At 71.7% G+C, this 57671-nt stretch carries 45 protein-coding genes, 1 pseudogene and 1 riboswitch (2 of these 47 running past the window's edge); of the genes and pseudogenes, 14 read left to right on the plus strand and 32 right to left on the minus strand.

Features of this window, described 5'->3' with window-relative positions; all coding sequences use genetic code 11:
- Both K7396_RS09365 and K7396_RS09370 read right to left on the minus strand, forming a co-directional pair.
- On the minus strand, positions 1-134 hold the beginning of the coding sequence (locus tag K7396_RS09365) for a sensor histidine kinase (protein WP_152105083.1). The gene continues 1129 nt to the left of window position 1, outside the view; 134 of the gene's 1263 nt are visible here — the first part of the coding sequence; its start codon is at positions 132-134; the stop codon falls past the left edge of the window.
- A gap of 5 nt (positions 135-139) precedes the next feature.
- Positions 140-793 (minus strand): response regulator transcription factor, encoded by a 654-nt coding sequence (locus tag K7396_RS09370; RefSeq protein ID WP_006602630.1) that lies wholly within the window; start codon positions 791-793, stop codon positions 140-142.
- Between the two features lie 324 nt (positions 794-1117).
- On the opposite strand from K7396_RS09370, the gene K7396_RS09375 reads away from it, so the two are divergent.
- Positions 1118-1294 (plus strand): hypothetical protein, encoded by a 177-nt coding sequence (locus K7396_RS09375; protein WP_167392828.1) that lies wholly within the window; start codon positions 1118-1120, stop codon positions 1292-1294.
- 83 nt (positions 1295-1377) lie between these two features.
- On the opposite strand, the gene K7396_RS09380 is transcribed toward K7396_RS09375, so the two are convergent.
- Together K7396_RS09380 and K7396_RS09385 are read right to left on the minus strand one after the other, a co-directional pair.
- Positions 1378-2223 (minus strand): inositol monophosphatase family protein, encoded by an 846-nt coding sequence (locus tag K7396_RS09380; protein ID WP_086720891.1) that lies wholly within the window; start codon positions 2221-2223, stop codon positions 1378-1380.
- 86 nt (positions 2224-2309) lie between these two features.
- Positions 2310-3461 carry a ferrochelatase gene (locus K7396_RS09385; protein WP_086720890.1) on the minus strand — a complete coding sequence of 384 codons (1152 nt, stop codon included), beginning with the start codon at positions 3459-3461 and terminating at the stop codon, positions 2310-2312.
- Between the two features lie 181 nt (positions 3462-3642).
- Between K7396_RS09385 and K7396_RS09390 the strand changes: the two genes are divergently transcribed.
- Positions 3643-4917, plus strand: a complete 1275-nt coding sequence (locus K7396_RS09390; protein ID WP_086720889.1) for an MFS transporter — start codon at positions 3643-3645, stop codon at positions 4915-4917.
- 305 nt (positions 4918-5222) lie between these two features.
- The gene (locus tag K7396_RS09395) at positions 5223-6566 is read left to right on the plus strand and encodes a D-arabinono-1,4-lactone oxidase (protein WP_086720888.1); all 1344 of its coding nucleotides are present in this window, start codon (positions 5223-5225) and stop codon (positions 6564-6566) included.
- Between the two features lie 85 nt (positions 6567-6651).
- On the opposite strand, the gene K7396_RS09400 is transcribed toward K7396_RS09395, so the two are convergent.
- The gene (locus K7396_RS09400) at positions 6652-7860 is read right to left on the minus strand and encodes a hypothetical protein (RefSeq protein ID WP_086720887.1); all 1209 of its coding nucleotides are present in this window, start codon (positions 7858-7860) and stop codon (positions 6652-6654) included.
- A 498-nt stretch (positions 7861-8358) separates the two neighbouring features.
- Between K7396_RS09400 and sepH the strand changes: the two genes are divergently transcribed.
- Positions 8359-9414, plus strand: a complete 1056-nt coding sequence (gene sepH / locus K7396_RS09405) for a septation protein SepH (RefSeq protein ID WP_086720886.1) — start codon at positions 8359-8361, stop codon at positions 9412-9414.
- Positions 9415-9520: 106 nt separating this feature from the next.
- Here the strand turns inward: sepH and K7396_RS09410 are convergent, their stop codons facing one another.
- Entirely contained in the window at positions 9521-10360 is an 840-nt protein-coding gene (locus K7396_RS09410) for a sulfurtransferase (RefSeq protein ID WP_086720885.1), read from the minus strand.
- Between the two features lie 249 nt (positions 10361-10609).
- On the opposite strand from K7396_RS09410, the gene K7396_RS09415 reads away from it, so the two are divergent.
- A complete protein-coding gene (locus K7396_RS09415) occupies positions 10610-11386 on the plus strand; it encodes a VOC family protein (RefSeq protein WP_086720884.1) in 777 nt (258 codons plus the stop codon).
- Between the two features lie 69 nt (positions 11387-11455).
- Here K7396_RS09415 and K7396_RS09420 read toward each other — a convergent pair whose 3' ends face one another.
- The 4 genes from K7396_RS09420 to K7396_RS09435 are packed head-to-tail and all read right to left on the minus strand — an operon-like array spanning position 11456 to position 17056.
- Positions 11456-12121, minus strand: coding sequence for a thymidine kinase (locus K7396_RS09420; protein ID WP_086720883.1), 666 nt, complete (start codon positions 12119-12121; stop codon positions 11456-11458).
- Positions 12122-12180: 59 nt separating this feature from the next.
- The gene (locus tag K7396_RS09425) at positions 12181-13371 is read right to left on the minus strand and encodes an alkaline phosphatase family protein (protein WP_086721514.1); all 1191 of its coding nucleotides are present in this window, start codon (positions 13369-13371) and stop codon (positions 12181-12183) included.
- On the minus strand, positions 13371-13964 hold the full coding sequence (locus K7396_RS09430) for a DUF5998 family protein (protein ID WP_086721513.1): 594 nt from the start codon (positions 13962-13964) through the stop codon (positions 13371-13373). The genes K7396_RS09425 and K7396_RS09430 overlap by 1 nt, the downstream gene beginning before the upstream one ends.
- A gap of 38 nt (positions 13965-14002) precedes the next feature.
- Positions 14003-17056, minus strand: coding sequence for a bifunctional acetate--CoA ligase family protein/GNAT family N-acetyltransferase (locus tag K7396_RS09435; protein ID WP_152105082.1), 3054 nt, complete (start codon positions 17054-17056; stop codon positions 14003-14005).
- Positions 17057-17264: 208 nt separating this feature from the next.
- On the opposite strand from K7396_RS09435, the gene K7396_RS09440 reads away from it, so the two are divergent.
- Positions 17265-17546, plus strand: coding sequence for an HPr family phosphocarrier protein (locus tag K7396_RS09440; RefSeq protein ID WP_026170334.1), 282 nt, complete (start codon positions 17265-17267; stop codon positions 17544-17546).
- A 275-nt stretch (positions 17547-17821) separates the two neighbouring features.
- Here the strand turns inward: K7396_RS09440 and K7396_RS09445 are convergent, their stop codons facing one another.
- The 4 genes from K7396_RS09445 to K7396_RS09460 form a co-directional block, all read right to left on the minus strand.
- The gene (locus K7396_RS09445) at positions 17822-18535 is read right to left on the minus strand and encodes a GntR family transcriptional regulator (RefSeq protein WP_086719790.1); all 714 of its coding nucleotides are present in this window, start codon (positions 18533-18535) and stop codon (positions 17822-17824) included.
- A gap of 262 nt (positions 18536-18797) precedes the next feature.
- On the minus strand, positions 18798-19577 hold the full coding sequence (locus K7396_RS09450; RefSeq protein ID WP_086719791.1) for a M23 family metallopeptidase: 780 nt from the start codon (positions 19575-19577) through the stop codon (positions 18798-18800).
- Between the two features lie 12 nt (positions 19578-19589).
- Positions 19590-19745, minus strand: a riboswitch (cyclic di-AMP (ydaO/yuaA leader).
- A gap of 210 nt (positions 19746-19955) precedes the next feature.
- Positions 19956-21338 carry a M16 family metallopeptidase gene (locus tag K7396_RS09455; protein WP_086719798.1) on the minus strand — a complete coding sequence of 461 codons (1383 nt, stop codon included), beginning with the start codon at positions 21336-21338 and terminating at the stop codon, positions 19956-19958.
- A gap of 38 nt (positions 21339-21376) precedes the next feature.
- The gene (locus tag K7396_RS09460) at positions 21377-22717 is read right to left on the minus strand and encodes a M16 family metallopeptidase (RefSeq protein WP_167392806.1); all 1341 of its coding nucleotides are present in this window, start codon (positions 22715-22717) and stop codon (positions 21377-21379) included.
- 297 nt (positions 22718-23014) lie between these two features.
- Between K7396_RS09460 and K7396_RS09465 the strand changes: the two genes are divergently transcribed.
- Positions 23015-25462, plus strand: coding sequence for a DNA gyrase/topoisomerase IV subunit A (locus K7396_RS09465; protein ID WP_086719793.1), 2448 nt, complete (start codon positions 23015-23017; stop codon positions 25460-25462).
- A gap of 54 nt (positions 25463-25516) precedes the next feature.
- Here K7396_RS09465 and K7396_RS09470 read toward each other — a convergent pair whose 3' ends face one another.
- Both K7396_RS09470 and K7396_RS09475 read right to left on the minus strand, forming a co-directional pair.
- On the minus strand, positions 25517-26623 hold the full coding sequence (locus K7396_RS09470; RefSeq protein ID WP_086719794.1) for a CobW family GTP-binding protein: 1107 nt from the start codon (positions 26621-26623) through the stop codon (positions 25517-25519).
- Positions 26624-26746: 123 nt separating this feature from the next.
- The gene (locus tag K7396_RS09475; RefSeq protein WP_086719795.1) at positions 26747-27916 is read right to left on the minus strand and encodes a citrate synthase/methylcitrate synthase; all 1170 of its coding nucleotides are present in this window, start codon (positions 27914-27916) and stop codon (positions 26747-26749) included.
- A gap of 113 nt (positions 27917-28029) precedes the next feature.
- On the opposite strand from K7396_RS09475, the gene K7396_RS09480 reads away from it, so the two are divergent.
- The 4 genes from K7396_RS09480 to K7396_RS09495 all read left to right on the plus strand — a co-directional run bounded on the left by K7396_RS09480 (position 28030) and on the right by K7396_RS09495 (position 33827).
- The gene (locus tag K7396_RS09480) at positions 28030-29277 is read left to right on the plus strand and encodes a citrate synthase (protein WP_086719796.1); all 1248 of its coding nucleotides are present in this window, start codon (positions 28030-28032) and stop codon (positions 29275-29277) included.
- A 199-nt stretch (positions 29278-29476) separates the two neighbouring features.
- Positions 29477-30496: a sucrase ferredoxin gene (locus K7396_RS09485; protein ID WP_086719797.1), complete on the plus strand. Its 1020-nt coding sequence runs from the start codon at positions 29477-29479 to the stop codon at positions 30494-30496.
- 1004 nt (positions 30497-31500) lie between these two features.
- Positions 31501-33156 (plus strand): ATP-binding protein, encoded by a 1656-nt coding sequence (locus tag K7396_RS09490; RefSeq protein ID WP_086719759.1) that lies wholly within the window; start codon positions 31501-31503, stop codon positions 33154-33156.
- Entirely contained in the window at positions 33153-33827 is a 675-nt protein-coding gene (locus K7396_RS09495) for a DUF7342 family protein (RefSeq protein WP_086719760.1), read from the plus strand. The genes K7396_RS09490 and K7396_RS09495 overlap by 4 nt, the downstream gene beginning before the upstream one ends.
- Before the next feature lie 146 nt (positions 33828-33973).
- Here K7396_RS09495 and K7396_RS09500 read toward each other — a convergent pair whose 3' ends face one another.
- The 6 genes from K7396_RS09500 to K7396_RS09525 form a co-directional block, all read right to left on the minus strand.
- On the minus strand, positions 33974-35578 hold the full coding sequence (locus K7396_RS09500; protein WP_086719761.1) for a solute symporter family protein: 1605 nt from the start codon (positions 35576-35578) through the stop codon (positions 33974-33976).
- A complete protein-coding gene (locus K7396_RS09505) occupies positions 35575-36090 on the minus strand; it encodes a DUF485 domain-containing protein (protein WP_086719762.1) in 516 nt (171 codons plus the stop codon). Before K7396_RS09505 ends, K7396_RS09500 begins: the two co-directional genes overlap by 4 nt.
- A gap of 107 nt (positions 36091-36197) precedes the next feature.
- Positions 36198-36869: a response regulator transcription factor gene (locus K7396_RS09510; RefSeq protein WP_086719763.1), complete on the minus strand. Its 672-nt coding sequence runs from the start codon at positions 36867-36869 to the stop codon at positions 36198-36200.
- Positions 36866-38032 carry a sensor histidine kinase gene (locus K7396_RS09515; protein ID WP_086719764.1) on the minus strand — a complete coding sequence of 389 codons (1167 nt, stop codon included), beginning with the start codon at positions 38030-38032 and terminating at the stop codon, positions 36866-36868. The genes K7396_RS09510 and K7396_RS09515 overlap by 4 nt, the downstream gene beginning before the upstream one ends.
- Before the next feature lie 30 nt (positions 38033-38062).
- Complete coding sequence (locus K7396_RS09520) at positions 38063-38551, minus strand: DUF1453 domain-containing protein (protein WP_086719765.1); 489 nt, start codon at positions 38549-38551, stop codon at positions 38063-38065.
- 158 nt (positions 38552-38709) lie between these two features.
- On the minus strand, positions 38710-40830 hold the full coding sequence (locus K7396_RS09525; protein WP_086719766.1) for a DNA gyrase/topoisomerase IV subunit B: 2121 nt from the start codon (positions 40828-40830) through the stop codon (positions 38710-38712).
- A gap of 443 nt (positions 40831-41273) precedes the next feature.
- Here K7396_RS09525 and K7396_RS09530 point away from each other — a divergent pair, with 443 nt between their 5' ends.
- Positions 41274-41504, plus strand: coding sequence for a DUF7455 domain-containing protein (locus tag K7396_RS09530; protein WP_003981845.1), 231 nt, complete (start codon positions 41274-41276; stop codon positions 41502-41504).
- Between the two features lie 121 nt (positions 41505-41625).
- Here the strand turns inward: K7396_RS09530 and K7396_RS09535 are convergent, their stop codons facing one another.
- From K7396_RS09535 to K7396_RS09560, 6 genes are all read right to left on the minus strand, one after another.
- Positions 41626-42435, minus strand: coding sequence for a serine protease (locus K7396_RS09535; protein WP_086719767.1), 810 nt, complete (start codon positions 42433-42435; stop codon positions 41626-41628).
- Positions 42436-42572: 137 nt separating this feature from the next.
- Entirely contained in the window at positions 42573-44123 is a 1551-nt protein-coding gene (locus K7396_RS09540) for an RNA polymerase sigma factor (RefSeq protein WP_263295848.1), read from the minus strand.
- A gap of 401 nt (positions 44124-44524) precedes the next feature.
- Positions 44525-45526, minus strand: a complete 1002-nt coding sequence (locus tag K7396_RS09545; protein WP_086719769.1) for a FadR/GntR family transcriptional regulator — start codon at positions 45524-45526, stop codon at positions 44525-44527.
- A gap of 776 nt (positions 45527-46302) precedes the next feature.
- The gene (locus K7396_RS09550; protein WP_174887009.1) at positions 46303-47067 is read right to left on the minus strand and encodes an NUDIX hydrolase; all 765 of its coding nucleotides are present in this window, start codon (positions 47065-47067) and stop codon (positions 46303-46305) included.
- A 48-nt stretch (positions 47068-47115) separates the two neighbouring features.
- Positions 47116-49119, minus strand: a complete 2004-nt coding sequence (locus K7396_RS09555; protein WP_086719771.1) for a glycogen debranching N-terminal domain-containing protein — start codon at positions 49117-49119, stop codon at positions 47116-47118.
- A gap of 215 nt (positions 49120-49334) precedes the next feature.
- Positions 49335-50960: a DUF4192 domain-containing protein gene (locus tag K7396_RS09560; protein WP_152105081.1), complete on the minus strand. Its 1626-nt coding sequence runs from the start codon at positions 50958-50960 to the stop codon at positions 49335-49337.
- A gap of 125 nt (positions 50961-51085) precedes the next feature.
- On the opposite strand from K7396_RS09560, the gene K7396_RS09565 reads away from it, so the two are divergent.
- Positions 51086-53251, plus strand: coding sequence for a RecQ family ATP-dependent DNA helicase (locus K7396_RS09565; RefSeq protein WP_086721738.1), 2166 nt, complete (start codon positions 51086-51088; stop codon positions 53249-53251).
- A 216-nt stretch (positions 53252-53467) separates the two neighbouring features.
- Positions 53468-54079: pseudogene (locus tag K7396_RS09570) on the plus strand (hypothetical protein); the annotation flags it as partial.
- A 350-nt stretch (positions 54080-54429) separates the two neighbouring features.
- On the opposite strand, the gene K7396_RS09575 reads toward K7396_RS09570, so the two are convergent.
- The 4 genes from K7396_RS09575 to K7396_RS09590 all read right to left on the minus strand — a co-directional run.
- Positions 54430-55080 carry a hypothetical protein gene (locus K7396_RS09575; RefSeq protein ID WP_086721740.1) on the minus strand — a complete coding sequence of 217 codons (651 nt, stop codon included), beginning with the start codon at positions 55078-55080 and terminating at the stop codon, positions 54430-54432.
- A 66-nt stretch (positions 55081-55146) separates the two neighbouring features.
- Positions 55147-55848 (minus strand): ribonuclease HII, encoded by a 702-nt coding sequence (locus K7396_RS09580; RefSeq protein ID WP_086721741.1) that lies wholly within the window; start codon positions 55846-55848, stop codon positions 55147-55149.
- Positions 55849-56167: 319 nt separating this feature from the next.
- The gene (locus tag K7396_RS09585) at positions 56168-57076 is read right to left on the minus strand and encodes an ADP-ribosylglycohydrolase family protein (RefSeq protein ID WP_086721742.1); all 909 of its coding nucleotides are present in this window, start codon (positions 57074-57076) and stop codon (positions 56168-56170) included.
- 11 nt (positions 57077-57087) lie between these two features.
- On the minus strand, positions 57088-57671 hold the 3' portion of the coding sequence (locus tag K7396_RS09590) for a histidine phosphatase family protein (protein WP_086721743.1). It continues 76 nt past the right edge of the window; 584 of the gene's 660 nt are visible here — the last part of the coding sequence; its start codon lies off the right edge, out of view; the stop codon is at positions 57088-57090.

Consider the following 57671-nt stretch of genomic DNA (forward strand, 5'->3'; position numbering starts at 1 on the left):
GTCAGCCGTATCCGGATCGTCGGCCGCAGCCACGGGAACGGGCGCACGTCGACCGGCCTGGGGTCCCAGGTCGGCTTGGGGGGAACGGGCGGCGGCGGGGTCGCCGCCTTGGAGAACGAGGGCAGGGAGGGCATCGCCGTCAGATCCGGTATCCCGAGCCGGGCACGGTGACGATCACCGCGGGCTCGCCGAGCTTGCGGCGCAGTGTCATGACCGTGACCCGGACGACGTTGGTGAACGGATCGGTGTTCTCGTCCCAGGCCTTCTCCAGGAGCTGCTCCGCCGAGACGACGGTGCCCTCGCTGCGCATCAGGACCTCCAGCACCGCGAACTCCTTCGGGGCGAGCTGGACCTCCTTGCCGTCACGGAAGACCTCGCGGCGGTTGGGGTCGAGCTTGATGCCGGCCCGCTCCAGGACGGGCGGCAGCGCGACGGTCGTACGGCGCCCGAGGGCGCGCACCCGGGCGGTCAGCTCGGTGAAGGCGAAGGGCTTGGGAAGGTAGTCGTCCGCGCCGATCTCCAGGCCCTCTACGCGGTCGCTGACGTCGCCGGAGGCGGTGAGCATCAGGACGCGGGTGGGCATCCCCAGCTCGACGATCTTGCGGCAGACGTCGTCACCGTGGACGACCGGGAGGTCACGGTCCAGCACGACGACGTCGTAGTCGTTGACCGCGATCCGTTCCAGGGCGGCAGCGCCGTCGTAGACCACGTCGACCGCCATGGCCTCCCGGCGCAGTCCGGTGGCCACCGCATCGGCGAGCAGCTGCTCGTCCTCGACGACGAGAACACGCACGTCGCTAGTCCTTCCTCAGGGCCCTTTCGGGCAGCACAACATTGTCGTTCAGAGCTCTTCCATCCTGCCCCGAAGAGCCATAAACCGGCGGTAAGAGGGGTGCGGAGGGGTGGAGGGCCCCAACCGCGGGCACCGGCGGACATGATTCCCGGACGGGTGGAGGTTTCCCTGAGGTGGGGGGTGGGGAGGACGACTGCACACCCGCGATCACGCCCTGTTTCTTCGGCTACGCGCCGTGAACTGATCCATCGCAGGGACCACGCCGTGATCGACCCACCCGTCGGCACACCCCCGTGCCCACCGACCCACGACGAGGGGGCGCACATGGACGCGTTCACCGCAGGCATTTTGCAGCGCATACAGAACACCGAAGCGGATCGGGACCGGGCCCGCGCTGCGGGCGATGACTTCCTCGCCGAGGTCGAGCAGGCGGAACTCGAGGATCTGCAGCGACTGGCGACCGAGCACGGCGTCCGGTACGGAGCGGTCAGCACCGCCTGACCGCTCTCCGGCGCAGAGCGCGACAGCGCCCCGGCACCCAGGGGAGGGTGCCGGGGCGCTGTGGTGCCCGGACGGCGGTCCGGTCAGTCGTGCCAGGCGCCGAGCTCGTCCAGGAGCGGCTGGAGCTGCTCGAAGAGGGCCGGGGAGGCGGCGAGGGTCAGCTCCTGGGAGACCGGCTTCCCGGGGCGGCCGCCGGTGAGCGCCCCGGCCTCCCGGGCGATCAGGGCGCCGGCCGCCAGGTCCCAGGGGTTCAGACCGCGCTCGTAGTACGCGTCGAGGCGGCCGCAGGCCACATCGCACAGGTCGATGGCGGCCGAGCCGCCGCGCCGGATGTCGCGGACCTGCGGCAGCAGTCGGCGCACCACCTCCGCCTGGCCGGCCCGGCGCTCGGCGAGGTAGCCGAACCCGGTGCCGATCAGCGCCTGGGAGAGCGGCGGCGCGGGCCGGTGGCGGAGGCGCTCGCCGTTGTTGAAAGCACCACGGCCCACGACGGCCTGGCAGGTCTCACCGCGCATCGGGGCCGCCACGACGCCCACGACCACCTCGCCGTCCTTCTCCGCGGCGATGGACACCGACCAGGCAGGCAGGCCGTAGAGGTAGTTGACGGTGCCGTCGACGGGGTCGATGACCCAGCGGATGCCGCTGGTGCCGTCCGAGCTGGCGCCCTCCTCCCCCAGGAAGCCGTCCTCGGGGCGGTGCTCCCCGAGGAAGCCGGTGATCAGCTTCTCGGAGGCGAGATCCATCTCGGTGACGACGTCGATGGGGCTGGATTTCGTGGCGGCCACACCGAGATCGGCGGGCCGGCCGTCGCGCAGCAGGGTTCCCGCGCGGCGGGCGGCCTCCAGGGCCAGTTCGAGGAGTTCGTCGTACAGCGCGTCGCTTGGCGCCGGGTCGGTCTGCGGGGCGTCGGGGTGCAGCGGGTCGGGCACGATGCTCCTTGCTCGGACGAGCGGTGGTCGGGCGGGCGTACGGGTTTGTGCGGGGTGCGCGGGTCCTCCCACGGGGGCGTGGGGCGCTACGCGGGGGCTTCGGCCGGGCCGCGCCAGTCGGCGCCGGCGGCGGCCGGGCGCGGGGCGCGCGCGGGGCAGCAGCCGACGGGGCACAGGTCGTGGCCGGGGCCGAGGGCGCCCAGGGCGCAGCGCTCGGGGGCGGCGCCCCGTTCGGCGGCAGCGCGCTCCAGGAGGAAGTCGCGGACGGCCGCCGCGAACCGGGGGTCGGCGCCCACGGTCGCCGACCTGGCGACCGGGAGCCCCAGCTCCGCGGCCTTGGCGGTGGCCTCGGTGTCGAGGTCGTACTTGACCTCCATGTGGTCCGAGACGAACCCGATGGGAGCCATCACGACGGCGGGGACGCCCGCGGCGTGCCGTTCCTCCAGGTGGTCGCAGATGTCCGGCTCCAGCCAGGGGATGTGCGGGGCGCCGCTGCGGGACTGGTAGACGAGCCGCCACGGGTGGTCCACACCGGTCTCCGCACGGACCGCGTCCGCGATCACCCGCGCCACGTCCAGGTGCTGGGCGACATAGGCGCCGCCCGCGCCGTCCCGTGTGTGGTCGGCGGGCGTGCCGGAGGTGTCGGCCGCGGCGGTGGGGATGGAGTGCGTGGTGAAGGCGAGGTGTGCGCCGTCCCGCACCTCCTGGGGCAGCGCGGCGAGGGACGCCAGGACGCCGTCGACCATGGGGCGGACGAAGCCGGGGTGGTTGAAGTAGTGCCGCAGCTTGTCGACCCGCGGCACCGCCAGGCCCTCGGCCCCCAGGGCGCCGAGGGCGTCGGCGAGGTTCTCGCGGTACTGCCGGCAGCCCGAGTAGGAGGCGTAGGCGCTGGTCGCCAGGACGGCGATACGGCGGTGGCCGTCCTGGACCATGGTGCGCAGGGTGTCGGTCAGGTAGGGCGCCCAGTTGCGGTTGCCCCAGTAGACGGGCAGGTCCAGGCCGTGCTCGGCGAAGTCCTTGCGCAGTGCGTCCAGCAGTTCCCGGTTCTGGGCGTTGATGGGGCTGACGCCGCCGAACAGGAAGTAGTGCTGCCCCACCTCCTTGAGGCGCTCACGGGGGATGCCGCGGCCGCGGGTGACGTTCTCCAGGAACGGGACGACGTCGTCGGGGCCTTCGGGACCGCCGAAGGACAGCAGCAGCAGGGCGTCATAGGGGCGGGGGTCGCACTGTTCGGGCATGCCATCGATCCTGCCACCCTTCCCACGGGGACGGCGGCCAGGTCCCGGCGCCGGAAGGGCCGTCCCGTCCCGCGGCCGGTGCCGGAAATCCGGGGGCATGCGGTGGCACACCGCCCGTAAGCTGTATCGGCCCCTGTCATTCCTTACCGATCTTTCGGTCCTCACCGGCGGAGCGCCCCCGTTGCCCAGTCCCTACCGCGCCCTCTTCGGCCGCCCCGGCACCGCGTCGTTCTCCGCCGCCGGGCTGCTGGGCCGGATGCCTTTGTCGATGCTGGGCATCGGGATCGTCACGATGGTCTCCCAGCTGACCGGCCGCTACGGCCTGGCCGGGGCGCTGTCGGCGACCCTCGCGCTGTCCGCCGCGGTCCTCGGCCCGCAGATATCCCGGCTGGTGGACCGGCACGGCCAGCGCCGGGTGCTGCGCCCGGCCACCCTGGTGTCGATCGCCGCGGTCGCCGGGCTGCTGCTGAGCGCGCAGCAGCGCTGGGCGGACTGGCTGCTGTTCGTCTTCGCGGCCTGCGCGGGGTGCGTGCCGAGCGTGGGCTCGATGATCCGGGCGCGCTGGGCGGAGATCCACCGGGGCTCCCCGCGGGAGCTGCACACCGCGTACTCGTGGGAGTCGATCGTCGACGAGATGTGCTTCATCGTCGGGCCGATCCTGTCCATCGGCCTGTCCACCGCGTGGTTCCCAGAGGCCGGGCCGCTGCTGGCCGCCGCCTTCCTGGCCGCGGGTGTCTTCTGGCTGACGGCGCAGCGGGCGACGGAGCCGGTGCCGCATCCGCGCGAACAGCACACCAAGGGCTCCGCGCTGCGCTCGCGGGGACTGCAGGTGCTGGTGGTGACGTTCGTGGCCACCGGCGCGATCTTCGGGGCGGTCGACGTGGTGACCGTGGCGTTCGCCGAGGAGGTCGGACACAAGGCGGCGGCCAGTCTGGTCCTCGCCGTCTACGCGCTCGGCTCGTGCGCGGCCGGCGCGGTCTTCGGGCTGCTCCACCTCAAGGGGCACCCGTCCCGCCGCTGGGTGGCGGGGGTGTGCGTGATGGCCGTGAGCATGGTGCCGCTGCAGCTGGTGGGCTCGCTGCCGCTGCTGGCGGTGGCGCTGTTCGTCGCCGGGCTGTCCGTCGCCCCGACGATGGTGACCACGATGGCGCTGGTCGAGGAGCATGTGCCGCGCTCGAAGCTGACCGAGGGCATGAGCTGGACCAGCACCGGCCTGGCGGTGGGCGTCGCCCTCGGTTCGTCGGCCGCGGGCTGGGTGGTGGACGCCGCCGGGGCCGCCCGGGGCTACCTGGTCCCGGGGGCTGCGGGCCTGCTCGCCGCCCTGGTGGCCTCCGCGGGCTACCGCAGGCTCCGCCCGCGGTCCGCGCCCGCGGTGGCGAGCCCGGCCGTGGCGGGCGGCCTGCCCGGCGCGGCCGGTCCGGCCCCGGAACGGCGGGGCGAGGAGAGCGTCGCCTGAGGGGGCGCCGGCGGGGCCCGGGAGCGGCTCCGCTGCGCACGGCGGCGGGCCGCGGCTCTCCGGCCACCCCGCACCCATCGCGCACGCCGCACCCGCGGCGCCGTCTCGCCGGTCCCGGTGAACCCGCCCCGCCCGTCGGCGAGTTACCGGCGGTACGACATGTCCGGGAGCCGGGCGGTTCCGGCCGGTTCCGCACCGCTGTGATTCCCGTCACCCCGCCCTGACGGAGCGTCGGCGACTGGCATCATGCGCTCAACCACGGCGGCCGAACGCGGCCGGCCCGCGCGCAGGGAGGGGACGTCACCATGGCAGTCAGCAGCGCCGTCGGCGGCTCGGGAGGGCGCGGTCCGACGACCGGGCCCTGGCGCAACTGGGCGGGCAATGTCACCGCCCGCCCCGCCCGGAGCGTCGCCCCGGCGAGCACCGGGGAGCTGGCGGCCGCGGTCCGGGCCGCCGCGGCGGACGGGCTGACGGTCAAGGCCGCCGGCACCGGCCACTCGTTCACCCCGGCCGCCGCCACCGACGGGCTGTTGGTCCGCCCCGAGCGGCTGACCGGGGTCCGTGCGGTCGACCGCGAGGCCGGCACGGTGACGGTGGCGGCCGGTACCCCGCTCAAGCACCTCAACGAGACGCTGGCCGCGCACGGACTGTCGCTGGCCAACATGGGCGACATCATGGAGCAGACGGTCTCCGGGGCGACCTCCACCGGCACCCACGGCACCGGCCGCGACTCGGCGTCGATCGCCGCCCAGATCACCGCCCTGGAACTGGTCACCGCCGACGGCTCGGTCCTGGCCTGCTCCGCCGAGGAGAACCCGGAGGTCTTCGCCGCGGCCCGGCTGGGTCTGGGCGCGCTGGGCGTGATCAGCGAGCTGACCCTCGCGGTGGAACCGGAGTTCCTGCTGACCGCCCGCGAGGAGCCGATGCCCTACGACGAGGTGACGGACCGGTTCGACGAGCTGGTCGCGGAGAACGAGCACTTCGAGTTCTACTGGTTCCCGCACACCGGCGGCTGCAACACCAAGCGCAACAACCGCAGCCAGGGCCCGGCGGCGCCCCCCGGGAGGATCAGCGGCTGGATCGAGGACGAGCTGCTGTCCAACGGGGTCTTCCAGCTCGCCTGCGCCGTCGGGCGGGCCGTCCCGGCCGCCATACCGGGCATCGCCAAGGTCTCCAGCCGCGCCCTGTCGGCCCGTACGTACACCGACATCCCGTACAAGGTGTTCACCTCGCCGCGGCGGGTGCGGTTCGTGGAGATGGAGTACGCGCTGCCGCGCGCGGCCGCGGTGGCGGCGCTGGGTGAGCTCAAGTCCCTGGTGGAGCGCTCGGACTTCAAGGTGAGCTTCCCGGTGGAGGTGCGGACCGCGCCCGCCGACGACATCCCGCTGTCCACCGCTTCGGGGCGGGACACCGTGTACCTCGCCGTCCACATGTACCGCGGGACGCCGTACCAGGCGTACTTCGCGGCCGCCGAGCGGATCATGACGGCCCACGACGGGCGCCCGCACTGGGGGAAGGTGCACACCCGCGACGCGGCCTACCTCGCCGACGCCTATCCGCGGTTCGGGGAGTTCACCGCAGTGCGCGACCGGCTGGACCCGGAACGCCGGTTTGCCAACGCCTATCTGCGGCGGGTCCTGGGCGACTGACCGACGACGGCCGCGGCCCGGCGCCCTGGGGTGGGCGCCGGGCCGCGGCCGTCGCGGGCCCGCCTCGTCCGGGCGGGCCCACAGGTCAGGAGGAGGCGCCGGGTTCGGGGACCTGCGGGTCGGACTGCTGTCCGTTGGAGTGGCCTCCCTGCTCCTCCGATCCGCTCGGGTTGCCGCCGGAGCCGGAGCCGCCGTCACCGGCGGAGCCGCTCGGGGACGGGTCCGGCGAGGAGGGCGTGCCGGGGTCCGGCGAGGTCCTGCCCCCGTCGGACGGGTCAGGGTCCGGCGACGGGCTGCCGCCGTGCTGGTCCTTGCCGGTGCCGGGGTCCGCCGAGCTGCCCGGGTCCGGACTCGTCCGGCCGCCGTCGCCGCGGCGGTCGCCGCCGTCCGGGGAGTGGCCGGGGTCGGGCCGCTGCGGGGTGCGGTGCTGTTGCCGGCCCCCTCCCCCGGTGTGGGTGAGGTTGCTCAGCGTGGTGCCCTGTGCCCCGCTCGGCGTCTGCCCGGTGATCAGCTCGGTGCCGGTGACGACGCCCATGGCGAGCGCGAAGACCGCGAGCGCGCCGAGCGCCGGCCGCTTCCAGCCGCGCAGCCGGGTGCCGTACGTCGCGGTGCTGACCTCCTCGGGCGGGCCGGCCGGATGGCGCGGGGCCGGCACGCCGGACGGACCGCCGCCCGCCCGGCCCAGTGCCATGGTCCGCTCGTCGAGCCGCGGCACCTGCTGTGTCCGGTCGGCGGGCCGCCCCGGGCCGCTCCCGTCCACCGCGCGCAGGGCGCGGGTGGCCTCGGGGTCGGCGGGGCGCAGCATCCGCGTCGGATCATCGGCCGGGGCGGGGTGGGCGCCCGCCGGATCGCACCGCCGGGCCTGCTCGACCCGCGGGATCACCTGCGTACGGGCCGCGCCGGGCCCGCTCGTTCTGGCGGCGACGGAGGTGACCTCGTCCTCCACGCCGTCCTTGTCGAAGGTCGGCAGCACCATCGTGGGTCCGGCCTGCCGGGCGTCGGGTGTGGTGGATCGGGTGCGGGCGGAGGAGAAGCGGCGCGGCTTCGGCCGGGTGGTGACCGTCGCTTCCTTGAGCTGTTCGCCGGTGCGCCGGAACAGGTGCTGGAATATCGAGCCGCCGGTGGTGGCCACGACACTGACCACGCCCGCGCCGATGATGGTTCCGTAGACGCCGAGCCGGCCCGCGAGGTACGCCGCGACCGCCGCGGCGAGCGCGCTGCCGGCCACCTGAGCAAGGCTCAGGTCAATCCGCTTCTCCTTCTTCTTCGTGTCGCTTTCGGTTTCTTCGTCCATCTCCAACCTTTGCTAGCCCCTTCGATCCATCTTGCATGGAGAAGTGACCATTCGGTGGAGCCAAAAGTTCCGATTTTGGGGAATCTGTGAAACTTGCCACCTGCGTGCCAGGTAGAGAGATCGACAAGGCGACCCAACTCCGTTGCCCGCCCAGAAGTTCGGCGGCGCGGCGGTCCACCTCAGTGGTCCGAATGGAGTACTGTGGCGAGCCCTGGCCCCGGTTCCCGTCCGGCTGCCCGGAACCCATGGGAGGGGGCCATGAAGGCGGCACTCGCCCCGGGGCGCCGCCGCTCGGTACGGGTGAACGGCGGCAGGGCAAAAGGCATGGTCACTGAGCGTGGCGAACAGGTAACCGTGTCATAACGGCGTTTCAGGGCCAAGCCCCGACACGCCGGGCAACTCGGCAATGTTGTGGCAGGCTGCACCCGGGCAGGCCACACTCGACTAGCGGAAGCAGCGACGCGAGTGACGTCGGCAGGCACCACCCGGGAGGTCCCCATGCCCGAACTGCGTGTCGTGGCCGTCTCCAACGACGGCACACGGCTGGTGCTCAAAGCTGCGGACAGCACCGAGTACACGCTTCCGATCGACGAACGGCTGCGCGCCGCCGTCCGCAATGACCGTGCACGCCTCGGCCAGATCGAGATCGAGGTCGAGAGCCACCTGCGCCCGCGGGACATCCAGGCCCGTATAAGAGCCGGTGCCTCCGCGGAGGAGGTCGCCCAGCTCGCCGGCATCCCCGTCGACCGGGTGCGCCGCTTCGAGGGCCCGGTGCTCGCCGAGCGCGCCTTCATGGCCGAGCGGGCCCGCAAGACCCCGGTACGGCGGCCCGGTGAGAACACCGGGCCGCAGCTCGGCGAGGCGGTCGCGGAGCGGCTGCTGCTGCGCGGCGCCGACAAGGACAGCGTCCAGTGGGACTCCTGGCGCCGCGACGACGGCACCTGGGAAGTGCTGCTGGTCTACCGCGTCGCGACCGAACCGCACTCGGCGAGCTGGACGTACGACCCGCCGCGGCGGCTCGTCCAGGCCGTGGACGACGAGGCCCGGGCGCTGATCGGCGAGAGCGACGACACGCCCGAGCCCAGCTTCCCGTTCGTGCCGCGGATCGCGCGGCTGCCGCGCGACCGGCCGCTGGACCGCGCGCTGGACCGGCAGTCGTCCGAGCGCGGCGAGCGCGCGGCGCAGTCCGGTGACGACGACGAGCCGCAGGCCGCGGAGGAGGCCGTCGGTGAGCGGGATTCGCTGACCAGCCTGCTGGAGGCGGTGCCGAGCTTCCGTGGCGACATGGTCGTACCGGAGACCGTGAAGTCGGCGCAGAGCGACGAGGAGTCCGAGGCCGAGGTCGAGGAGCCGCCCGCCCCGGCGGCCAGCGCGGGCGCGGGTTCCGCGTACGCCGATGTGCTGATGCCGCGCGCGGTCGCCGGCCACCGCGACCGGCTGACCGGGACGACGGACCGGCAGGCCGAGGCGGACGGCGTACGGCCCGGCCGCCGCGCCGCGGTGCCCAGCTGGGACGAGATCGTCTTCGGCACCCGGCGCAAGAAGCCGGAGTAGCCGACCGCCCTCAAGGGCCCACCGCGCATCCTCGTCCGCCCGCCCCCGGGAAAGGGGGCGGGCGGACGGCGTTGTACGACGCCCCGTCAGAGGCCGGGGCAACGGCTCAGCCGGGCTGCGGGCCGGTGGCGACGGGACGGGCCGGGTCGGCGGACCATTCGCTCCAGGAGCCGACGTACAGGGCGGCGGGGACGCCCGCGATCGCGAGGGCCAGTACCTGGTGGGCGGCGGAGACTCCGGAACCGCAGTACACGCCGACCTCGGCGTGCGCCGTGGCGCCCAGCGACGCGAAGCGCTCCGCCAGTTCGGACGCGTCGCGGAAGACGGTGCCGCCCTCGACGACGTTCTCGGTCGTCGGGGCGGACACCGCGCCCGGGATGTGACCGGCGACCTTGTCGATGGGCTCGACCTCGCCGCGGTAGCGCTCGGCGGCCCGCGCGTCCAGCAGGACTCCGCGACGGGCCACGGCGGCCGCGTCGTCCGCCCGCAGCAGCGCCAGGCCGCCGGGCACCGGGGTGAAGTCACCTTCCTGCGGAGTCGATTGATCGACACTCAGCGTGCCGCCGGCCGCCTCCCAGGCGGCGAGGCCGCCGTCCAGGACGCGTACGTCGGGGTGACCGGTCCAGCGCAGCAGCCACCAGGCGCGGGCGGCCGCCCAGCCCTGGCCGCCGTCGTAGACGACCACGGGGCGGTCCGCCCGGACGCCGGCGGCCCTCATGGCGTCGGCGAAGACGTCGAGGTCGGGAAGCGGGTGACGGCCGCTTGGGCCGGGCGGCGAGGCCAGCTCGCTGTCGAGGTCGACGTAGACCGCGCCGGGCACATGTCCGGCCTCGTACAGGGGGCGGCCGGGCGGGCCGCCGAGCTGGTAACGGACGTCCAGGACCACCGGAGCGGTGGGCTGCGCCAGCTCGCTCACGAGTTCGGTAGCGGTGATGATGACATTCATGGGACTCATCCTTGCGTAGCGACGGCTACGTACAGAAGGTAGGTGCCCACCCTCCGTATGACGCAGTTACGTCCTGCGGTAACGCCTCTGGGGCGGATGGGAAACGTCAAAAAGGGCATTCTCCCCCCGCGAACCCGCCATGGACGGCGCGGCCGGGGCGCGCACCGGGGCACCTGGTGCGAGCATCTGCACGGGACCCGCGCCCGTGGCGCACAGGGTCTGCCCCCGACGCCTCCGAGGAGAGTGACCATGACGACCGAGGCAGCGACCCGGCGGATGCCCGGCGCGCCCTGCTGGGTGAGTCTCCTGGCCCACAGCCTGTCCGCGACGCAGGAGTTCTACGGCGCGCTGTTCGGCTGGGAGTTCCGCCCGGGGCCGCAGCATTTCGGTCCGTACGCCCGGGCCTTCCTCGACGGCCGGGAAGTCGCCGGGGTCGGCGAACTGGCCCCCGACCGTCATCTCCCGGTCGCCTGGACCACCTATCTGGCGTGTGACGACGCGGACGCGACGGCCGAGCAGATCCGTTCCTGCGGCGGCACGGTGGGCGTCGGGCCGCTGGACGCGGACGACGACGCGGGGCGGATGGCGATCGTCTCCGACCCGCAGGGCGCGATCTTCGGCATCTGGCAGGGCAGATCGATGACCGGTACCGCGATCACCGGCGAGCGGGGCACCCCGGCCTGGAACGAGCTGGTCACCCGGGACACCAGCTCCGTCCTGACGTTCTACGAGCATGTCTTCGGCTACGAGGCGGAGCCGGTGATCGCGGCCGGCTTCGACTACCTGACGCTGCATCTGAAGGACCACCCGGTGGCCGGCATCCACGGCGTGGGCAACGCCCTGCCGCGCGACCGGGGCTCCCACTGGATGACGTACTTCGCCGTCTCCGACGCGGACGCCGCGGCCCGCCGGGTCACCGAACTGGGCGGTCATGTGCTGCAGCCCGCCCGGGACTCGGCACACGGCCGGCTGGCGACGGTCTCCGACAGCGAGGGCGCCGTCTTCACGATCATCCAGCGGGACTGAGGGGCGGTCACGCGCACGGCCGTACACCGCCCGCCCCTGGTGGGCGGTCCCACCGGTGAGGCGTGCGGACTACTTCGCGCTGTCGACCGGCAGTACGTCCGGGGAGAGCGCGGCGGCGCGGGCGGTCGCCGAGGTCTGGCGGCGGCGGTGGTGCCGGCGGCACAGCACCTCGTAGCCGACCACGGCCTGGGGGCTGTCCACATCGCCGACGACGTCGCCGACCACCACCTGGGCGCCCTCGACGACCATCCGTCCGTCGACCGTACGGGCGTTGTGCGTGGCGCGGGCGCCGCACCAGCACAGCGCCTCGACCTGCAACACCTCTATGCGGTCGGCCAGTTCGACCAGGCGCTGGGAGCCGGGGAAGAGCTTGCTGCGGAAGTCGGTGGTGATGCCGAAGGCGAAGACGTCCAGGTCGAGGTCGTCGACGACGCGGGCGAGCTGGTCGACCTGTTCGGGGGCGAGGAACTGGGCCTCGTCGGCGATGACGTAGTCGACCCGGCCGCCGGAGGAGAGGTGGCCGACGACGTGGGTGTAGAAGTCCAGGTCGTACGCGGCCTCGACGGCCTCGGTGACCAGGCCGAGGCGGGAGGAGAGCTTGCCGCGGCCGGCCCGGTCGTTGCGGCTGTAGATCATGCCCTGCAGGCCGCGGGAGGAGCGGTTGTGCTCGATCTGCAGAGCGAGTGTCGACTTTCCGCAGTCCATCGTTCCGGAGAAGAACACCAGCTCGGGCATGGGAAGTTGCGGGCCTTTCGGGCTCATGAGGGGAGGGACGGCGGGCGGGGCCGGGTGGGTCAGGTGCGGACTTCCAGGAGCGGCACCAGCTGCTCCACCGGGGTCATCGAGCCGTGCATGCCCACCATCTCCGATTCGCGGGGCTCTCGTTCGGTCGCGATGATCACCATGTCGGCGTGCGCGGCCGCGACGACATCACCGATCCGGGCCCGGACCCGGTCGTCGACCCCCGCCCCGAACCACCCCGCGGCGATGGCCTCTTCGCGGCTCGCCACCCACATCTGCTCGCCGACCACCTCGCGCCACACGGCGAGGACGTCGGCGGCCGCGCCCGGGTGGGCGTACACATGGCGTGCGCGGCCCTCGCCGCCCAACAGGCGTACGCCGGCGCGCAGTTCCCAGTCCTCGTCGAAGTCGATCCGGGACTCGGGGTCGAACGGGATATCGATCATGCCGTGGTCGGCGGTGATGTAGAGAGCGCTGCGCGGCGGCAGTTGTTCGGCCAGCCGCTGGGCGAGCCGGTCGACGTACATCAACTGGCCGCGCCAGGCGTCGGAGTCGACGCCGTAGCGGTGGCCCTTGCCGTCCACCTCGGAGTAGTACGTGTAGACGAGCGAACGGTCACCGGCGGCGAGCTGCTCGGCCGCGAGGTCCATCCGCTCCTCGCCGGACAGCCTGCCGTGGAACGTGCCACCGCTCAGCGCGACCTGGGTGAGCGGGGTGTGCTGGAAGTCCGGCGCGGAGACCTGGCAGGTGTGGATCCCGGCGGCGTCCGCGCGCTGGAAGACCGTCGGATACGGCTGCCAGGCACGCGGCTCGGTCCACGGGTACCAGCGCAGCTGGTTCATCAGGGCGCCGGTGGCCGGGTTCTCGCAGGTGTAGCCGGGCAGGCCGTGGGCGCCCGGCGGCAGGCCGGTGCCGACCGAGGCGAGCGAGGTGGCGGTGGTGGACGGGAAGCCCGCGGTGAGCGGGCGGCCGCTGCCGTTGAACGAGGTGCCCAGGAGGGAAGTGAGGAACGGCGCCTCCTCCGGGTGGGCCCGCAGCAGCTCCCAGCCGAGGCCGTCGATCAGGAAGACGCAGGCCCGGTCGGCGGGCGCCAGCTCCATGGAGGTGGCGAGGCCGGTCATGCCGAGCCCGGTGGCGATGGTGGGCAGCAGATCGGCGAGCGAGCCGGTGCCGTACCGGGGTACCGGGGCGCCGAGCGGGTCGAGCGGTTCGGGTTCCGGCCAGGCGGGGGCGGTGTGGACCATCAGCGGGAGGTGGGGGTGGCCGCGGTGGCCTCGGAGAGCGCCTGGGCGAAGGTGAGCGTCTCGCGCACCGAGTCCGGTCCGTCGCCGGCCTCGCTGACCCGCAGCGACAGGTCGTCGGCGGTGGAGGAGCCGGTGTAGCCGTGGTCCGCCTCGCAGTTGGGGTCGCCGCAGGCGGCGGGCTCCAGGTCCAGGCGGGCGACCGCGCCCCAGCCGATGGTGAGCACGACCTCGCGGGGCAGCTGGCCCGGGGTGTACGACTCGGGGTTGGCGACCACCCGGCTGAGCACCACGGAGGAGATCCGGCTCAGCTTGACGGACTCGGTGGAGGTGGTGGCGTACGGCGACGGGGAGGTGGCGTCGGCGGCCTGCTCGTCGGTGTGGCTGACGATGAAGCGGGTGCCGGTCAGGACCAGGACCGTGACATGGCGGCGCACCTCGTTGGCGTCGAAGGTCGTCTCCTGGTGGACGAGGTACGACACCACGGGCTCGCCGCCGACCGCGGCCTGCACCGCCTCGGCCACGAGCGTCGGGTAATAGCCGCTGCGCTCGATCGCCGCGCGCAGCCCCTGGGTCGTCGTACCGGTCTTAGCCATGGGGTCCATCTTACGGGGCGTACCGGGCCGCGAGAGCCTCAGTAGACGGGCAGCCGGCGGGGGCCGAGGTCGGTGGTGGCGGGGGCACGGGCCAGGCGGACGGTCGCTCCGAGGACGGACAGGCCGTGGGCTGCGACGACCACCGGTTCGAGGTCGACGCCGACGACCTCGGGGTGGTCGTCGACGAGCCGGGAGACGCGCAGCAGCACCTCGGCCAGCGCCGCGGTGTCCACCGGCTGGGAGCCGCGCCAGCCGAACAGCAGCGGGGCGGCACGGATCGAGCGGATCTGCTCCGCGACGTCGCGGTCGGTGGCGGGGATGAGGCGGTGGGCGACGTCGCCGAGCAGCTGGGAGGGCGCCCCGGCCAGACCGAAGGAGAGCACGGCGCCGGCGGCCGGGTCGATGGCGGCCCGGATGACGGTGTCGACGCCGCGCGGCACCATCGACTGGACGACCGGACGCAGGACTTCCGGGGAGCCGAGGAAATCGGTCAATTCGGCGTAGGTGCGGCGGAGTTCCGCCTCCCCGGCGATGTCGAGCCGGACCCCGCCGAGGTCGGCGCGGTGACGCAGATGGGGCGCGGTGGTCTTGAGGGCCACCGGATAGCCGAGGCGGGCGGCGGCGCGGACGGCGGTGTCCGGATCGGGGGCCGAGAGGACCGGCCGGGTGCGGATGCCGTAGCGGGCGAGCAGGGCCTCGGCGTCCTGGGACGGCACCGGGACGGAGCGGCCCGTGGGGGCGTCGGGGGTGAGGCGGTGCAGGAGGCGGTCGATGTCGGCGCCGGCCGCGGCCTCCTGGATGTCGTCGAACTCGGGCACCCGGCCCGGCTCGGCGGCCTCCCGTCGCCATGCGGCGTAGCGGACGGCCTCGGCGAGGGAGCGCACGGCGCGCTCGGCGGCGGGATAGGCGGGGATACGGAGGGGGTCGGACCGGCGCCGGGACACGGGGGCCGCGTCGGCGTCACGGCACGGAGCCGGCTGATGAGCCGCGAGGGCCGGCGGCGGCCCCGGGGGGAGCAGGGGGCGTGTGCGGTTCGACGGAACGGGCGGGGGAGGGGGTGAGAGCGGGGAGTGTGGGGTCGGGGTGGGGGCCCGGTGCGCGGGGCGAGCGGGCGCGGGGGCCGGGTGCGCGGGCGCGGGGGCCGGGTCGGACCTGTCCGGGGCGGGGGCTGCGGCTGTGGGCTCCGTCGACCGGGCCGGTGCCGGTGCCGGCGCCGCGAGGGTCTCGGCGAGGTCGTCCATGGCGAGGTGGACGACCGTCACCGGCTTCTCCGGATGTGCCTCGGCCGCGGTGCGCAGGGCGGCGGCGAGTGCGACGCCTTCGCTGTCGGCCGGTGAGACGGCGGACCCCTCCCCCACCCAGGGGATGGCCGTGACGATCACGGCGTCGCAGCCGTCGCCGGACAGCGCCTCGGCGAGGGCGGCCGCGAAGTCGTCCGGTGTGGCCGCGGAGGGCAGCACCCGGGGGCTCTGCGGGCGCAGCTGTTCGGTCAGGCAGGCGTCGTAGGCGAGGAGCGCCAGCGACTCGGAGTTGCCGAGGATGGCGATGCGCGGGCCGGCCGGGAGCGGCTGGGAGGCCAGCAGCAGGCCGGCGTCGATCAGCTCCGTGACCGTGTCGACGCGGATCACGCCGGCCTGGCGCATCAGGGCCGCGACGGTGCTGTCGGGGACGCGGACGGTGGGCACGGCGTGGCCGGGCGGCGCGGTGCCGTTGTGCCGGGCCCCCTTGGCGACGACGACCGGCTTGACGGCAGCGGTGCGACGGGCGAGCCGGGCGAATTTGCGCGGGTTGCCGATGGACTCCAAATAGAGGATCACGACGTCGGTGTCCGGGTCGTCGTACCAGTACTGGAGCAGGTCGTTGCCGGAGACGTCGGCGCGGTTGCCCGCGGAGACGAAGGCGGAGATACCGGCGATCCCGCCGTCACCGGGGCCGCGCGCGTGCAGCCCGCTGAGCAGGGCGATGCCGATGGCACCGGACTGGGTGAACAGGCCGATACGGCCGGCGCCGGGCATCCGGGGGGCGAGGGAGGCGTTCAGCCGGACGTCGGGGGCGGTGTTGATCAGGCCGAAGGCGTTGGGCCCGATGAGCCGCATGCCGTAGGAGCGGGCCTGGCGGAGCAGCGCGCGCTGCCGCTCCCGGCCCTCCGGGCCCGCCTCGGCGTAGCCGGAGGACAGGATCAGCACGCCCTGGACGCCGTGTTCGCCGCAGTCGCGGACCACGTCGGGGACGCGGTCCGCGGGGACGGCGATGACGGCGAGGTCGACCGGGTCGGGGATCTCCCGCAGGGCGCGGACGGCCGGTACGTCTTCGGGCCGCAGCCGTCGCATGCCCTCGGGGAAGGCGTGGTTGACCGCGTGCACCCGGCCCGTGAAGCCGGAGTCCAGGAGGCTGCGCAGCGCGGTGCGGCCGACGCCGCCGGGGGTGCGGCCGACGCCGATGACGGCGACCGACCCCGGGGCGAGCAGCCGCTGCACGGACCGGGCCTCGGCGCGCTGCTCGCGTCCGCGCATCACGGCCATGGACTGCTCGGTCGGCTCCAGGTCGAACTCCAGGCGCACCACACCGTCTTCGAAGGTGCGCTGGTGGGTGTAGCCCGCGTCCGTGAAGACCTTGATCATCTTGGAGTTCGCGGGCAGTACCTCGGCGGCGAACCGGCGGATGCCGCGCTCACGGGCGACGGCCGCGATGTGCTCCAGGAGGGCGGAGGCGACGCCCCTGCCTTGATGGGCGTCCTGGACGAGGAAGGCGACCTCGGCCTGGTCGTCCTCGGGGCTCTTGGCGGGCAGCCCCTGGTCGTTGATCCGGTCGTAGCGGACGGTGGCGATGAACTCGCCGCCGACGGTGGCCGCGAGCCCGACCCGGTCGACGTAGTCGTGGTGGGTGAAACGGTGCACATCGCGGTCGGACAGCCGCGGATACGGCGCGAAGAAGCGGTAGTACTTCGACTCGTCCGAGACCTGCTCGTAGAAGGAGACCAGCCGCTCGGCGTCGTCGGGGGTGATGGGGCGGATCCGCGCCGTGCCGCCGTCGCGCAGCACCACGTCGGCTTCCCAGTGGGTCGGGTACGCGTGGTCCGGCGGTTGCTGCATGCGGACAGCGTACGACCGGCCACCGACAACCGGCTCGGCGCGCGTACGCTCGGGGTGCGGGGCAGGCTGGGGATGCCGTCCACCGGCCTGCCGCACCTCCCTTGGGGAGACCAATGGCCACAAAAGGCCAGGACACAGGGCTGCCCAGCACGCCCGGCAGCGTGAGAGACTGGTCTAGACAACAGTCACGACTTTGAAGGGCAACACCATGGCAGAGCGCCGCGTCAATGTCGGTTGGGCCGAGGGCCTGCACGCCCGCCCCGCGTCGATCTTCGTCCGTGCGGCCACCGCCTCCGGCGTCCCGATGACGATCGCCAAGGCTGATGGCAACCCCGTCAACGCGGCCTCCATGCTCGCGGTCCTGGGTCTGGGCGCCCAGGGCGGCGAGGAGATCGTGCTGGCCTCCGACGCCGAGGGTGCCGAGGCGGCGCTCGACCGTCTGGCCAAGCTCGTCGCCGAGGGTCTCGAGGAGCTCCCCGAGACCGTCTGAGTCCGCCAGGACTCCCGCTCCACGCGGCGGCCCCGCTGTGACGACCGGTGACCGGTCGCCACGGCGGGGCCGTTTCGCTGTACCGGAATCCCCTTCCCGGGCGGGCCGGAATCAGGGAAGCCGGAAATAGCGCGCGGAATTCCGCACCCCCCTGCCCCGCCTCTTCTGCGCATTCGGGCAGCACAAATAAAACCTGAAGGCGGACAGCGGAAACAGGAACGCCGAATCGCGCTCTCCCTGAGCCATTCTGCACTTCTTTGTATACGTGGGTCTTGTTAAGAGCGGGCGCGCGCCGTGTTGACGGGCGGTTTCGGATTCCTCACCCGGGGCGCCTTCGGCTCCCCCGTCTCCGTCTCGGCGGGGCGCCGGAGCCGGTACACCGGGAGCGAGCGCTCGACATGGGCCGCCATCAGGGCGCGAGCCCGTTCCGCGTCCCCCCGGGCCACCGCGTCCAGCACCGCACCGTGTTCGTCCCACGACTCCCCCGTACGGGCGGGCAGTTCCACGGCGTACATCCACTCGATCTTGCGCCGCAACTGGGTCAGCAACGCGGTCAGGCTGGGGCTGCCGGCCGCCTGGGCCAGCGTCTCGTGGAACCAGCCGTCCAGTTGGCGCAGATCCGCGGGGCTGCCGTGCCGGGCCCGCTCGCGGCCGAGCCGCACCAGGCCACGGAGCACCTTGAGGTGCGCGGGGCTGCGGCGGGCGGCCGCGCGCGCCGCGCCCAGCGGCTCCAACAGGGCCCGGACGTCGAGGAGGTCGGCGGCCTCCTGCTCGGTGGGCTCGGCGACGCAGGCGCCCGCGTGATGGCGGGTGGTGACGAACCCTTCGGACTGCAGGGTGCGCAGTGCTTCACGGACCGGCACCCGGGAGACGCCGTAGCGGGCCGCCAGGATCTCTTCGATCAGCCGGCTCCCCGGCGCCAGCGCGCCGGAGACGATGTCGTCGCGAATCGCCGTGCACACCGCATGCGCGGAAATATGGCCTCGCATCTTCCGTGCCTCCGCCGTAATCCCCTCGAAACGCCGCCGGTCGGCGACTTTTCCGTGACTCTATTCGACCGGAACGGCTTTTCCGACGGACTCCGATTATTCATGGATATTTTTTGGCCAGAAGGCGCGGGCCGTGCGGCGTATCGGGGGCGCACCCGCCGCGTGCCGGGCACGCCGAAGCCCCGGCCGGGGAGCCGGGGCTTCGGGCGGACGCTCGTGCGGCTCGGGCCCCTCGGGGCGCGGTGCCCGACGGGGCTCCGGGTCAGACGTTGACGCCGTGCGAGCGCAGGTAGGCGACGGGGTCGATGTCCGAGCCGTAGTCGGCACCGGTGCGGGCCTCGAAGTGCAGGTGGGGGCCGGTGGCGTTGCCGGTGGCGCCGGAGAGGCCGATCTGCTGGCCCGGGGTCACGTGCTGGCCGACGGAGACGCCGAGCGACGACAGGTGACCGTACTGGGTGTACGTCCCGTCGTTCATCTTGATCACGATGTTGTTTCCGTAGGAGCCGCCCCAGCCGGCCTCGACGACGGTGCCCGTGCCGACGGCGTGGACGGAGGTGCCGGAGGCGGCGTGGAAGTCGATGCCGGTGTGGCTGCCCGAGGACCACAGGCCGCTGGAGGCCTTGTACGAGGTGGACACGTAGGAGTCGGCCACGGGGGCGACAAAGGTGTTGAGGCGCTTGCGCTCCGCCTCCCGGGCGGCGCGCTCCTTGGCCTTGCGGGCGGCCTCGACGCGTCGCTTGGCCTCCTCGGCCTGCTTCTTGGCCACGGCCTCGGCCTTCGCCTTCGCCGCTGCGGCCTCCGCCTCGGCCTGCTGCGCGTCGGCCTGGGCCGCGACGTGGTTGGCGAGCTCGTCACCGAGCACGACGGCCTGCTGCAGACCGGTGTCGTGGGTGCGCGCCTGGTCCGTGGCCGCCAGCGCCGGCGAGGCCACGGAGGCGACGACGCCGCCGGCCGCGAGGGTGGCTATGCCGGCGATGTTGCGGGTCGACCGAGCGGGGCGGCTCGCACGACGGTGCTTCCCGGTGGCACGGATGAACGCCATGTACGGGCTTGTCCTTTCCCTCCTTCTCGCCTACCGGGTTAGCTGACGGGTTCGGAGCAGGAAGGTCTCCTACGGGCTCCTCCGGAGGGGAGTCCGATTCACCCCAAGGGACTCTGGGTCCCCGGCTCCCCTGGCTCGCACCGTACGGGGACTCGGCGATGACTGTCCGGTGCCACGGTTGTGGCGGACTTGTGACGAACAGCCGGACCGACGCTAAACGTGGCAACTTTCAATCGGCAAACAGATCCGCTTTTTTGTGCGGGATCCCACAAGAACCGAGGTGTGGGCAGCGATATACCGGACATACGGCAACTCCCGTGGCGGACCATCGCCACGGGAGTTGCTTTGTCGATATGTGACCTGCCGTCACACGGTGGCCTAGCCGCCGACGACCGTCACCTCGCCGATGCCCAGCGCCTTGATGGGCTCGGCGATCTGCGCCGCATCGCCCACCAGGACCGTCACCAGCCGGTCCACGGGGAAGGCGTTGACCGCCGCCGCGGTCGCCTCGACCGTGCCGGTCTCCGCGAGCCGCACGTACAACTGCGCCTGGAAGTCGTCCGGCAGGTGCTGCTCCACCTGGTCGGCGAGCGTGCCCGCGACGGCCGCCGCGGTCTCGTACTTCAGTGGCGCGACCCCGACGAGGTTCTGCACGGCGACATCCCGCTCGTCGTCCGTCAGCCCCTCTGCCGCAAGGGTGCGCAGCACGTTCCACAGGTCGTCGAGCGCCGGGACGGTGGAGGCGGTGTCCACCGAGCCGCTGATGGCGAGCAGTGAGGCGCCCGTGGCGCCCTCGGGGGACGTGGGAGCGGTGGAGCGCAGTACCTGGCCGAAGGCGCGCACCCCGTAGGTGTAGCCCTTCTCCTCCCGCAGCACGCGGTCCAGACGGGAGGTGAGGGTACCGCCCAGGCAGTAGGTGCCGAGGACCTGCGCCGGCCACACCCGGTCGTGCCGGTCGGCACCGATGCGGCCGATGAGCAGCTGCGTCTGGACGGCGCCGGGCCGGTCCACGATCACCACGCGGCCGGTGTCGTCGGCGACGATCGGCGAGGCCTTCAGCGGCTCGGCCGTCGAGCCGCTCCACGCGCCGAGCGTCTCGGCGAGCGCGGCCTCCAGGTCGACGCCGGTGAAGTCACCGACGATGACGGCGGTGGCCGTCGCGGGCCGCACATGGGCGTCGTAGAAGGCGCGGACGGCCGCGGCGTCGATGCGTCCGACGGTCTCCTCGGTGCCCTGGCGCGGCCGCGACATACGGGACGTGGCCGGGAACAGCTCCTTGGACAGCGCCATCGCCGCACGCCGGGCCGGGTTGGCGAGCTCGTGCGGGATCTCGTCGAGACGGTTGCGCACCAGCCGCTCGACCTCGCTCTCCGGGAAGGCGGGGGCGCGCAGCGCGTCGGCGAGCAGGCCGAGCGCGCGCGGCAGCCGGGACGCCGGCACCTCCAGGGAGACCCGTACGCCGGGGTGGTCGGCGTGCGCGTCCAGAGTGGCGCCGCAGCGCTCCAGCTCGGCGGCGAACTCCTCGGCGTCGTGCTGGTCGGTGCCCTCGGACAGGGCGCGCGCCATGATCGTGGCGACGCCGTCCAGGCCCTCGGGTTCGGCGTCCAGCGGCGCGACGAGGTTGATCTCGACGGCGACGACCTGCTGGCCGGGGCGGTGGCTGGTCAGGAGGGTCAGCCCGTTGGGCAGGTGGCTGCGGTCGGGGGCAGGGAAGGCCCACGGCCTGGGCGCGCCGCCACGGGGCTGCGGGTGAAAGTCCATGCTGCTCACGGGGGAATCGGCGTGGGTGGTGGCGTCGCTCACTGGTCCGCCTCCCCTTCCTCGGTGTCGGCGGCGTCGGTCGGCTCGGTGGGCTCGTAGACCAGCACCGCGCGGTTGTCGGGGCGCAGCCGGGCCTTGGCGACCGCCTGCACCTCCTCGGGGGTGATGTCCAGAACGCGCTGCACGGCGGACAGCGCCAGCTGCGGGTCGCCGAACAGGACGGCGAAACGGCACAGTTCGTCGGCGCGGCCGCTGACCGTGGCCAGCCGGTCCAGCCATTCGCGCTCCAGCTGGGCCTGGGCCCGCTCCATCTCCTCCGGGGTCGGGCCCTCGGCGGCGAAGCGCGCCAGTTCCTCGTCGACCGCGCGCTCGATGCCGGGGACCTCCACCCCGCCGGACGTCTTCACGTCCAGCCAGCCCAGCGAGGGCGCACCGGCCAGCCGCAGCAGACCGAAGCCGGCCGCCACGGCGCTGCGGTCGCGGCGCACCAGCCGGTTGTACAGGCGGGAGGACTCGCCGCCTCCCAGGACGGTCAGCGCGAGGTCGGCGGCGTCCGCCTCCCGGGTGCCGTCGTGCGGCAGGCGGTAGGCCGCCATCAGGGCGCGTGCGGGCACGTCCTCCTCGACGACCTCCCGCAGCTCGCCGCCGATGACCTCGGGCAGCGTGCCGTCCCGCGGGGGCTGCTTGCCGTCGTGCCCGGGGATCGAGCCGAAGTACTTCTCCACCCAGGCCAGCGTCTGCTCGGGATCGATGTCGCCGACGATCGACAGGACGGCGTTGTTGGGCGCGTAGTAGGTCCGGAAGAACGCCCGTGCGTCCTCCAGGGAGGCCGCGTCCAGGTCGGCCATCGACCCGATGGGCGTGTGGTGGTACGGGTGCCCCTCGGGGTACGCCATGGCCGTCAGCTTCTCGAAGGCCGTGCCGTAGGGGACGTTGTCGTAGCGCTGGCGGCGCTCGTTCTTGACGACGTCGCGCTGGTTCTCCATGGACTCGTCGTCGAGCGCGGTCAGCAGCGAGCCCATCCGGTCCGCCTCCAGCCAGAGCGCGAGCTCCAGCTCATGGGCGGGCATGGTCTCGAAGTAGTTGGTGCGCTCGAAGCTCGTGGTGCCGTTGAGCGAACCGCCGGCGCCCTGCACCAGCTCGAAGTGGCCGTTGCCCTTCACCTGCGCGGACCCCTGGAACATCAGGTGCTCGAAGAGGTGAGCCAGGCCCGTGCGGCCCTTGACCTCGTGGCGGGAGCCGACGTCGTACCACAGGCAGACCGCTGCGACCGGGGTCAGGTGGTCTTCGGAGAGCACCACGCGCAGGCCGTTGGCCAGCCGGTGCTCGGTCGCAGTCAGGCCGCCGGAGCCGGCTTGTTCTGTGGCCGTGTGACCCATGGGCATGTAGTCCCTTCGATCCGCTTGTGAGGAAGTTCTGTCACTGTATGCAAGCGCGTCGGCATCTGGCGAAGTTCCCGTGCGACCGGTACCGGGCGTGCGCCGCGCCGGACCCTCGCGGGAGCCGAAGGGGGAGTCGCGGTCGGCGTTGTCAGTGGGGCGGTCCACAATGGTCCGCGTCAGACTCAGACATACTCGCGGGTCGATCCCCAGCTGGTTGACCCGACTGGTTGACCGTTGTCCCGATGCCGCCTTCCGGCAGGGGCACCAGACGCAGCAGAAGGAGCCGCAGCCGCGATGGCCCGCCGCAGCACGAAGACCCCGCCGCCGGACGACTTCGAGGAGAGGATCCTCGACATCGACGTCGTCGACGAGATGCAGGGTTCCTTCCTCGAGTACGCGTATTCGGTCATCTACTCGCGCGCCCTGCCGGACGCCCGCGACGGCCTCAAGCCCGTGCACCGCCGCATCCTTTACCAGATGAACGAGATGGGGCTGCGGCCCGACCGCGGCTACGTCAAGTGCGCCCGCGTCGTCGGCGAGGTGATGGGTAAGCTCCACCCGCACGGCGACGCGTCGATCTACGACGCCCTGGTGCGCATGGCGCAGCCGTTCTCGATGCGGGTGCCGCTCGTCGACGGCCACGGCAACTTCGGCTCGCTGGGCAACGACGACCCGCCCGCCGCCATGCGGTACACCGAGTGCCGGATGGCGTCCGCGACGTCCCTGATGACGGAGTCCATCGACGAGGACACCGTCGACTTCGCGCCGAACTACGACGGCCAGGAGCAGGAACCGGTCGCCCTCCCCGCCGCGTACCCGAACCTCCTGGTCAACGGCGCGTCCGGCATCGCCGTCGGGATGGCGACGAACATGCCGCCGCACAACCTGGGCGAGGTCATCGCCGCGGCCCGCCATCTGATCAAGCATCCGAACGCCGACCTCGACACCCTGATGCGCTTCGTGCCGGGTCCGGACCTTCCGACGGGCGGCCGGATCGTGGGCCTCGGCGGCGTACGGGACGCGTACGAGAAGGGCCGCGGCACGTTCAAGATCCGCGCGACGGTCACGGTGGAGAACGTCACCGCCCGCCGCAAGGGCCTGGTCGTCACCGAACTCCCCTTCACGGTCGGCCCCGAGAAGGTCATCTCCAAGATCAAGGATCTGGTCGGTTCGAAGAAGCTCCAGGGCATCGCGGACGTCAAGGACCTCACCGACCGCGAGCACGGCCTGCGGCTGGTGATCGAGGTCAAGAACGGCTTCAACCCCGAGGCCGTATTGGAGCAGCTCTACAAGCTCACGCCGATGGAGGAGTCCTTCGGCATCAACAACGTCGCGCTGGTGGACGGCCAGCCGCTGACGCTGGGCCTCAAGGAGCTGCTGGAGGTTTACGTCGACCACCGCTTCAACGTGGTGCGGCGGCGGAGCGAGTTCCGGCGCACCAAGCGGCGCGACCGTCTCCACCTGGTCGAGGGCCTGCTGACGGCTCTGGTGGACATCGACGAGGTCATCCGGCTGATCCGCTCCAGCGAGAACAGCGCGCAGGCCAAGGAGCGGCTGATCGAGCGCTTCTCGCTGAGCGACATCCAGACGCAGTACATCCTCGACACCCCGCTGCGCCGGCTGACCAAGTTCGACCGGATCGAGCTGGAGTCGGAGCGCGACCGGCTGCAGGACGAGATCGAGAAGCTGACGCGGATCCTGGAGTCGGACGCCGAGCTGCGCAAGCTGGTGTCCGGCGAGCTGGCCGCGGTCGCGAAGAAGTACGGCACGGACCGGCGCACGGTCCTGCTGGAGTCGGCGGGCACCTCGGTCGGCGCGGTGCCGCTGGAGGTCTCCGACGACCCGTGCCGGGTGCTGCTGTCCTCGACGGGGCTGCTGGCCCGTACGGTCACCGGGGAAGTTGCCTTCGACGTCGACGCCAAGCGCGTCAAGCACGATGTGATCGTCTCGGCGGTGCCGGCCACGACCCGTGGCGAGGTGGGCGCGGTGACGTCCCTGGGCCGGCTGCTGCGGATCCCGGTGATCGACCTTCCGCAGCTCCCGGAGACCGCGGCGGCACCCAGCCTCTCCGGGGGCGCGCAGCTCTCGGAGTTCCTGACGCTGGAGGACGGCGAGGAGCTGATCTGCCTGACCACACTGGACGAGTCCTCACCGGGCCTGGCGCTCGGCACCGAGCAGGGCGTCGTCAAGCGGGTGGTGCCCGACTACCCCGCCCACAAGGAGGAGTTGGAGGTCATCACCCTCAAGGACGGCGACCGCATCGTGGGCGCGGCCGAGTTGCGCACCGGTGAGGAGGATCTGGTCTTCGTCACCAACGAGGCGCAGTTGCTGCGCTATCCGGCCGCGCAGGTGCGGCCGCAGGGCCGGCCCGCGGGCGGTATGGCGGGCGTCAAGCTGGGCGAGGGCGCGAAGGTGATCGCGTTCGCCGCGGTCGATCCGGCCTCCGAGGCCATGGTCTTCACGGTCGCCGGCTCACACGGCACGCTGGACGACTCAGTGGCGACGGCCAAGCTCACCCCGTTCGACCAGTATCCGCGCAAGGGACGGGCGACCGGTGGTGTGCGCTGCCAGCGGTTCCTGAAGGGCGAGGACGTCCTCACCCAGGCCTGGGTCGGGCCGACGCCGGTGCGGGCCGCGGATGCCAAGGGCGCCCCGGTCGAGATGCCGGACGTGGACCCACGGCGCGATGGCTCGGGCGTGCCGCTGATGAAGCGGGTGGCGGCGCTGGCGGGGCCGGTGTAGCCGGGGCCCGCTGCGGGTGACGCCGTCGGGCCGGGGAGGACCGGCCCGACGGCGTCAGCCGTCTTCGGGGTCGTCGGGTGCGGCCACGTACCGCAGCACGCCCCACATGCTGTTCTGGTCGGCATTCGACGGTGCGCTCTCGCGGCAGTTGTCCAGCTCCTTGTGCAGGGCCGGTGCGTCGATGCCGCTGCCGATCATGACGAGCTGGGTGCTCCGTTCCTCGCCCTTCGGCCACGGCGCGGGGTAGAAGCGCAGGAAGTCGCCGACGGCGTGGACCGTGAACTTCTGGCGGTTCTCCGGTACGTCGAAGTGGACGAAACCCTTGATGCGGTAGAGGCCGGCGGGGCGGCTGTCGAGGAAGTCCATGAGACGGCGCGGGTGCATCGGCTCGGCGGAGGTGAACTCCACGCTCTGGTAGGCCGTATGGAAGTGACCAGCGTGGTGGCAGTGGCCCGGGCGGTCGCACTGGTCGTCCGGGCCGTGCGCGGAATCCGTGTTCGCTGCTCTCTCCCGCAGCAGATCCTCGAAGGACAGCTGCCGCACGGCCGCGTCGTGGTCCTCCCCCGGTCCGCGGTCGAAGAACAGCCCGGGATCGATCCGGCCGTACGCCGTGCAGACGACGGGCCGGCCAGGAGCGAGGCCCGCGAGCGTGTCCCTGAGGTGGTCCCGCGCCGCGTCGCCGATGCGGTCGGCCTTGTTGAGGACCACCATGTCGGCGATGCCCACATGCCGGTCCAGTTCGGGATGCCGGGCCCTGGTGTCCTCGAACTCCGCGGCGTCGACGACCTCGATCAGCCCGCCGTAGACGATGCGGTCGTTGTCGCTGGCGAGGATCATCCGGATGAGTTCCTGGGGCTCGGCAAGCCCGCTGGCCTCGATGACGATCACGTCGATCCGGGCGGCGGGGCGGGCCAGGCGTTCCAGGTAGGTGTCCAGTTCGCTGGTGTCGACCGCACAGCACAGACAGCCGTTGCCGAGCGAGACCATCGAGTCCACCTGCCCGGCGACGGTCATGGCATCGATCTCGATGCTGCCGAAGTCATTGACGATCGCGCCGATCCGGGTGCCGTCGCCGTTGCCGAGCAGGTGGTTGAGCAGCGTGGTCTTGCCCGATCCGAGGAAGCCCGCGAGGACGACGACCGGGATCTGTTGCGGGGCCAAGGGACGCCTCCATGGTGCGGGTGGCGGGCCGCACGGACCGGCGGCGGACGAGCTGTCGATCGTAACGGAACACCGGTGACACCTGGCCCGGCTCCGTCCCCGCACCCCCTACGGGCCTCCCGGCTAGCGGGACGCGACGACGGGCAGCGGCTGCGGCGGGGGCGGGCCGACGTAGCGGGCCGCGGGACGAATGATCTTCGAGTCGTCGGCCTGTTCCAGGATGTTGGCGCTCCAGCCCACCACACGGGCCGCGCAGAAGGTGGGCGTGAACATCTCACGCGGCAGCCCGCACAGCTCCATGACGACCCCCGCGTAGAGCTCCACGTTGGTGTGCAGCTCACGGCCGGGCTTGAGTTCGGCCAGCAGCTCTTCGACCCTCGCCTCCACCTGGACGGCGAATTCCACCAGCGGTCCCCCGAGCTGCTGGGCAATCCCTCGCAGCATCCGGGAGCGCGGGTCCTCGGTGCGGTAGACGGAGTGGCCGAACCCCATGATCCGTTCTCCGCTCAGGACACGGTCGCGGATCCAGGGGTCGATGCGGTCGGGTGTGCCGATGGCGTCGAGCATGTCCAGGGCGCGGCTGGGCGCACCGCCGTGCAGCGGCCCGGAGAGCGCGCCGATGGCGCCGACGAGGCAGGCCGCGAGATCGGCGCCGGTGGAGGCGATGACGCGTGCGGTGAAGGTCGAGGCGTTGAAGCCGTGGTCGATGGTGGAGATCAGGTACGCCTCGATCGCCCGCACGCGCTCGGGCTCCGGCTCATCGCCGGTGAGCATGTAGAGGTAGTTGGCGGCGTGGCTCAGATCCGCGCGAGGCTCGACGGGCATCTGGCCCCGACCGAGTCGGTGCAGCGCGGTGACCAGGGTCGGCACGGCGGCGCACGCCGCGAGCGCGTCGGCACGGCGGTGGTCGGCGTCGATGTCGTACAGCGGCCGGAGGCCGGCCGTCGCACCGAGCAGGGACAGCGCGGTGCGCAGCCCGGCGAGCGGCCCGGAGAGCACACCGGCCTGGGCAAGGGCGGGCAGCGCCTCGCGCACGGCTGCGGGGAGCGTGCGCAGAGCGGCGGTCTCGGCACGGAAAGCTTCGAGTTGCGCGGCATCGGGCAGCTCCCCGTGGAACATCAGGTACCAGACGTCCTCGAACGTCCTGGCCGTCGCCAGCTCGACAGCGGAGTACTGGCGGTAGTGGTAGAAGCCCTCGACGCCTCGGACGTCGCCCACTTGGGTCTCGGTGACGATGACGCCCGAAAGCCCGCGGGGCACGTCGGTCGGTGTGGTGGCCTCGGCGCTCGCCATGGCTTGTCTCCTTGCTCTGCCTCACTCGAATATTGATCCGACTGTCCATGCTTGACTCAAGTATTGTCAATGTTGATTCCATCAATATGGACGAGTCTGGATACGGTGACCTCATGGCGGATCGAGACACGGCGCAGGACGCGGGCGGACAGCGGCTGAGCACCCGAGAGGCAGCCGAGCGGCTGGGGGTGAAGCCGGAGACGGTGTATGCCTATGTCAGCCGCGGCCAGCTGACCAGCCGTCGCGAGCCGGGCGCCCGCGGCAGCACCTTCGATGCAAAGGAGGTCGACACGCTCGCCCGCCGTACAGGCCGCCGCGAACCCTCCACCCCCGGCGGCGAGTTGGCGGTCCGTACGGGCATCACCCTGATCGACCGCGACCATTGCTATTACCGCGGCGTCGACACCTCCGACCTCGCCGCCCACTACAGCTTCGAGGAAGTCGCCGAGTGGCTGTGGACCGGCGAACTGCGCCCCGGCACCCGCTTCACGGCGTCGCAGGACGCGCTGTCCGCCGCCCATCACGCCGTACAGTCACTGCCGGCCCACAGTGGGCCGATGGACCGTCTACGGGTCGCCTTGATCGCCGCGGCGGCCGCCGACCCGCTCCGTTTCGACCTGTCCGAGGACACCGTTGTCGGCACCGCCCGCACCCTCATCCCGACCCTCGTCGACGCCTTGCCATCACACGCCCCGAAGCAGCGCGCCGCGGACTCCCTCGCCACACGCCTCTGGTCACGACTGACCTCACAACCTGCCGACGCCGCCGCGCTCCGCGCCCTGGACGCCGCAATGGTCCTGCTCATCGACCACGACCTCGCTGCCTCGACATTCGCGGTACGGGTCGCCGCCTCCGCCCGCGCGCATCCCTACGCGATCGTCTCGGCCGGCTTCGGCGCCCTGGACGGCGTGTTGCACGGGGCGGCGAGCGGACTCGCCCACCGGATGCTGACGGAGGTGCTGGACCGCGGCAGCGCGGCCGCCGTGGTCGCCGACCACCTGCGGGCCGGCCACCAGGTACCGGGGCTCGGACATCCTCTGTACCCGGGCGAGGACCCGCGGGCCCGCGCCCTGTTCCGACTCCTGGAGGAGGTGCCGCAGGCCCGCCCCGCCCTGCATGCCGCCCACCAAGTGATCACCACCACAGCCCGGCACACGGAGCTGCACGCCAACATCGATCTGGCACTGGCCGTACTGACCGTCTCGACGGACATGCCTGCGGAGGCAGGCGAGACCATTTTCGCCATCGCCCGCACCGCCGGCTGGATCGCCCACGCCCTGGAGGAATACGCCGAACCAGCCCTCCGCATGCGCCCCAGGGGCCAGTACAGCGGCCCCCGCGCCCCCCAACCGTTGCCCTGACCGGAGACCGCGCTGCGGTGCGACGTCACACCGGACGGAACCAGAGTTCCGGCAGCACCGGCACGATCAGCACACCCGGCATCAGCGACGTCTCACGCTAAAGCCCACTCACCACGAACGACGGGATTCAGCCCACCATCGCCCCACTGACCCTTCACCCGGCATCCAGCTCGGGCCAGATGAGGTTAGGCTCACCTATGTGAGTACCTGCGCCACCACTTCTCGCGAATCGGCCGAATCTCTCGCCGGGACCGCGGCCCTTGCCCGAACCTGGCTGCTCATCGAGCAGCCCGGGCCTTGGGGCGCCCATGCGCTGACGGACAGTCACCTCGACCCTGACGTCGGCCGGGCCCTGGAGGCCGCGGCAGAAGGTACGGGTGTACGCGTCGCCCTCATCCGTCGGCCGGGGCGCCCCGCCGACCGCCACGGCTCTCCGCGGCGGCGGCTGTTCCTCGCGCACACCGCGCCGGGACGCTCCTGGATCCGCACGACCACCGTCACCGACCCCCGCGCGGCCCTCGGACTGGAGTTCGCAGCCCTCGGAGCGGGCGAGCATCACGGCCTCTGGGAACCGTACATCGGTGAGCCGCTGGTCCTCGTGTGCACCAACGGCAAGCGGGACCGCTGCTGCGCCCTGCTCGGCCGCCCCCTTGCCGCCGAGCTCGCCGCAAGCGGAACCCAAACCTGGGAGGTCACCCACATCGGGGGACACCGCTTCTCGCCCACCCTTTTCGTCCTTCCGTACGGCTACGCCTACGGACGAGCCTCGGCCCCCCTGATCAAGGAGGCCGTGGAGTCGGCGCGCGACGGACGGATCACGGTGGACCACGCCCGTGGCCGCTCGGCCTGGGACCGGCCGGGCCAGGCCGCTGACCTCGCGGTTCGTGAGCTCATCGGGGAGGATCTGGCGGACGCACTCGACGTCGTACGGACCGACGCGATGTGGCCCGAACCGAAGTCGGCCGACAGGACGGCGTCCAGCAGTGCGGCCATCACCGGAGCCTCCGCCGCCTGGGCGGTTACCGTTGCCCACTCCGATGGCCGCATGTGGCGGGTCATCGTCGAACAGCGGGCCGATGGTGCTGCGGCGCCCGCTAGCTGTGGTGCACCGCTCGGTCCACCTGCGCGTATGGCGGTTGCCTCCATCAGCGCGGTGGAAACCCCGATCAGCGTGGCCGACGGCATGTCTCGTAGGACGGCCCAGGCAGTCGGTAGGTGACCCGGCCAACCCCGCCCCTCGCTCAGCGAGAACCTCACCACCCCGAACGCCCCCACCCCGTGTTCGCGCTCCGGGAGACAAACGTGCCCCATTGTGCGTTCCACGCCGCCGACCTTCCTCACCCCGGCGGTCGCTCCGCCCGCAGGAGGCCCCGCTTTCCGCGCGGCCACCGTCCGACAGCGGGCGACTGCCCCACGACCAGCTGAGACTCCAGACCAACCGCACCGACCAACTGCGCCGGGCCCGTCGGCCAAACCCCAGACAACCCGCCCTCTCCCACGACCTTCGCCATGCCCCGTGGCGCTCCCCCGTAGACCGCATGTCCTGTCCCTTCCCGCGCACCATCGCGCGCCTCGCGCTGCCCTCGGCCGATCTTTCATCGCCAGCTGATGCCGCCCGCCTGCTCACCACGCGAGGTTACGCACGCACAATCTGCGATCAAAAGGCCTGTGGATAACCTCTCCTGATGTACTCCCCACCCCATTGATGCGCAGCGGACCTGTACTTTCGTCAGCCGAGCCAGTCGCCTGTAAATGGCCGGCCATCGACGCGCCCTGGACGCGTCGATGGCACCTCACAAGGAATCGCACGCATTTCGCGCATGAAGCGAAAACCCCGAGCGAGTCGAACCCACAAACAACCGTGATCCGCGACATCGCGATGCCGGCGAAGCCAGCTTCCAGTCGCCGCCCGGACACCCTCCGAATTCGCCCCGCCGGGGATTACCGGCCACCTCGTCTCCGCGCTTACTGTTCGTTCGTATGGGCGAGAAGGAAGCGTCGATTCCGCGCCCGAGCGCCGCCGAGCCCTCGGGTTCCGCGCCGTTTGGCAGTGGGCCGACGGCCGACACCGCCTACGTAGAGCCGGTCAGCGGAGCGCAGGCAGCCCACGGTCAGCCGACAGCCAGCCCCCCGGCTCCAGCTCCCCCCGGACCGGCCAACACAGGGCCTCGCCGGACTAGACCGCGGCTGGGATGGCCACGGCGGGTCTTCTCTCAGGTGCTGATGGTGCAGCTGGCCATCGCCACCGGTGTCATCGTCCTGGCGACCGGTCTGTTCCTCGCCCCGCTCAGTGCACAGCTCGACGATCAGGCGATGCGCCGTGCTCTCGCCATCGCACAAACCACCGCGGCTGAGCCCCGCCTCGACGATGCCCTGGAGTCCTCCCGTCCCTCGCGCCACGGTCCCGTGCAGAACGAAGCGGAGCGAATTCGCGCCGCTACCGGCGCCGAATACGTAGTGATCATGGACAAGCGAGGCGTGCGCTGGTCCCACACCGACCCGGACGAGATAGGACGCCACGTCTCGACCGACCCCAGCGCCGCGCTCTCCGGCCAAGAAGTGATGCAGATCGACGAGGGCACACTCGGCCGGTCCGCACGCGGCAAGGTCCCGCTTCGCGACGAGCACGGCGAGGTGGTCGGCGCCGTCTCCGTCGGCATCGCATACGAGAGCGTGCAGGAACGTCTGCTCTCCACGGTCCCCCAGTTGCTTGCGTACGCGGGCGGGACACTCGTTGTGGGAGCGCTCGCCGCCTACCTCGTTGCCCGTCGGCTCCAGCGTCGCACCCACGACCTGGCGTTCTCCGACATCTCCGCATTGCTCGTCGAGCGGGAGGCAATGCTGCACGGCATCCGGGAAGGCTTCCTCGCGCTCGACAAGAACGGCCGCATCCGCCTGATGAACGACGAGGCGCAGCGTCTCCTGGATCTCCGCGCCGAAGACACCGGCCGTCCCCTGGACGCGGCTCTCCCTCCAAGCCGTACAACGGACGTCCTGGCCGGCCGCGTCTCGGGGGCGGACCTGCTGGCGGTCAGCGGGCACCGGGTCCTGGTGGCCAACCGAATGCCGACCGACGACGGCGGTGCCGTGGTCACCCTGCGTGACCGTACCGAGCTGGAGCGGCTGGGGCGCGAGCTGGACGGTACCCGCGGCCTCATCGATGCCCTCCGTGCCCAGGACCATGAGCACGCCAACCGACTGCACACCCTCCTCGGCCTGCTCGAGCTCGGGCTGTACGAGGAGGCGGTCGAGTTTGTGACGCAGGCCGTGGGCGTGCATCGGGCGACCGCCGAGCAGGTCACCGAGCGCATCCACGATCCGCTGCTGGCCGCACTCCTGGTGGGGAAGGCCACCGTCGCCACCGAGCGCGGCGCTTCGCTGAGCATCTCCCCCCGTACACACCTACCTGATCGCCTGGTAGACCCGCACAGCCTGGTCACCATCCTCGGCAACCTCGTCGACAACGCGCTGGACGCCACGTCGAGTGAGCGCGACGCACAACTGGAAGTGGAGGTCCGTACCGAAGGCAGCACCGCCATCATGCGCATCAGCGACAACGGCCCCGGCGTGCCCGAGGAACGTCGTGCGGAGATCTTCACCGAAGGCTGGACGACCAAGGAATCGCCGCGCCACGGGCAGCGCGGAATCGGCCTGGCGCTGGTACGGCGTCTCGCTGAGCGCTACGGAGGCAGCGCCGAGGTCGGCGAGCGCCCCGGTGGCGGTGCGGTGTTCACCGTGACCGTCCCCGACGCGCTGTCCGAGAAACTCTCCCGAGCGCGCGGAACAACGCCCCAGGAGACAGCCACGGAAACCCGTGCCCCCGGACGGCCCCAGGCGCGCACTCGTCACCTCGAAGGCGACACGGAGGCCGGCCGATGATCGACGTTCTGGTCGTGGACGACGATGTGCATGTCGCGAAGATCAACGCCGCGTATGTCTCCAAGGTCGAGGGCTTCCGTGTCAGTTGCCTGGCGCACACGGCCGCTGACGCCCTCGCAGCCCTGGAGACGCACCACGTCGATCTGATCCTCCTGGACCACTACCTCCCCGACGGGACCGGGCTCCAACTGGTCGGCGACCTGCGGCGACGCGGCCTGTTCACCGACGTCATCATGGTGACGGCAGCTCGCGACATCGCCACCGTGCAGGCCGCGATGCGCCACGGTGCGCTGCAGTACCTGGTCAAGCCGTTCACCTTCGCAGGGCTGCGCTCCAAGTTGATGGGTTATGCGGCACTGCACCGTACGTTTGCGGGTGGCGGACAGGCGGAGCAATCCGAAGTGGACCGGATCTTTGGGGCTCTGGGGGCCGCCAACGCGGGCTCGGCGGAGCTGCCGAAGGGCCACTCCACCGCCACTGCCGACCGTGTGCGCTCGGTGCTGCGCTCCGCGGACGCCCCCCTCTCGGCGCAGGACGTCGCACTCCAGGCGGGACTGAGCCGCCAGACCGCGCAGCGCTACCTCAAGCTGCTGGAACGCGCCGGGCGGGTACGCCTCACGCTCAAGTACGGCGAGACCGGCCGCCCAGAGCACCGCTACGAGTGGGTTTAGCCGGAGGGCCGGCGCCACGCGGAGGCAAGGGCAACGGGAACCCTGTACACACGAATAGGACGTGGCAACCATTCCGGCCCAGTTGCCACGCCCCTCGTCGGCCACTGCACGGTCAGGGTCGTCCATCCCTGACACGACAATCTGTCCTAAGCAGCCCCCGCCCCCGTCAGCGCCCGTACCTCCGTCTCCGCATGCCGTGCCTCGTCGGCGGCCTCCGGGGAGAGCACAGTTCCCAGCCACCCCATCAGGAAGCCCAGTGGGATCGATACGACACCGGGGTTGTCGAGCGGGAAGAAGGCGAAGTCCATTCCAGGGAAGAGCGACTCTTGGCTGCCGGAGACCACCGGGGAGAGCACTACCAGGGTGATCGCCGGAATCAAGCCCCCGTATACGGACCAGACAGCACCCCGGGTCGTGAAGCGGCGCCAGAAGAGCGTGTACAGCAGGACCGGCAGGTTGGCCGATGCCGCAACGGCGAAGGCCAGGCCTACCAGGAAGGCGACATTCAGGTCCTGGGCGAGCAGGGCGAGCCCGATCGCGACAGCACCGACGGCCACAGCCGCGATGCGCGCCACCGCCACCTCGGCACGCTGGGCGTCTTGCGCCGTACCACGCTGACGTCGGAGCGAGGCATACAGGTCGTGCGCAACGGAGGCCGATGAGGCGAGCGTGATGCCGGCGACCACGGCCAGGATGGTGGCGAACGCCACTGCGGCCACCACGGCGAAGAGCACTGTGCCCCCGGTCGAACCGGCGCCGCCGCCCAAGTTGAGGGCCAACAGCGGGACCGCGGTGTTGCCCGCTGTATTGGACGTCCGGACGGCGTCGCTGCCGAGCACCGCCGCGGCACCGAAGCCGAGCACGATGGTCATCAAGTAGAAGCCGCCGATCAGCCCGATGGACCAGACGACGGATCGGCGGGCGGAACGGGCCGTGGGGACCGTGTAGAAGCGGGAAAGGATGTGTGGCAGCCCGGCGGTGCCCAGGACCAGCGCGAGACCGAGGCTGATGAAGTCCAGCCGGGAGGTCCAGCCCCCACCGTATTTGAGGCCGGGTGCGAGAAAGTCGCGGCCGTGTCCGCTGCGTTCGGCGGCGGTGTTCAGCAGTGTGTTGAAGTCACCGTGAAACCGAACCAGTACCAGGACAGTCAGGGCAATGGCACCTCCCATGAGAAGTACGGCCTTGACGATCTGGATCCAGGTCGTGGCACGCATCCCTCCAAAGGCTACGTAGACGACCATCAGGGCACCGACCCCGATCACCATCCAGGTACGTGCCTGCTGGCCCGCGCCTCCCAGGAGCAGGGCGACGAGGCTGCCTGCCCCGACCATCTGCGCCACCAGATAGAGCACCGACACCGTGACGGAGGCGGTGCCGGCCGCGATACGGACTGGCCGCGACCGCATCCGGGCCGCGACGACATCGGCAAGGGTGAACCTGCCGCAGTTGCGGACCAGTTCAGCGACGAGGAAGAGGACGACGAGCCAGGCCACGAGAAAGCCGACCGAGTACAGCAATCCGTCATAGCCGAACAGGGCGATCAGCCCGGAGATTCCGAGGAAGGAGGCAGCGGACATGTAGTCACCCGCGATGGCGAAACCGTTCTCCATCGGGGAGAAGAGCCTCCCTCCCGCGTAGAACTCCTCGGCGGAACCGTGCCGACGACGGCTCACCCAGGTGGTGATCGCCAGGGTGACGGCGATGAACACGCTGAACAGAACCAGTGCGAGGGTCTGGTGGTCGTCGGTCACCGGACGTTCCCTCCGGTGAGTTCCTGGGTTTCCCAGCGGATGTCGAGCGCGGCCCTGTCCCTGCGCAGCCGGGCGTGGCGTGCGTAGGCCCAGGTGAGCAGGAACGTGGTGGCGAACTGGCCGAGTCCGGCGAGCATCGCGACGTTCAGAGCGCCGGCGACGCGGTGGGCCATGAGGCCGGGCGCAGCGGTCGCGGCGATCACATAGGCGAGGTACCAGGCAAGAAAGACCGCCGTACCGGGCAGCACGAAATGCCGGTAGCGGCGGCGCACCTCCTGGAAGGCCGCGCTTCGCTGCACCGCAAGATAGATCTCGCCATGCGCCGCGGGCCGTTGTTCCGGTACCGCCACTGGTGCCGGTACCGGCCCAGGTGGCTGCCCGGTTCTCCACTCGCCCGCTGCCTCCGCTGCGCCGTCCGCCTCGCCCCACCCGGAGGCGAGAGCGTCGTACCAGGGGTCGTCGAGCCGTACGCCCCCTGGCTCACCGGCCGAGCGGCCGTCCTGCTTGTCCACCGAACTCTCCTTGGTGCACGGGTCTGTTGTCCGTGCGACCCAAGGTTGGACAGAAAGGAAGATCCGGGACGCTTCATTCCGAACCCTTCACCCCATCAGGTGATGAGCTACCTGGGCGGCTGTGCCAGGCCGTGGCGGTACGCGTAGTGAATGGCTTGGGCCCGGTCCCGCAACCCGGCCTTGGCGAAGAGGTTGTTGATGTGGGTCTTCACCGTGGCCGTGGAGACGTGCAGCGTGCCCGCGATCTCCGGATTGGACTGGCCCTCGGCGACCAGCCGCAGCACCTCCACCTCGCGCGCCGTCAGGCCGTCCGGAGCCTCGTCCGGTGGCGACAGGGGCCGTACCGGCTCGGCGAAGCGCTCCAGCAGCCTGCGTTGGATCTTGGGCGCCAGGCCGGCCTCGCCCGAGAGCACATCGTCGATGGCCCGGACGATCTCCTCGCCGTCCGCGTCCTTGGTCAGATAGCCACGGGCCCCGGCCTGCAGGGCAGGAAAGAGCGAGTCGTCGTCCGCATAGGTGGTGAGCACCACGACCTGGGTACCGGGGTGCTCGGCTCGGATACGCCGGGTGGCCTCGACACCGTCGCAGCGCGGCATCCTCAGGTCCATCAGCACGACGTCGGGGTCGAGTTCGGCGACGAGGCGGACCGCGTCCGCACCGTCTGCTGCCGAGCCGACGACCTCGATGCCCGGCAGGAGTCCCAGCAGCATCACGATTCCCTCGCGCACCACCGTCTGGTCGTCGGCGACCACTACCCGTGTCACCGTGCGTGCCGTCATGCGGGCACCCGCAGCCGCACCACGAATCCCTCCTCATCAGGGCCGGATTCCAGCGTTCCGCCGAGGAGTTCGGCGCGCTCCCGCATCCCGAGCAGACCGTATCCGGAGCCGCTGACGGCGAGTTCGCCGGGCTTGCCGCGGCCGCCGAAATCACGCACCTCCAGGCCCACGTCGTCCCTCGCGTAGTCCAGCCGCACGCTCACCCGTGCCCCCGGGGCGTGCTTGCGCACGTTCGTCAGCGCCTCCTGGGCAACCCGGCGGACCGCGAGGCCCGCCTCCGCCGGTAGGGCACGCCCCTCGCCCTCCACCTCCAGCCGAAAGCCCTCAGCGGCCGCCAGGCGCCGCAGAAAGTCCTCGACCGGGATCATCTCCCCGCGCAGCGCGGAAAGCGCCTCACGGGTGCCGGACAGCCCTTCACGGGCCATCCCCCGGCACGCCACCACCCGGTCCAGGAGCTGGTCACGGTCGGCCTCGAGGTCCGTGCTGCGCTGGATCAGCAGTCGTGCCGCCTCCAGGTGCACGAGCTGGGCGCTCAGGCTGTGGGCGAGGACGTCGTGGATCTCGCGTGCGATCCGTCCGCGTTCGGTGAGCGCCGCGGATTCGGCCTCCGCCTTGCGGGCAGCCCGTTCCTGGGCCAGCAGCCGCCGGGCGTTGCCGCGTGCCTCGGCGTCCTGTCGTACGACATAGCCCGCCAGCGCCAGACCCACGGTGGTCGCGGTGGTGGCGATCCAGTTGTCGTGGTCCATCACGGCGAACGCCCCCAGGGCCGCGGCGGCGCACGGCACCGCGGCGTTCAGCGGCAGCCGCTCCATGGCGACGACGGCGCAGGCACACCACAGGACGATCGCGGGCGTCGGCGCCCCGGCGAACGCAAAGCCGAAGGCCGCCGCCTCCAGTACGGCGAACAGCCCGATCGACGGCCACAGACGGCGTGCCAGGGTCGTGCGGAAGAAGCCGCGGAAGACCAGGATGCTGAGGGCCATGCCGGCACACGCCGCCACCCGGCCCCAGCCTCTGAAGCCGGGCCCCTTCAGGGTGATCCACACCAGTACGGCGACCACCATGACACGCACCGCGCGGCCGGCCCACACCCGGGCGCCGCTGATGCCCTCACGGGAGAGCGACTCCCGCAGGGGCCAGCTCGTCCAGGAGTTCATCGGCACGTACGGTCCTTCCCAGGGGCGACGGGGGCGTCAGCCCGCAACAGGGACACGGTACGTCTGCTGCAGGGCCTGGGCGCGCCAGGCGGTGACACCGGCACGGGTCAGCAGCATCGCGCCGACGGAGAGCATGGTGGCCGCGCTGCCCTGGCGGATCCCCATGGCCGCCGCGATGCCCATGAGGCCGAGCCGCAGCGCCATGCCGCAAAGCCACACACCGGCCGCCGCCCAGCCTCCTTTGCTCCACACCGCACCGTCCGCGTCCGTCCAGATACGTGTCGTCCAGGCCCAGCCGATGCCGCAGGCCAGCCCGATGAGGATCTCCGTACCGAGCAGGGCGGCGGACGCCAGGTGGTGTCCGGGGTCCAGAAGGCCGGGCTGCCGTACCGCCAGGACCATCAGGACGACCGGAACCAGCCACGTTTTCTTGCCCTCCGACGTGACGCGCCGCGCCGTGAACTGCCGGATGCACACCCATGCAACCGCCGCGGTGATCACAACGATGTTGAGCAAGCCGCTCATGACCCAGGCCCTTCGTGGGACGAAATTTTCGATGTGCCCGACGCTACGGAGCGGCACCGGGTGGCCGGATCGGAGCCAGGGTGGGGACCGGGTGGAAATGCCGACGGGCGCCCGTCCACCCAGGGGTGGAGAGGCGCCCGTCGGGAGCTGCTGACCGGTCAGGTGTCGATGCGCGAACGGTCCAGAGTGGAGGCGGAGTTGGTGATGAACTCCTTACGGGGCGCGACTTCGTTGCCCATGAGGAGGTCGAAGGCCTTCTCCGCCGCTTCGAGATCGCTGATGTTGATCCGGCGCAGGGTGCGGTGGCGCGGGTCCATGGTCGTCTCGGCGAGCTGGTCGGCGTCCATCTCACCCAGACCCTTGTAGCGCTGGATGCTGTCCTTGTAGCGGACCTTCTTGCGCTGGAGCTCGAGCAGCGTCTGGCGCAGCTCGTTGTCCGAGTAGGTGTAGATGTACTTCTCCTGGCCCTTCTTGGGGTTGATCAGTTCCACCCGGTGCAGCGGCGGAACGGCGGAGAAGACCCGGCCCTGCTCGACCATGGGCCGCATGTAGCGCTGGAACAGCGTCAGCAGCAGGCAGCGGATATGCGCGCCGTCGACATCGGCGTCGGCCAGGAAGATGACCTTGCCGTAGCGGGCGGTGTCGATGTCGAAGGTGCGGCCGGAACCGGCTCCTATGACCTGGATGATGGCGCCGCACTCGGCGTTCTTGAGCATGTCCGAAACCGACGACTTCTGGACGTTCAGGATCTTGCCGCGGATCGGCAGCAGCGCCTGGAATTCCGAGTTCCGGGCCAGTTTCGCGGTGCCCAGCGCCGAGTCTCCCTCGACGATGAAGAGTTCGCTGCGGTCGACGTCGTCACTGCGGCAGTCCGCGAGCTTGGCCGGCAGCGACGACGACTCCAGCGCCGTCTTCCGGCGCTGGGCCTCCTTGTGCTGGCGGGCGGCGATGCGCGTACGGGCCGCGGCGACGATCTTCTCCATGACGGCGCGCGCCTGCTGCTTGTCGTCCCGCTTCGTGGAGGTCAGGAATGACTTGAGTTCCCGGCTCACCACCTGGGCGACGATCCGCGAGGCGGCGGAGGTGCCGAGGACCTCCTTGGTCTGGCCCTCGAACTGCGGCTCCGCGAGCCGTACGGTCACGACGGCGGTGAGGCCCTCCATGGCGTCGTCCTTGACGACGTCGTCCTCGGAGACGCGCAGCAGCTTGCTCGACCGCAGCACCTCGTTGACCGTCTTGGCGACCGACCGCTCGAAGCCGGAGACGTGGGTGCCGCCCTTGGGCGTGGCGATGATGTTGACGAACGACTTGACCGTCGTGTCGTAGCCGGTGCCCCAGCGCAGCGCGATGTCGACGCCCAGATCCCGGGTGACCTCGGTCGGTGTCATGTGGCCACGGTCGTCGAGGACCGGCACCGTCTCCTTGAAGGAGCCCTGGCCGGTCAGCCGGAGCACGTCGCAGACGGCCTTGTCCTGCGCGAGGTACTCACAGAACTCGCTGATGCCGCCGTCGTAGCGGAACGTCTCTTCCGTCTTGCCGGCGCCGTCGATGCCGCGCTCGTCGCGGACGACCAGGGTGAGGCCCGGCACGAGGAACGCGGTCTGGCGGGCACGGGCGTGCAGCGTCTCCAGGGAGAGCCTGGCGTCCTTGAGGAAGATCTGCCGGTCGGCCCAGTAGCGCACCCGGGTGCCGGTCTTCGTCTTGGCGATCCGCTTGCCCTTGAGGAGGCCGTTGCCCGGGTCGAAGGGCGCTTCGGGCCCCGATTCGGTGAAGATGCCGGGGACGCCGCGGCGGAAGCTGATCGAGTGCGTCTTGCTGCTGCGGTCCACCTCGACGTCGAGCCGGGCCGACAGGGCGTTGACGACCGAGGCACCGACGCCGTGCAGACCACCGGAGGCCGCGTAGGAGCCGCCGCCGAACTTTCCGCCGGCGTGCAGCTTGGTCATCACGACCTCGACGCCGCTGAGGCCGGTCTTGGGCTCGACGTCCACGGGAATGCCGCGGCCGTTGTCCCGGACCTCCACCGACCCGTCGTCGTGGAGGATCACCTCGATGTGGTCGCAGTAGCCGCCCAGCGCCTCGTCGACGGAGTTGTCGATGATCTCCCACAGGCAGTGCATCAGGCCGCGACTGTCCGTCGAGCCGATGTACATGCCGGGGCGCTTCCGGACGGCCTCGAGCCCCTCGAGGACGAGCAGATGCCGCGCGGTGTAGTTGGATCCGTCCCGGTCTGCCCCGGTCAGCACTGCGGTGGACGGCACGGACATCTCGGCGGTCACGCGGTTCGCTCCTCGCTGAATTTCTGGCAGCCCGCATTCCGCGGACTCGGTTGTGGCGGTGTCGCCCGTCAGAGGGTACCGAGGCCTGGTAGAGCCGATGTGACGCCACCCGTAAGCATGCCCATGGTAGTAGAATTTCGCTCGTACGTTCGATCCCTCGAAGGGGTGACGTCCTGATGACGTGCACATCACGTTCCCTTCGAGGCATGAACCATTTAGGCTCCGGGCACGTCCTCATCAACAACCGGCAAGCCAGCCGGGAGGACAGATCCAACAACCAACGTGAATCAGACCACCACGCAATACGGCTCATTCGCCGCCACCCGGCAGCACCCGGCCCCCTCCGAGAATTTTTTCGAGGAAAAGGCACGAGCGGGAACGTTTTCGGCCTGGTTGGATGTTGACCCTGGTACGACAGCTCGTCGAGCTAGAGAAGAGGCGACGTGACTACTGTTCTGACACCCGCGAGCCCGCTGACGGCCGCTGACCGCTGCGACCGCTGCGGCGCCCAGGCATACCTGCGCGTCGTCCTGATGTCCGGCGGAGAACTGCTCTTCTGCGCCCACCACGGTCGCAAGTTCGAGCCAGAACTCAAGAAGATCGCCGCGGAAATACAGGACGAGACGGAGCGGCTGACCGCTTCTCCGGCGTCCGCGTCCGATGAGGAACGCTGACACTTCGCATCCACGACGAGCGAGCAGCGGCTCAACGCCGTATCGCGGGCGGTTCCCCGACACCAACGGGGACACCGCCCGCACTCGTACGCGCGCACGCCTTCACCGGCCCCCACGCCGCTCAGCCCGCCCCGTGTGCGGAGACCACCGGGAGAAGCGCCGAGGCGCGCGTGTAGACCCCGGGACTGCCGGCCTGACCACAGCCGGTCCCCCACGACACCAGGCCCACCAGCCGTCCGCGCACGACCAGGGGCCCGCCGCTGTCCCCCTGGCAGGCGTCGTGGCCGCCGTGGGGTGCCCCCGCACACAGCATCGTTCGGGGCTTGTACGTACCGTCGGCACTGCCGGGATACGCTCGCGCACAGACCGCATCGGGCAGCACGTTGACGCGCGCCGCGCGCAACTGCGACGCGTAACTGCCCCCGCCTGTGGTGTCTCCCCAGCCGTAGACCGTGGCCGCGTTGCCGGGCCGGTAGGCGCTGTCCTGCCGTCCCGCCATCGGGATCGGCCGGTTCGGGACCGGCCTGTCCAGTGTGAGGACGGCCATGTCACCGTCGTTCGTGTAGTTGTTGTAGCGCGGGTTGACCCAGATCTTCGCGGGCTTGAGTTCCTGTCCACCGCCACCGCTGAGCTTGTCGCGCCCGACGACGATCCGCAGGTCCCGCACCTCCCGCCAGGGGACGCCCAGCACCTCCTTGCTCAGGCAGTGCGCCGCGGTCACCACCGTCGAGTGCCCCACCAGCACGCCGCCGCAGAACTGTCCGGAGCGCTGGACGCCGAAGCGCTCGTGGGAGGCCAGCGCCACCGCCCAGGGGCTGTGCGACAGCGGCGCGGGCTTTCCGCCGATCACCGACCCGTCCGCGGCCGCCGGCGCCGGCAGGGCAAGGACCAGCGCGAGGGCTCCGAGGGCAGCGTGTGCGGTCGGACGCATGCGGACTCCTTGACTCTGTGAAAATGCGCGCGCACCCAGAGTGACCCAAACGGCGGCCCGGCGCACCCCGGACGCACAGAAGCCCGGCCCCTCCAACTAGGAGAGACCGGGCTCGTGACCCCTATGGGGCGGTAGGACTAGTCGAGGTAGTCGCGCAGCACCTGGGAGCGCGACGGGTGACGCAGCTTCGACATCGTCTTCGACTCGATCTGGCGGATCCGCTCACGGGTGACGCCGTAGACCTTGCCGATCTCGTCCAGCGTCTTGGGCTGGCCGTCGGTGAGACCGAAGCGCATGGACACGACACCGGCCTCGCGCTCGGAGAGGGTGTCCAGCACCGAGTGCAGCTGCTCCTGCAGAAGCGTGAAGCTGACCGCGTCGGCCGGGACGACCGCCTCGGAGTCCTCGATGAGGTCACCGAACTCGCTGTCGCCGTCCTCACCCAGCGGGGTGTGCAGCGAGATGGGCTCGCGGCCGTACTTCTGGACCTCGATGACCTTTTCGGGGGTCATGTCGAGCTCCTTGGCCAGCTCCTCCGGGGTGGGCTCACGGCCCAGGTCCTGGAGCATCTGGCGCTGGACGCGCGCGAGCTTGTTGATGACCTCGACCATGTGGACGGGGATACGGATCGTACGGGCCTGGTCGGCCATGGCGCGGGTGATGGCCTGGCGGATCCACCACGTCGCGTAGGTCGAGAACTTGTAGCCCTTGGTGTAGTCGAACTTCTCGACCGCACGGATCAGACCGAGGTTGCCCTCCTGGATCAGGTCCAGGAAGAGCATGCCGCGGCCGGTGTAGCGCTTGGCCAGGGAGACGACCAGTCGGAGGTTGGCCTCCAGGAGGTGGTTCTTCGCCCGGCGGCCGTCCTCGGCGATGATCTCCAGCTCGCGCTTGAGCTTCGGCGCCAGCTTGTCGGAGTTCGCCAGCTTGTCCTCGGCGAACAGACCCGCCTCGATGCGCTTGGCGAGCTCCACCTCCTGCTCGGCGTTGAGGAGCGGGACCTTGCCGATCTGCTTGAGGTAGTCCTTTACCGGGTCGGCGGTGGCGCCGGCCGCGGCGACCTGCTGCGCGGGGGCGTCGTCCTCGTCGTCGTCGGACAGGACGAAGCCGGCGTTCTCCGCACCCTCGGCGGCCTCGGGCGCGTCGCCCTTGCCGGGCGCCGGGGTCTCCTCGGTCACCTCGTCGTCGAGCAGCTCGTCGACGTCCTTCTTGGCCGCGGTCTTCTTCGCGGTGGCCTTCTTGGCCGTGGCCTTCTTCGCGACCGTCTTCTTGGCGGTCGCCTTCTTCGCCGCCGCCTTCTTCGCAGGCGCGGACTCGGACTCACCGGCCGACGGGTCCGCCACGGGGGCGGGGGCGGCGGCGGTGGTCTTCTTGACCGTGGCGGCCTTCGCCGCGACGGTCTTGGTGGCGGTGCGCTTCGCCGGACTCTTCGCTGCGACGCTCTTGCGGGTGCGCTTGGGCGCCTCTGCGGCACTGACCATCAGCGTCACACCCTCCTCGTCGAGGATCTGGTTGAGGCTGCGCAGAACGTTCTTCCACTGGGTTGGCGGAATCTGGTCAGCCTCGAAGGCCCGACGCACGTCATCGCCGGCGATCTGCCCATCTGCCTTTCCCCGCTCGATGAGCGCCATCACAGACTCGGACTCGGCGATCTCCGGCGGGAGCGTACGGGATGTGCTGGCCGACACGAACAACCTCTCGGAACGATGGAAACGGCTTCCGACCCCGTCCTGTGTGGATCGGAGCCGACGACCGCCGGTGGGGATGGACCGACGGCGCAGGGGCAACCGGGGAGTTGAACAGCGTCACGAACGCCGCTCGTATTGCCTCCTCGGCTATCACCTCTTAAGTCATCGCGCTTCCCGGAAGAGCGTTACGCCCAATCTGCGTGGCCCGAGTCACACCCCATAACGACCCATTCCCAGTCATATGACATGCAATCCTCCCAAGACCTGCCGCCGGATCCGGTCGGTGTCCCGGATCCGGCGAAATTCTGCGCCGCGCCGCGTACGGCGTGCCCTACCCGAGGGGTGCGCAGGGCACACGGCCGCTCGGCGCCTACGGTCCGCACACGGTCGGGTACGGGCCCTCAGTGCTCGCGGGGGGCGGGGACGACGTGGTCCACCGGCGTCCCGGAGCCCTGGCCGCCGACCTCGCCATGGGCGGCGAGGAGCTGGCGCATGGCGGCTTCGGCCGCCGTGGCGTCGCCGGACCCGATGGCGTCGACGACCCGCATGTGCTGGCCCACGGAGTTCTCGACCGGGCGCTCGCAGCCGCCGCCGGGGCCGCCGGAGACGTGCAGGGCGGCGGAGACGATGCCCGAGAGGTGCTCGAGCATGCGGTTGCCGGCGAGCTGCAGCAGCAGCGAGTGGAACTCGGCGTCGGCGCGGGAGAAGGTCATGGTGTCGCCCTGGGCCGCGGAGTGCCCCATGATCTCGACCATGTCGGCGAGCCGCTGCTGGACGTCCTCACGGCCGTGACCGGCGGCGAGACGGGCGGCGAGGGGCTCGATCGTCCAGCGCAGCTCGCAGAGCTCACGGCGCTGGTCGTCGCGCTGTGGTCCGTATGCCCGCCATTCGATGATGTCGGGGTCGAGGAGGTTCCAGTCGCTGACCGGACGCACCCGGGTGCCCACGTTCGGGCGAGCGCTGACGAGGCCCTTGGCCTCGAGGACTCGCAGTGACTCGCGGACGACGGTGCGGGAGACCTCGAAGCGCTGGCCGATCTCCTCGGGGACGAGCGGGCGGTCGGCACCGAGATCGCCGGAGACGATCATCTGGCCGAGCTGCTGGACGAGTTGGCCGTGCAGGCCGCGGCCTCGGTTTCCTGCCGCGCGACGGCCGACCCGGCCGATGTCGGCCTCGGAGCCTTCCCAGACCTGCGAAACGCGCTCGGCACGGTCGTGGCCTGCTGCGTTGCTGGCGTTCGCGGCGTTGGCGGCGTTCGCGTAGGGGTAGCGGTCAAGCTCGCCCGGGCCTGCGAGGCCGGTGTCGCCGGGGCGAGCCGCGGTCATCATGGTGTGCGCAAGGGTACTCACGCATCTTTTGTCGGCGACACCCTGAACACCCTTGAGGTCTTTGGTGAAAAGCACACGAAAGGGTGATCGCCCCCCATCCCCGAATTGACGCTTTATCGGAAAGAAATGCGCTCTCGATGGAGAGTTGTGAACAGCAGCCGCAACAACAGGGCGTCAAAACAGATGCCTTACTCGATCAGCAGAAGAAGCCGCACAGCATCGCGAGCACGTATCCGCAGACCAGACGGGTCGGCCACAACATCGCTGTCCCGCCCGAGGGTTGGCGCGTCGGCCACATCATGAACAGGTGCATCCTGGTCGATTGCGAACGGGCACTTGACGCGGCCCGCAGACGGCAGATCACATCCGCGACGAGGCGCGGGAAGAGAGCGCGCCGGCAATCCTGTTGCAGTGGAACGGAATACGCCGGCGATCGATAAACCTGACTGAACGTGATCGCCTTTCGAGGGCCCCGCCAGCTCACCACAGGATCAGGGAACTCAACAGGAACAATGACGAGTCCGCTGCAAAAACCCTTTGCGGACCGATGCACAGTCACCGGCCGGGCGGGGTGGCGCCACGGGCGAGCGCACTGCAGAGCGGGGGTGCGCCGGCCGCGACCGGACGCGGACCGCGAGGATCCGTCGCCCCTGGCATGGCCGGCCCGGTGGTGCGGGGCCTCGCGCCCCTGACGGGGCGTGAGGCCGGTCGGGAGCTGCGCGGGTCGCTAAGGGGCTCACCCGGCCACCGTACCGCGATATGTCCTATTTTCTCGCAATGTCCAATCTTGACGGTTCGTCGTGTCACTGCGAGTGAAACTCGGCCCTGCGGCGGCCGTGAGCTCTGTGGACTCAGACCTCGGGACGCAACATCGGCGGGTTGAGCAGGGTCGCCCCGCCGGCTCGGAACAGCTGTGCGGGGCGCCCGCCCTGACGGGTCGTCGTGCCACCGGTGGGCACCAGGAATCCGGGCGTGCCCGTCACCTTGCGGTGGAAATTCCGGGGGTCCAGGGCGACGCCCCAGACCGCCTCGTACACCCGTCGCAGCTCGCCCACGGTGAACTCCGGCGGGCAGAAGGCCGTGGCGAGCGAGGAGTACTCGATCTTCGAGCGGGCGCGCTCCACGCCGTCGGCGAGGATCCGGGCGTGATCGAAAGCCAGGGGGGCCGCCAGCTCGCCCTCCCTGGCGAGGGTGTCGTCCTGCTCCAGGAGGGTCTCCACGGGCGCCCAGCGCGCGCTGTGGGCGTCGCCGCCGGGCACGGGCGCCGGCAGATCGGGGGCAAGCACCAGGTGCGCGACGCTGACGACCCGCATCCGGGGGTCCCGCTTGGGGTCGCCGTACGTGGCGAGCTGTTCGAGGTGCGCGCCGTACACGGGGGACGGACCCTCCGGGGACTGGGCGTGCAGACCGGTCTCCTCGGCCAGTTCCCGGCCGGCCGCGGCTTCGAGATCCTCGTCGGCCCGGACGAATCCGCCGGGCAGGGCCCAGCGCCCCTGGAACGGCGGCTCACCGCGGCGCACGGCCAGCGCGCACAGGGCGTGGCGCCGCACGGTGAGCACGACCAGGTCGACGGTTACGGCGAAGGGCGGGAAGGCCGACGGGTCGTAGGGAGGCATGGGCGTGATCATAGTCGTCCCCTTGACGATAAACAGGCCCCGAGCACCTCACGAGCCCAGTTGCAGGCCTTCCGCCGCCGTCTCCACCATCCCCATGCCGAGCCTGCTGACGCGTACGTCGAACGGCTGCTCCGCGACGCACAGACCGGTCAGCTGCATCGCGCCGAGCGGGGTGGCGCCGAGCGGCCGCACGGACACCGTCCCGGCGGGGACGTCCGGGCGCAGGCCCGCGAGCGCGACGAGTATGTGCACCGCACCGCCCGCCGCCACTGCGGCCGGGCGGCAGGCCGCCGGATGCGGTACGGGGGCACCGCCTGTGGTGCGCTGCTCGCCCGCGTACATCTCGGGGAGGCGGTACCCGAAGCTGTCCGCGGCGTCGAGGACGCCCCTGATGAGGCTGCCGGCTGCCTGCTCATGGCCGGCCGCGGCCAGCCCCGCGGCGGCGATCGCGGTCTCGTGGACGCGGACCGCGCCGCTGCGATGGCCGAAGGGGTTGTAGCCGGTCTCCTTGCTGCCCAGGCTGCGCAGGCCCCACCCGGAATCCATGGCCGGGCCGGCCAGCAGCCCGGCAAGTTGGCCGGTCTGTGCCGCGTCCAGCAGGCCCGGGGCCCGTGTCCCGCCGCCGAGGAGTCCGGTGTCCAGGAGGTGGGCACTGGTGGAGCCGAGGTACGGGACGGGCCGGCCGTCCGCGGTGAGCTGCGCGGCGGGGCGCCCGCCGGCCGGGCCCTCCAGCCAGAAGTCCCTGCGGAACCGGGTGCGCAGGTCGGCCGCCCAGTCCCGTAACGCTGCGGCGTCGGACGCGGCGGAGGCATCGAGGAGATCGGCGCCCAGGAGGGCGGCGCGATGGGCATGGGCCTGGGTCTCGCAGCGGTACGGTCCGCCCGGCGCCGGGTCGGGCACGTAGCCGCCGCGGCTCCCGGCCGGTGGGTCGGTGATCCTCCTCAGCCACGTCAGGCAGCGCTGCGCGGCGGGCAGCAGTCGCTCCGTCTCCCGCTGGGGCAGGCCCCAGCGGCGGGCCTCCGCGAGCACGGCGGGGAACAGGAGGGTGGCCTCGATGCCGGCACAGCTGGGCGGGGAGTGCGGCCCGAAGTCCCGCAGAGCGCCGGGAATTCGGCCGAAATCCGCTCCTGGTGCGGCTTGTTGGCCACGGGCGAGCGCGCGCAGCGTGCCCGCGGCGAGCCTGGTGCCCAGGGGCAGCAGCATCCGGGCGGTCCACAGCGCCTCGGCCGGTGCGAGGCCGCACCGCCACGGGAAGCCGCCGGCGACGTACAGGTCCGTGGTGACCTCCGGGTCCCGCATCACCAGGCCGTGGAGATCGTCGAGGCTGGTCGCGAGGAGGGCGTCGGCACGACGGTCGTCGCACTCCAGGCGGGCCGCCGTCCAGGGGCGCGGGGGCCGGTCCGAGCGGGTCCTCGGGGTGACCGCTCCCGTGCGCGGTGCGGGGATGCGGGCGTCCAGGGGACGCCGGCGGTGTCCTGCCGGGTCGCCCGGTCCGCCCGGCTCGTATGCGAGTCCGGCGCGCAGTTCGATGCTGCGGTGGCCGCCGTCCGGCAGGTCGAGGTCCCAGCGCAGCAGGCCCGCCGAGGCCAGCGCGTCCTCGGGCGGGGGCGTCGCGGACACCGTCGCGTGCATGCCGGGCACCGACCAGCGGAGCCCGGCGCCGTGAACAGCCGCCCGCACCTCGGGGCCCGGCAGACCGACGGCTACGGCTCCGAGCTCCGCGAGGTCCGTGCCCAGCCCGATCTCGACCGTCAGTCGGACGGGCCTCGTGGCACTGCTGCGGAACGTGATCTGTTCGGTGCCGTCGGCGGACCGCAGCCGCTCCACACGGATCTCCGGGTCCGGGCCCCGCTCTCCGGTCCTGCGGACCGTGCCGAGGAACCGGGCGCGGTCCGTGCAGGTCAACCGCCCCTGGACGGCGAGCGGTTCGTCGCCGTCGACCCGTAGTTCGCAACGGGACAGGACCCGTCGGCCGTCGCGGTAGAAGCCTTCCATGCCGCGGCCGGTCAGCTGTCCCGACGCCGGGGACACGGCCAGGGCCGGGAGGGCCACACAGACGAGCGCGGAGTGGACGGGTTGAGGTTGTGGGGCCCGGGGCGGCGCCGGGCGGTGCGCTCCGGGCAGCCTGCGGGCCGGCTGGGTGGTGGGGACGATGCCTGTCACGTTCTGCGCTCCCTGATGAGGTCGGGGCTCCGTACGGGCTGCTCCAATCAGGTGAACGGCCCGGCCGGCGCCCAGGTCACGCCGGCCGGGCAGGGACAGCTCGGTCACCGCCGGCTCCGGTCGCCGTTCCGGCCGGCCCGGCGCCTGCCGCGTCCGTCGGTCGTGCGGGTACCGGGGCCCGTGCCGCCGCGCGGTCCGCGGGGGCGCCCGGCGGGACCGGAGCCGCCGGTCCCCGGGCGTTTCGTGGGCTGCGGTGCCTTCTTGGCTGCACGAGCGGCGGGCTCGGCCGTGCTCACTGCCTCCCGGTGCTGTTCGCGCAGGCAGCGGCGCAGCGGCTCCGGGTCGAGTCCTTCGTTGATGGCCCGGTGGAGGAGCTGGGCGAAGGTGTAGTCGGGGTCGAGGGCCAGGGCCCGGCTGAGGGCGACACGTGCCGACGGCCCGTCCTCGGTGGACCAGCTGACCCAGCCGGCGAGGGTGAGCGGTGCCACCGCGTGTTCGGCGTAGCCGCCGGCGCAGCGGCGGGCGAGGGCACGCCAGAGCCGCAGGGCCGGCGCGGCGGCGGAACCGTCCATCCACTCCGCTGCCCGGTCGCGGGTGACCCGGTCCTGGAGGCCGAGGATGAGGTCGGCGGCCTCGGCATCGGTGATCAGCGCGTCGTCGCAGGCGTCCCTGGCCCGGTTGCTGCCGGAGGGGGTGTCCTGCCGGAACCGGTGGATCATGGCGCCGGCCAGGTCGAGGGTGTCCCGGCGGACGGCCGCCGCGGCGTCCCGCCGGAGCATGCGCGGAACCAGTGCGCCGGCGGCCGCGTCCAGCGCTGTTTCCTGGTCGGCGGCCCGCCGCCCGGTGCGGGGCGCGAGCCTGGCCTCCATCTCCTTGAGGGAGCCGCGCACCTGCATTCCCGCGTAGGCGGCGGCCGCGGCCATCACGGACGTGCCGGGCATGACCATGGGTGTGCCCTCTGCGGGGCAGCACCGGAAGTCGGGGCAGCAGTAGGACCAGAAGCGGCCGTTGGAGAGGCACAGGGCTTCCAGGACCGGTACGTCCAGCGCGCCGCAGGCCGTGCGCAGCCGTTGGGCGAGCGGGCGGAGGCGGTCCTTGACGTCCTTGCCGCTCTCGCCCGCAGCCGGCTCCTGGCAGAGGTAGACGATGATCGCCGCGGGACGGGCGTCACGCTCCTGACCTGCGGAGATCAGACACTCGGCGAGCTGGTCGGCGACATCCGGCCACTGCGCCGTGTCGGTCGGGATACCGAGCCTGACCCGGCCGCCGAAGCGTCCGCGCTCGCCGGTCAGCGCGATCATGACCACGCTGTCGTCCGGATAGAAGCCCAGAAGGTACGGCAGGGCGTCGGCGAGCTCGGCGGGACCGCGGAGGGTGACCTGGGCATCGGGGGACGGGGCCTTGGTGGCGTCGGAAGGGGCGGCGGCGTGGGAGGGGCGGGAAGGAGTTGCTGCTGTGGAGCTGGTGAAGGCGGACGGGGCAAGAGGGTCGGTGGGGTGGGAAGGGACGGGAGTGCTTGCGGTTTCCGCAGGTCCGGGCGGGCTGGAGGTTTCGGTGGCGTCGGTCGGGTCGGTGGGTGCGGACGATCCGGATGTGCTGGGCGGGTCGGTGGGGGCGGGTGGCTTCGGCGTGCGGGGAGGGTGCGAGGAGGTTTCGGCGGAGGAGGGTGCGGAGGTGGGGGTCGAGTGGATGTCGCCGGTGCGCTTGCTCGGTTCGCTGTGCGGATTCATGGCTCGAAGATCCCGCGGCCGGCCGCTGCGCCGCGACCCCTGTGGATAACTCTCGGGCGAGGCACTTGTCCACAGCTTCGGGCGGGGGTTCGCGCGTTGTCAGTGGCATCGGGTTGCATGGGGGCATGAGCAACGAAGATCTGCGTGCCGCAGCCGACGCCGTCCTGACCCGTCTCGTCGGGGATCCCGGCGGCGAGGCGAGGCTGCGCGAGGATCAGTGGCGGGCGATCGAGGCGCTGGTCGCCGATCACCGCCGGGCGCTGGTCGTCCAGCGCACGGGCTGGGGCAAGTCCGCGGTCTACTTCGTCGCCACGGCGCTGCTGCGGGAGCGCGGCAGCGGCCCGACCGTGATCGTCTCCCCGTTGCTCGCGCTGATGCGCAATCAGGTCGAGGCCGCCGCGCGGGCCGGGATCCGCGCCCGCACGATCAACTCCGCCAACACCGAGGAGTGGGACACCGTCCAGGCCGAGGTGGCGGCCGGCGACGTGGACGTCCTGCTGGTCAGCCCCGAGCGGCTCAACAACCCCGACTTCCGTGATCAGGTGCTGCCCAAGCTCGCGGCGGCGACCGGTCTGCTGGTGGTCGACGAAGCGCACTGCATCTCCGACTGGGGCCATGATTTCCGGCCGGACTACCGGCGGCTGCGCACCATGCTCGCCGATCTCCCGCCGGATGTGCCCGTGCTCGCCACCACGGCCACGGCCAACGCGCGGGTGACCGCCGACGTCGCCGAACAGCTCGGCACGGGCGAGGGCTCCACCGAGGCGCTGGTCCTGCGCGGGCCGCTGGACCGGGAGAGCCTGAGCCTGGGCGTCCTCCCCCTGCCGGACGCCGCGCACCGGCTCGCCTGGCTCGCGGACCATCTGCACGAGCTGCCGGGCTCGGGGATCATCTACACGCTCACGGTCGCCGCCGCCGAGGAGGTCACGGCTTTCCTGCGCCATCGGGGACACACGGTCTCCTCGTACACCGGCAAGACGGAGAACGCCGACCGCCAGCAGGCCGAGGACGATCTGCTCGCCAATCGCGTCAAGGCGCTGGTGGCGACCTCGGCGCTGGGCATGGGCTTCGACAAGCCCGACCTGGGCTTCGTGGTGCACCTGGGTTCGCCGTCGTCCCCCATCGCCTACTACCAGCAGGTGGGCCGGGCGGGCCGTGGGGTCGAGCACGCCGAGGTGCTGCTGCTGCCCGGACGGGAGGACGAGGCGATCTGGAAGTACTTCGCCTCGCTGGCGTTCCCGCCCGAGGAGCAGGTGCGGCGGACCCTGGACGTCCTGGCGGGCGCGGGCCGGCCGGTGTCGCTGCCGGCCCTGGAGCCGCAGGTCGAACTGCGCCGCTCGCGCCTGGAGATCATGCTCAAGGTGCTCGATGTCGACGGCGCCGTCCAGCGCGTCAAGGGCGGCTGGACCTCCACCGGCCGGCCGTGGTCGTACGACGCCGAGCGCTATGCGTGGGTGGCACGCCAGCGCGAGGCCGAGCAGCAGGCGATGCGGGAGTACGCCACCACGTCCGGCTGCCGGATGGAGTTCCTGCGGCGGCAGTTGGACGACGAGGCGGCGGTGGCGTGCGGGCGCTGCGACAACTGCGCCGGGGCCCGGTTCACCAGCGAGGTGTCCGCCGCGGCGCTGGATGCGGCGCGCGGTGAGCTGGGGCGGCCCGGGGTGGAGCTGGAGCCGCGGCGGATGTGGCCTACGGGGCTGCCGGCTGTCGGGGTCGACCTCAAGGGCCGTATCCCGGCGGGTGAGCTGGCCGCGACCGGCCGGGCCCTGGGCCGGCTCTCCGACATCGGGTGGGGCAACCGCCTGCGGCCGATGCTCGCGGCGCAGGCGCCGGACGGCCCGGTTCCCGACGATGTGGCCGCCGCGGTGGTCACCGTCCTCGCCGACTGGGCCAAGGGCCCCGGGGGTTGGGCCTCGGGTGCGGCGGACGCACCGCCCCGCCCGGTGGGTGTCGTCGCGCTCTCCTCGCGCAGCCGCCCGCAGCTGATCCGGTCGCTGGCCGAGCGGATCTCCACGGTCGGCCGTATGCCGTTCCTGGGCACGGTGACCTCGGTGGACGACGGTGCCGACGGGAGGATTCCGCGCAGCAACAGTGCCCAGCGGCTGCGGGCGCTGCACGGTTCGCTGGGAGTGCCACCGGAGCTGGCGCAGGCGCTGGAATCGGCAGCCGGTCCGGTGCTGTTGGTGGACGACTACGCCGACACGGGCTGGACGCTGGCCGTGGCCGCCCGGCTGCTGCGCCGGGCCGGGGCGGCGGAGGTGTTTCCGCTGGTCCTCGCCGTACAGGGCTAGGAGCCGTGAGGCGCGCGGCGGCGGGCAGGGACATTTACCACTCCCCGGGAGATTCCGGTCGCGGCCGGGAATTGCTCGTTGCCGCATGCCTGTACGACCGCGAGAATTGGAGTTGTTCCCCGTACCGGCCTTCCGTGGTCAGGCAGGGCCATGCCGTGGTGCCCATCCGCGACTGGCCGCCGCCCGGCGTGCGGACGCGTAGACGATGGGAGGAACGTGACCTTCGACTTCGCCCCGCCCCCGCAGGTGTCCCTGCCCACGTCCGCCGATTCCGCCGCCCGGCTGGGCCGCATGCTGGAGCCCGCCGAATGGGCCTCGGCCGGTATCCCGTTGCTGCGCAACCCCCGTGAGGTCGTCGCCGGCCTGCACGACCGGCACCGGCCGGTGCCGTCGACGGCCGTCGTCGCGGTGCTCGACACGCAGGAGCGGGTGACGGCCAGCGCCTCGTTCACCGAGTTCACGGGCGCTCCCGACGGCTGGGAGTTCCGTAACGCGCTCCTGGCGCATCTGCGCCGGGTCATCCCGCACGACCTGCGGCTGCGCGTCCCGGTCCGGACCGCCGTGCTGCTCTACTGCCGTGAGGGCGAGCCCCTTTGGACGGAGACGGACGGGGCCTGGATGTGGGGGCTGCGCGACGCTTGCACCCTGCACGGGCTGCGGTGCGGGGCGTACATCACGTTGACCCCGGATCGCTGGCAGGTGCTGGGTGAGGGCCGCGGCGGGCGCCGCCCCAGGCCGTCCACCGCGGCCGAGCCGGTCACCGCGGCACACCGTACGGGGACGGAAACGGCGGCGGGGCGTATGGAGGTTCGCCGGACCACGGCCGCACATCCGGAGGCGCCGCATACGGCCGCGCAGTTGCCCACCGCCTCGAACCGGTCGACGGTGCGGCGTACGGGAGGCGGCGTCCCGGAAGCTCACCGGCACACGGCTGCGCGCTGAGCGGTCGGGCGGAGGTACACCGGCGTCCGGACGAAACCGGACACACCGCCGCGCGACCGGCACCCAGCGACGGCAGGCCCGCCCCGCTCGGCATCCCGGCCCGTCGTGAACGGATCGCCGCCGGCACGGCTTCACCGCTCCCCGCCGCGGCTCCCGCGTCCGGATCTCGTCCGGGCGGGAACGCAAGCGAGCCCGACGGCCTCCGGGGCCGACGGGCTGTTGCGAAGCGGCAGCGATCAGGCGGGGGCGCCGAGAACGGTGTTGATCCGCTGCGGGTCGCCGCAGACGATCAGCAGCGTTCCGGCACGGGCCATCGCCGCGGGCAGCGCCTGCGCGGTGGCCTCGTCCGTCTCACCGTTGACGGCGACGATCACGACGGGCCGGCCGGTGGCGCGCCCGGCGCCGGCGTCCGCGTAGAACACATCGTCCGCGGCGTCGTGTTGGGCCCAGTAGGACGCCTCGCCGAAGGACAGCTCGTGCGCGGCCCACGGGTGCGCGTCACCGGTGGTCAGCACCAGGATTTCGCCCGGCGCGCGCCCGGAGTCCAGCAGCAGGTCGACGGCCTCGTCGGCGGCGTCGACGGCGCCGGCGGCGGGTGCCGGGATCAGCTGGAGCTGCGCTCCCGCGGCGCCGTCGGACTTGCCGGCGGGCGGCTGCGGGGAGCTGGTGCGCTGCGCCGGCGGAGCGGCGACAGGACCACGCGGCGGGGCAGCAGGTCCGGGCTTGCCCGGACGGACACTGGACGCGGGAGCGCCACGCGGCGGTGCGGGGCGGGGACCGGGACCAGGAACAGGACGGGGGGTCGGCGCGGTTCGGCCGGCGGCCGGAGTTGCGCGGGGACCCGGGACACTCTCGTGAATCTGAGGCTCCTCGGGGATGAGAGGCATAAAGGGATGTCTATCAAACGTAAGTGCGGAACACGTCACTGGGTACCGAATTGATGTGCGTACCGCTCAGAAATCGAAGCCGAGTTGGCCACCGGCTTCCAGAGCGGACGCTTCGGCGGTGACGCGCACCTTCTTCAGATGCCGCCAGCGGGGCAGGGCATCCATGTAGGACCACGACACTCGGTGGTGCGGCGTAGGACCGTACTCCTCCAGGGCAATGCGATGGGTCGGCGAGGGGTAGCCTGCGTTGGCCGCGAAGTCGAAGTCCGCGTACCTCAGGCCGAGTTCGGCCATCATCGCGTCGCGTCGCACCTTGGCGATCACGGACGCGGCGGCGACCGCGATGCAGGACTGGTCGCCCTTGATGACCGTGCGGACCCGCCAGGGCGCGCCCAGGTAGTCGTGCTTGCCGTCGAGAATGACCGCGTCCGGCCGGACCGGCAGCGCCTCCAGGGCGCGGACGGCCGCGAGCCGCAGGGCCGCGGTCATGCCCAGTGCGTCGATCTCCTCCGGCGAGGAGTGCCCCAGGGCGTACGACGTGACCCAGTCGCCGAGCACATCGCACAGTTCGGTGCGGCGCTTGGGGGTCAGCAGCTTGGAATCGGTGAGTCCGTCGGGTGGCCGGCGCAGACCGGTGACGGCTGCGCAGACGCTGACCGGACCGGCCCACGCTCCGCGCCCGACCTCGTCGACACCTGCGACGATCTTGGCGCCCGTCGTGGCGCGCAATGATCGCTCGACGGAATGGGTGGGGGGCTCGTACGGCATGGCGCCAGCAAGGTTACGCCTATTCGGCCGAGCCGTCCGCACCGGATCCCCTCCTGATGCCAAACGGTGGGGTCGGCCGTCTGACCAGGCGGTGAACAGGACCTGCCGCTTCCGCTACCGATGGGTACACGGGCGCCGCATCCGGCGTGGCGTGACCGGCGCCGGAGACCGCGGCCGCCTCGGCCCGCCCGGCGTCGCATGGGTGAAATCGCCGTGGGGTGCGGCTGGTTGGCGAACACCCGGAGGACGGCATGCGGACAGGGGTGGGCGCACCACGGCGGGGCGAGAGGCAGGGCGGTGGAGCGATGAAGGAGCTGCGTCAGGCGGGGAGGGCGGGCGTCCAGGACGGGAGCGGCTCGGCGCCCTCCAGCCATGCCTGGGGAGGGTGGCCGGCGCGACCGGCGGCGACGATGCCGCCGACGATGGCGCAGGTGGTGTCCACATCGCCGCCCGCCCGTGCGGTGGCCCAAAACGCCCGCTCGTAGTTGCCGAGATTCCGGGCCGCGGCCCAGAGGGCGAACGGCACGGTGTCGTGGGCGCTGGTGCGCCGACCGCAGCCCAGGACGGCAGCGACGGTGCCGGAGTCGGCGTAGTCGAGCATGTCGCGGGCGCGGCGCAGTCCGGCTTGCACGGCGCTGCGCGGGATGAGCTCCAGCACACCGTCCAGCAGCTGTTCGGGACCGGTGTCCCGGGCCGGGTCGGCCGCCAGGGCGGCCGCGGCGGCGACGGCCATGGCGCCGACGACGGCCTCACGGTGCTGATGGGTGGTGTAGGCGGAGATCTCCGCCTGATGGGTGGCCTGCTCGGGGTCGTCGGCGTACCAGGCACCGAGGGGAGCGATGCGCATGGCCGCTCCGTTGCCCCACGAGCCCTGCCCGTTGAAGAGCCCCGATGCCAGCTCGCGCCAGTCTCCGCCCTCGCGGATCAGCCGCAGCATGCGGTTGACGGCCGGGCCGTAGCCGCGGTCGAAGTCATGGTGGTCGGCGAAGGAACGGGCGAGCGCGTCCTGGTCGATCCGGCCGTGCGCGGTGAGCACGGCCAGGACGGAACACGCCATCTCCGTGTCGTCGGTCCACTGCCAGGGGGCGGGCGGCAGCTCGCGGCGCTTGAGGGAGGGGTAATGGGCGGGGACGAAGAACTGGGATCCGAGCGCATCACCCACGGAGAGGCCGCGCAGGCTCGCCAGAGCCCGCGCACAGCGTGCTGCGTCACGGTGGTCGGGGGTCATCGCTGTGCACTCTAACCGGTGACGCCATAAGGCTCGGGTACACACCAGCGCTCGAAGGGCCGGTCGAGGGCGTAGCGGCCGTCCGGGCCGAGCAGGAGGGTGCGCCGCTCGGCGTTGCCGGGATTGGACAGCGACTCGAATTCGGCCACCGTCCAGTGGAACCACCGCATACAGAACAGGCGCATGGTGAGACCGTGCGTGACGATGAGGACGTTGGGCGGGTGGTCGGGGTCCTCGAAGCTGCGCCACAGGCTCTCCAGGAACGCCCCGACCCGGTCGTAGACATCGGCTCCGGACTCGCCCTGGGCGAAGCGGTAGAAGAAGTGGCCGTAGGCGTCGCGGTAGGCCTTCTGCCGTCGTACGTCGTCGCGGTCCTGCCAGTTCCCCCAGTCCTGCTCGCGCAGCCGGGGCTCCTCGCGCACCCGGACCCTGGTGGGATCGAGGCCGAGCACACGGAAGGTCTGGTGGGTGCGGCGGTAGGGCGAGACGTAGGCGGAGATCCGCTCCTCGCCGAACATCTCGCGCAGCGGCCCGCCGGCTTGCTCCGCCTGCCGCAGCCCGGTCTCGGTGAGGGCGAGTGCGTGATCCGGCTCCC

The organism is Streptomyces angustmyceticus (genome assembly GCF_019933235.1).
GTDB classification, from domain to species: Bacteria; Actinomycetota; Actinomycetes; order Streptomycetales; family Streptomycetaceae; genus Streptomyces; species Streptomyces angustmyceticus.

Coding starts and splice junctions, on each gene's coding strand:
- K7396_RS09375 (WP_167392828.1), top strand. CDS start 1,118: ATGGACGCGTTCACCGCAGGCATTTTGCAGCGCATACAGAACACCGAA.
- K7396_RS09385 (WP_086720890.1), bottom strand. CDS start 3,461: ATGCCCGAACAGTGCGACCCCCGCCCCTATGACGCCCTGCTGCTGCTG.
- K7396_RS09395 (WP_086720888.1), top strand. CDS start 5,223: ATGGCAGTCAGCAGCGCCGTCGGCGGCTCGGGAGGGCGCGGTCCGACG.
- K7396_RS09400 (WP_086720887.1), bottom strand. CDS start 7,860: ATGGACGAAGAAACCGAAAGCGACACGAAGAAGAAGGAGAAGCGGATT.
- sepH (WP_086720886.1), top strand. CDS start 8,359: ATGCCCGAACTGCGTGTCGTGGCCGTCTCCAACGACGGCACACGGCTG.
- K7396_RS09410 (WP_086720885.1), bottom strand. CDS start 10,360: ATGAATGTCATCATCACCGCTACCGAACTCGTGAGCGAGCTGGCGCAG.
- K7396_RS09415 (WP_086720884.1), top strand. CDS start 10,610: ATGACGACCGAGGCAGCGACCCGGCGGATGCCCGGCGCGCCCTGCTGG.
- K7396_RS09420 (WP_086720883.1), bottom strand. CDS start 12,121: ATGCCCGAGCTGGTGTTCTTCTCCGGAACGATGGACTGCGGAAAGTCG.
- K7396_RS09425 (WP_086721514.1), bottom strand. CDS start 13,371: ATGGTCCACACCGCCCCCGCCTGGCCGGAACCCGAACCGCTCGACCCG.
- K7396_RS09430 (WP_086721513.1), bottom strand. CDS start 13,964: ATGGCTAAGACCGGTACGACGACCCAGGGGCTGCGCGCGGCGATCGAG.
- K7396_RS09435 (WP_152105082.1), bottom strand. CDS start 17,056: ATGCAGCAACCGCCGGACCACGCGTACCCGACCCACTGGGAAGCCGAC.
- K7396_RS09440 (WP_026170334.1), top strand. CDS start 17,265: ATGGCAGAGCGCCGCGTCAATGTCGGTTGGGCCGAGGGCCTGCACGCC.
- K7396_RS09445 (WP_086719790.1), bottom strand. CDS start 18,535: ATGCGAGGCCATATTTCCGCGCATGCGGTGTGCACGGCGATTCGCGAC.
- K7396_RS09450 (WP_086719791.1), bottom strand. CDS start 19,577: ATGGCGTTCATCCGTGCCACCGGGAAGCACCGTCGTGCGAGCCGCCCC.
- K7396_RS09455 (WP_086719798.1), bottom strand. CDS start 21,338: ATGGACTTTCACCCGCAGCCCCGTGGCGGCGCGCCCAGGCCGTGGGCC.
- K7396_RS09460 (WP_167392806.1), bottom strand. CDS start 22,717: ATGGGTCACACGGCCACAGAACAAGCCGGCTCCGGCGGCCTGACTGCG.
- K7396_RS09465 (WP_086719793.1), top strand. CDS start 23,015: ATGGCCCGCCGCAGCACGAAGACCCCGCCGCCGGACGACTTCGAGGAG.
- K7396_RS09475 (WP_086719795.1), bottom strand. CDS start 27,916: ATGGCGAGCGCCGAGGCCACCACACCGACCGACGTGCCCCGCGGGCTT.
- K7396_RS09480 (WP_086719796.1), top strand. CDS start 28,030: ATGGCGGATCGAGACACGGCGCAGGACGCGGGCGGACAGCGGCTGAGC.
- K7396_RS09490 (WP_086719759.1), top strand. CDS start 31,501: ATGGTGCAGCTGGCCATCGCCACCGGTGTCATCGTCCTGGCGACCGGT.
- K7396_RS09495 (WP_086719760.1), top strand. CDS start 33,153: ATGATCGACGTTCTGGTCGTGGACGACGATGTGCATGTCGCGAAGATC.
- K7396_RS09510 (WP_086719763.1), bottom strand. CDS start 36,869: ATGACGGCACGCACGGTGACACGGGTAGTGGTCGCCGACGACCAGACG.
- K7396_RS09520 (WP_086719765.1), bottom strand. CDS start 38,551: ATGAGCGGCTTGCTCAACATCGTTGTGATCACCGCGGCGGTTGCATGG.
- K7396_RS09535 (WP_086719767.1), bottom strand. CDS start 42,435: ATGCGTCCGACCGCACACGCTGCCCTCGGAGCCCTCGCGCTGGTCCTT.
- K7396_RS09550 (WP_174887009.1), bottom strand. CDS start 47,067: ATGCCTCCCTACGACCCGTCGGCCTTCCCGCCCTTCGCCGTAACCGTC.
- K7396_RS09560 (WP_152105081.1), bottom strand. CDS start 50,960: ATGAATCCGCACAGCGAACCGAGCAAGCGCACCGGCGACATCCACTCG.
- K7396_RS09565 (WP_086721738.1), top strand. CDS start 51,086: ATGAGCAACGAAGATCTGCGTGCCGCAGCCGACGCCGTCCTGACCCGT.
- K7396_RS09575 (WP_086721740.1), bottom strand. CDS start 55,080: ATGCCTCTCATCCCCGAGGAGCCTCAGATTCACGAGAGTGTCCCGGGT.
- K7396_RS09580 (WP_086721741.1), bottom strand. CDS start 55,848: ATGCCGTACGAGCCCCCCACCCATTCCGTCGAGCGATCATTGCGCGCC.
- K7396_RS09585 (WP_086721742.1), bottom strand. CDS start 57,076: ATGACCCCCGACCACCGTGACGCAGCACGCTGTGCGCGGGCTCTGGCG.